At 54.6% G+C, this 40,517-nt stretch carries 34 protein-coding genes and 1 pseudogene; 18 read left to right on the plus strand and 17 right to left on the minus strand.

The window, feature by feature from the left end:
- From ABYV26_RS00580 to ABYV26_RS00595, 4 genes are all read left to right on the plus strand, one after another.
- On the plus strand, window positions 1–518 hold a 518-nt coding region (locus ABYV26_RS00580), incomplete at its 5' end, for a PilZ domain-containing protein (protein WP_372677147.1).
- 51 nt (window positions 519–569) lie between these two features.
- A complete protein-coding gene (locus ABYV26_RS00585; protein WP_372677149.1) occupies window positions 570–1,436 on the plus strand; it encodes a DUF3108 domain-containing protein in 867 nt (288 codons plus the stop codon).
- A gap of 186 nt (window positions 1,437–1,622) precedes the next feature.
- Window positions 1,623–2,609 (plus strand): peptidylprolyl isomerase, encoded by a 987-nt coding sequence (locus ABYV26_RS00590; RefSeq protein WP_372677151.1) that lies wholly within the window; start codon window positions 1,623–1,625, stop codon window positions 2,607–2,609.
- Between the two features lie 177 nt (window positions 2,610–2,786).
- A complete protein-coding gene (locus ABYV26_RS00595) occupies window positions 2,787–2,990 on the plus strand; it encodes a cold-shock protein (RefSeq protein WP_372677153.1) in 204 nt (67 codons plus the stop codon).
- Between the two features lie 129 nt (window positions 2,991–3,119).
- Here ABYV26_RS00595 and ABYV26_RS00600 read toward each other — a convergent pair whose 3' ends face one another.
- The gene (locus ABYV26_RS00600) at window positions 3,120–4,544 is read right to left on the minus strand and encodes a hypothetical protein (protein ID WP_372677155.1); all 1,425 of its coding nucleotides are present in this window, start codon (window positions 4,542–4,544) and stop codon (window positions 3,120–3,122) included.
- Between the two features lie 580 nt (window positions 4,545–5,124).
- Here ABYV26_RS00600 and ABYV26_RS00605 point away from each other — a divergent pair.
- Entirely contained in the window at window positions 5,125–6,927 is a 1,803-nt protein-coding gene (locus ABYV26_RS00605; protein WP_372677157.1) for an MBL fold metallo-hydrolase, read from the plus strand.
- Window positions 6,928–7,173: 246 nt separating this feature from the next.
- Here ABYV26_RS00605 and ABYV26_RS00610 read toward each other — a convergent pair whose 3' ends face one another.
- From ABYV26_RS00610 to ABYV26_RS00630, 5 genes and pseudogenes are all read right to left on the minus strand, one after another.
- Window positions 7,174–8,118 carry a homocysteine S-methyltransferase family protein gene (locus tag ABYV26_RS00610; RefSeq protein WP_372677159.1) on the minus strand — a complete coding sequence of 315 codons (945 nt, stop codon included), beginning with the start codon at window positions 8,116–8,118 and terminating at the stop codon, window positions 7,174–7,176.
- Entirely contained in the window at window positions 8,115–11,312 is a 3,198-nt protein-coding gene (locus ABYV26_RS00615) for an adenylate/guanylate cyclase domain-containing protein (RefSeq protein WP_372677213.1), read from the minus strand. The genes ABYV26_RS00610 and ABYV26_RS00615 overlap by 4 nt, the downstream gene beginning before the upstream one ends.
- Window positions 11,313–11,330: 18 nt before the next feature.
- Window positions 11,331–11,579, minus strand: a pseudogene (locus ABYV26_RS00620) (zinc ribbon domain-containing protein); the annotation flags it as partial.
- A gap of 41 nt (window positions 11,580–11,620) precedes the next feature.
- A complete protein-coding gene (locus ABYV26_RS00625; protein WP_372677161.1) occupies window positions 11,621–11,974 on the minus strand; it encodes a hypothetical protein in 354 nt (117 codons plus the stop codon).
- Between the two features lie 285 nt (window positions 11,975–12,259).
- Complete coding sequence (locus ABYV26_RS00630) at window positions 12,260–12,790, minus strand: hypothetical protein (protein ID WP_372677163.1); 531 nt, start codon at window positions 12,788–12,790, stop codon at window positions 12,260–12,262.
- Between the two features lie 1,087 nt (window positions 12,791–13,877).
- Here ABYV26_RS00630 and ABYV26_RS00635 point away from each other — a divergent pair.
- The gene (locus ABYV26_RS00635; RefSeq protein ID WP_372677165.1) at window positions 13,878–14,645 is read left to right on the plus strand and encodes a DUF4197 domain-containing protein; all 768 of its coding nucleotides are present in this window, start codon (window positions 13,878–13,880) and stop codon (window positions 14,643–14,645) included.
- Between the two features lie 521 nt (window positions 14,646–15,166).
- Here ABYV26_RS00635 and ABYV26_RS00640 read toward each other — a convergent pair.
- Window positions 15,167–15,484, minus strand: coding sequence for an NfeD family protein (locus ABYV26_RS00640; RefSeq protein WP_372677167.1), 318 nt, complete (start codon window positions 15,482–15,484; stop codon window positions 15,167–15,169).
- Window positions 15,485–15,583: 99 nt separating this feature from the next.
- Window positions 15,584–16,174, minus strand: a complete 591-nt coding sequence (locus ABYV26_RS00645; protein ID WP_372677169.1) for a hypothetical protein — start codon at window positions 16,172–16,174, stop codon at window positions 15,584–15,586.
- Window positions 16,175–16,632: 458 nt separating this feature from the next.
- Between ABYV26_RS00645 and ABYV26_RS00650 the strand changes: the two genes are divergently transcribed.
- The 7 genes from ABYV26_RS00650 to ABYV26_RS00680 all read left to right on the plus strand — a co-directional run bounded on the left by ABYV26_RS00650 (window position 16,633) and on the right by ABYV26_RS00680 (window position 22,027).
- Window positions 16,633–17,049, plus strand: a complete 417-nt coding sequence (locus tag ABYV26_RS00650) for a secondary thiamine-phosphate synthase enzyme YjbQ (protein WP_372677171.1) — start codon at window positions 16,633–16,635, stop codon at window positions 17,047–17,049.
- Window positions 17,050–17,190: 141 nt separating this feature from the next.
- Window positions 17,191–17,493: a hypothetical protein gene (locus ABYV26_RS00655; RefSeq protein ID WP_372677173.1), complete on the plus strand. Its 303-nt coding sequence runs from the start codon at window positions 17,191–17,193 to the stop codon at window positions 17,491–17,493.
- Between the two features lie 56 nt (window positions 17,494–17,549).
- A complete protein-coding gene (locus ABYV26_RS00660; RefSeq protein ID WP_372677175.1) occupies window positions 17,550–18,449 on the plus strand; it encodes a haloalkane dehalogenase in 900 nt (299 codons plus the stop codon).
- A gap of 245 nt (window positions 18,450–18,694) precedes the next feature.
- Window positions 18,695–19,294 carry a hypothetical protein gene (locus ABYV26_RS00665; RefSeq protein WP_372677177.1) on the plus strand — a complete coding sequence of 200 codons (600 nt, stop codon included), beginning with the start codon at window positions 18,695–18,697 and terminating at the stop codon, window positions 19,292–19,294.
- A gap of 251 nt (window positions 19,295–19,545) precedes the next feature.
- Window positions 19,546–21,204: a YdiU family protein gene (locus ABYV26_RS00670; RefSeq protein ID WP_372677179.1), complete on the plus strand. Its 1,659-nt coding sequence runs from the start codon at window positions 19,546–19,548 to the stop codon at window positions 21,202–21,204.
- Window positions 21,205–21,331: 127 nt separating this feature from the next.
- Complete coding sequence (locus ABYV26_RS00675; protein WP_372677181.1) at window positions 21,332–21,703, plus strand: VOC family protein; 372 nt, start codon at window positions 21,332–21,334, stop codon at window positions 21,701–21,703.
- Window positions 21,704–21,838: 135 nt separating this feature from the next.
- Window positions 21,839–22,027, plus strand: a complete 189-nt coding sequence (locus ABYV26_RS00680; protein ID WP_372677183.1) for a hypothetical protein — start codon at window positions 21,839–21,841, stop codon at window positions 22,025–22,027.
- An 8-nt stretch (window positions 22,028–22,035) separates the two neighbouring features.
- Here ABYV26_RS00680 and ABYV26_RS00685 read toward each other — a convergent pair whose 3' ends face one another.
- The 5 genes from ABYV26_RS00685 to ABYV26_RS00705 all read right to left on the minus strand — a co-directional run bounded on the left by ABYV26_RS00685 (window position 22,036) and on the right by ABYV26_RS00705 (window position 27,432).
- On the minus strand, window positions 22,036–23,175 hold the full coding sequence (locus ABYV26_RS00685) for a serine hydrolase domain-containing protein (RefSeq protein WP_372677185.1): 1,140 nt from the start codon (window positions 23,173–23,175) through the stop codon (window positions 22,036–22,038).
- A 281-nt stretch (window positions 23,176–23,456) separates the two neighbouring features.
- Window positions 23,457–24,488, minus strand: coding sequence for an extracellular solute-binding protein (locus ABYV26_RS00690; protein WP_372677187.1), 1,032 nt, complete (start codon window positions 24,486–24,488; stop codon window positions 23,457–23,459).
- Between the two features lie 61 nt (window positions 24,489–24,549).
- Window positions 24,550–25,371: an ABC transporter permease gene (locus ABYV26_RS00695; protein ID WP_372677189.1), complete on the minus strand. Its 822-nt coding sequence runs from the start codon at window positions 25,369–25,371 to the stop codon at window positions 24,550–24,552.
- Window positions 25,368–26,297, minus strand: a complete 930-nt coding sequence (locus tag ABYV26_RS00700) for an ABC transporter permease (protein WP_372677191.1) — start codon at window positions 26,295–26,297, stop codon at window positions 25,368–25,370. The genes ABYV26_RS00695 and ABYV26_RS00700 overlap by 4 nt, the downstream gene beginning before the upstream one ends.
- 1 nt (window position 26,298) lies before the next feature.
- A complete protein-coding gene (locus ABYV26_RS00705) occupies window positions 26,299–27,432 on the minus strand; it encodes an ABC transporter ATP-binding protein (RefSeq protein ID WP_372677193.1) in 1,134 nt (377 codons plus the stop codon).
- 445 nt (window positions 27,433–27,877) lie between these two features.
- On the opposite strand from ABYV26_RS00705, the gene ABYV26_RS00710 reads away from it, so the two are divergent.
- Genes ABYV26_RS00710 through ABYV26_RS00720 form a run of 3 tightly spaced genes read left to right on the plus strand, consistent with a single transcriptional unit; the run spans window position 27,878 to window position 34,103 of the window.
- Window positions 27,878–29,335: a transglycosylase SLT domain-containing protein gene (locus ABYV26_RS00710; RefSeq protein ID WP_372677195.1), complete on the plus strand. Its 1,458-nt coding sequence runs from the start codon at window positions 27,878–27,880 to the stop codon at window positions 29,333–29,335.
- On the plus strand, window positions 29,332–30,588 hold the full coding sequence (locus ABYV26_RS00715; RefSeq protein WP_372677197.1) for an exonuclease SbcCD subunit D: 1,257 nt from the start codon (window positions 29,332–29,334) through the stop codon (window positions 30,586–30,588). The genes ABYV26_RS00710 and ABYV26_RS00715 overlap by 4 nt, the downstream gene beginning before the upstream one ends.
- Window positions 30,585–34,103, plus strand: coding sequence for an AAA family ATPase (locus tag ABYV26_RS00720; protein ID WP_372677199.1), 3,519 nt, complete (start codon window positions 30,585–30,587; stop codon window positions 34,101–34,103). Before ABYV26_RS00715 ends, ABYV26_RS00720 begins: the two co-directional genes overlap by 4 nt.
- Window positions 34,104–34,188: 85 nt before the next feature.
- Here the strand turns inward: ABYV26_RS00720 and ABYV26_RS00725 are convergent, their stop codons facing one another.
- The 4 genes from ABYV26_RS00725 to ABYV26_RS00740 all read right to left on the minus strand — a co-directional run bounded on the left by ABYV26_RS00725 (window position 34,189) and on the right by ABYV26_RS00740 (window position 38,229).
- Window positions 34,189–34,899 carry an outer membrane lipoprotein carrier protein LolA gene (locus ABYV26_RS00725; protein ID WP_372677201.1) on the minus strand — a complete coding sequence of 237 codons (711 nt, stop codon included), beginning with the start codon at window positions 34,897–34,899 and terminating at the stop codon, window positions 34,189–34,191.
- 16 nt (window positions 34,900–34,915) lie between these two features.
- Window positions 34,916–35,608 (minus strand): hypothetical protein, encoded by a 693-nt coding sequence (locus ABYV26_RS00730; protein WP_372677203.1) that lies wholly within the window; start codon window positions 35,606–35,608, stop codon window positions 34,916–34,918.
- A gap of 545 nt (window positions 35,609–36,153) precedes the next feature.
- Window positions 36,154–37,035, minus strand: coding sequence for a hypothetical protein (locus tag ABYV26_RS00735; protein ID WP_372677205.1), 882 nt, complete (start codon window positions 37,033–37,035; stop codon window positions 36,154–36,156).
- Between the two features lie 18 nt (window positions 37,036–37,053).
- Entirely contained in the window at window positions 37,054–38,229 is a 1,176-nt protein-coding gene (locus tag ABYV26_RS00740) for a CARDB domain-containing protein (RefSeq protein WP_372677207.1), read from the minus strand.
- 201 nt (window positions 38,230–38,430) lie between these two features.
- Between ABYV26_RS00740 and ABYV26_RS00745 the strand changes: the two genes are divergently transcribed.
- Window positions 38,431–39,300, plus strand: coding sequence for a homocysteine S-methyltransferase family protein (locus tag ABYV26_RS00745; protein WP_372677209.1), 870 nt, complete (start codon window positions 38,431–38,433; stop codon window positions 39,298–39,300).
- Window positions 39,301–39,322: 22 nt separating this feature from the next.
- Window positions 39,323–40,267 carry a threo-3-hydroxy-L-aspartate ammonia-lyase gene (locus ABYV26_RS00750; protein ID WP_372677211.1) on the plus strand — a complete coding sequence of 315 codons (945 nt, stop codon included), beginning with the start codon at window positions 39,323–39,325 and terminating at the stop codon, window positions 40,265–40,267.
- The last annotated feature ends 250 nt before the right edge of the window (window positions 40,268–40,517 follow it).

A 40,517-nucleotide genomic window follows, 5' to 3' on the forward strand; every position in this document is an offset into this window, starting at 1 on the left:
GACGGACGCACTGGTACAGCCTCAAACAGGATGGTAATCCTATGGATCAGACTGTTTATATATCCAAGAACAATATGGCCACCTTCCGTTGTCCTCAATGCGGCCATGCCAAAACCGCGGATGTGAGCCAATATGCCGCGTCTGACAAGAAAATTTCGGTCAACTGTACCTGTGCCTGCGGCCACCAATTCCGTTGTCGACTGGAAAAACGCAAACAATACCGCCAAGGTTCCGATTTGCCAGGAAAATTCACCCTTTTAGGGACTAACGGGCCTGAAGACACCGGCCTGGCGAAGGTGGTGGATCTTTCCACCACCGGCTTGAAATTGAAATTGACCGTACCCCGAACCTTTCCCGTCGGCGCCAAATTGCTGGTGGAATTTCGTCTGGACGATCGCAAACGAACCCCCATTGAGAAACGGGTGATCGTCCGCAACGTCAGCGGGCCATATGTGGGAGCCTCCTTTCACCCCAACGATCCGGACGACCCTGCCCTGGGATTCTACCTGATGCGTTGACCGTTGCTCTGCATGGATGCCGACCGGTCAATCCCGAAAGTCATGATACAGATGAAAACAGCCGTGCCTCATCGGCCGATAGACCGGGGGTGGATCAAGGATTCCGGGTGCCCCTATGCGGCCCGCTGGGCATTCTCCGTATGGACCGCCGTCTGGCTGTGCCTTGCCTGCACGGCCTGGTCTGCCGATACGCCGCTTCCCAACCAGGCATTTCGCCCGGGTGAACGATTGACCTTTATACTCAAATGGACCATTATCCCGGCCGGGGAAGCGGTGCTGGAAGTGCTGCCGCAGGAGCACATGACGGGTATCGATGCCTATCACTTTGTGCTCACAGCCCGGTCCAATGCCTTTGTGGACGCATTTTACATGGTTCGGGACCGCATCGACGCCTGGGCGGACAGCGGCATGCGTCAATCGCTCTTGTACCGAAAAAAACAGCATGAAGGCAGCACCCGTCGTGACATCACCGTCTCCTTCGACTGGGAGGATATGACCGTCCAATATACCAACCACGGCGAGGTCAGGGAACCGATTCCCATTACTGTCGGTACCTTTGACCCCCTGTCCATTTTTTATTGGTCACGTACGGCAAACCTGGTCGTCGGTGGTCGTATGCAGCGATCGGTGACCGACGGCAAAAAGCACGTCATGGGTGTTGCCGAGGTGATTAGGCGAGAGACGGTGACGGTGCCGGCGGGCACCTTCGACACTTTTTTGATCGAGCCGGACCTGGCGCATGTGGGCGGTGTATTCGATAAGAGCCCGGACGCTAAAATTCAGCTCTGGGTGTCGGCGGACCATCGTCGCTTGCCGGTTAAGTTGAAAAGCAAAGTAATCGTGGGCAGCTTTTCCGGTGAACTGGAGAGCGTGGTGGGAAGCGATAGGCCGCCTTCGGGGACTCAACTAGAAGACTGACGTGGTCGGCAATCACAGACAGTGGCGGTTTTGAACACGGCCACTGGGCGGACGGTGGCATGCCTCAGCGCACCTGTTGCATGACCGTCGTTCTAAACAGTAAACGCATACTGGCGGACATCAGTGATTTTATGGTCGGCCAATTCCAGGGGTGCGACAGCCCCACAACCCATCAAGGAGAAACCGATGATATTTATTCAACCCAAGGCACGTGTCGCCGCAGTCGCCGCCATGGTGGCGATCCTGCTGCTTACACCGGCAGCTATTATCGCCGCTGATGCACCTGCCGGACAGATTGCCCGAGTCAATGATACCGTTCTGCTGCGCGAGGATCTGGACCGTGAGATGAAGCTGGTTTCACTGAAGCTGGCCCGCCAGGGAAGGCCCGTGGATGCCGAGCAACTGAAGCGCTATGAAGGGGAGATCCGTGATACCCTGATCAACCGGACCCTGCTGCTTCAACAGGCCCAATCGGCGGGGATCGATGTCAAAGACGCAGCCGTGGCTAAAGCCCTGGATGAATTCAAGGCCGCATTCAAGGAAGAGAAGGCTTATCAGAATGCGCTGGCGGAAATGGGATTTTCCGAGGAGATGCTGATGCGCCAGATAAATCAGGGGCTGACCATTAAAACGCTCATCGACAAAGAGGTGCTACAGAAGATATCCGTGTCCGACCAGCAGATCCGCGCATTCTATGACGACAACCCAAACCTGTTCCGCAAGCCGGAGCAGGTCAAAGCCTCTCATATTTTGATACAGGTGCCGGCAGACGCCGATGAAGCCAAGCAGGCAGAGGCCCAGGCCGCCATCCAAGCCCTGAAATTGCGTCTCGACAATGGTGAGAACTTTGCCGCCCTGGCTCAGGAGAACTCGGACTGCCCCAGCAAGACCAAGGGGGGCGACCTTGGTTTTTTTAGCCGGGAGCAGATGGTTCCGCCCTTTTCCGAAGCCGCCTTCGCCCTTCAGCCCGGCCAGACGAGCGATGTGGTGCAGACCCAATTCGGATACCACCTGATCCGGGTGACCGAGCGCCAGGGCGAGCAAACTATGGCGTTCAACGAGGTAAAGGATGCCATCTCCGCCCGCCTGCGCCAGGAGCAGGAGGGGAAAAAGATCGACACCTATCTTGAAAAAATGAAGGAACATGCGGATATTAAACGGTTTCCACTTTAGCTTTTTTCTTGACAATGAGTATTCCATTGGCTAAAAATTTTTTCTGGATGATAGTTTGGCCGATACCACCCCTGATCTGAAATCTTCTGAGCGGCAATCTTCCATGTGCCGGAGTATCGTCTGCAACGGCAAAGGGACATTTTGGAGGGGAACTATTGAGAAGAGGAGGTCAGTACTTTGGCAAACGGTATCGTAAAATGGTTCAATGACAAAAAGGGGTATGGCTTCATCAATGAAAACGAAGGTCGGGACGTCTTTGTGCACTTTTCCGCTATCGACATGACGGGATTCAAGACGCTTTCCGAAGGGGACATGGTAATTTTCGAGGTAGAGGAGAGTGACCGCGGACCCGAAGCCAAGAATGTAAGACGAACAACCTGATAAAATCGAATCGATCTTCAACCGGGGCATTCCGCCGTAAATGGCGGGGTGCCCCGGTTGTTTCGGCTGGAACCCTCACTTGAATGAAAACCGAAATGTCGCGCATCGGGTCAATGGGTTTTCCGAAAATTAGTTGGCCTGCACCCCCGACAATTTTTTTCCCTTTTTTTTAGCTTCTACCGCCCTTCCCAGCAGGCCGGCTACCTCCTCTGGACGGCTTGCATCATTCACCCGCATGAAATCGGTCATCAGAAACCCATAGGAGTGGGATGCCAGCAGCGATCCGTGAGTACCCGCGCGCGAACCGATTATCGGCTGATCGAAAATGGGCGGACCGAATGCATAGCCGTCCTTCAGGCTGACCAAAACGGTTGCGGGGTGTTGCACCAGATCATTCATCCCTTCCCACAGTCGCCTCAGCGGATCCGGGTATATGTGTTCTTTGGTAGCCATCCACCACGCTTTCTCATGAATAAACCCCTGGGCGTCAATTTTGCCGAGATGCTTGAGGCGCAGGATGGTGTCTTTAAGATCAAGGGGATCTCCATCGATCCGGCTGTATTGAAAGCGGTTCTGTCGTTTAGAAATTCGGGCGGTACCTGTTGCTCCTTGAACCAGCAGGGAAAACCCCGAGCGGAATACCGAAAAATCAACCCCTTCAACCGTTGATAACACCTCGGCAATGGTTGACGCATCTTCATTGGCCGAATAGATGGCGGCGAAACTGACAAGGCCGTTCTCCGGCAGCACAAAATCTTTTTTCTCCTCGAGTTGGTCTACATCCCTGAATCCGGCTTCAATCAGCGGGGTTGACAGGTCCAGTCGCCGGTTTTTGGTAAAGTTGTTGGCATGGTCGGAAAACAGCACGACATCGAGCAACCCGCCGATGTCATTTCTCACCGTGTCCAGCAGGTCGCTGACTTTTTTTAGAAATTCCATCAGTGCCGCTTCGCCTTCCACATGCGCAATGGCATCGGAGATGCCCATATAGGCAATGAATTCCTCTCCCTTGAAATGTTTAAGGCGGGTTTTAAAGGCCTCCAGAGCGGTCTGGGTAAAGGTGTCCGGAAACACATAGGCAATGTATCCGGGAAAGCCGAAAAAGTGAATCGTGGGGTGATAGTCTGCATGTTCTTTTTGAGTCGACAACGCTTTTTGAATCAGTGTCGAACCTTCCAGTTGATTGGTCTCGAAATTGTAATAAAGACGTTCGTACCCAAATGGTTTTCCTCCGATGAGCATCTTTGAAAAGGCCGGTCGGGTTAGTGAGGGGAAGGTGCTCGCCAGTCTGCCGGGTGGGTAAAACCCTTTGAAATAACCCTCTTTCTGCAGATCCCTGACCATCGTGTATGGAACCCCGTCGAGGGCAAAGACAAGGCAAAGCCGATTCCTGCGGCCGTTTTGGGTGTCGGGGAGGGTGTTTTCGTTTACCTTCCAGTTTTTTTTCAAGTGATGGCTAAACCAGATTTCAGGAATCGTGCCCAACAGGACGGCAAACAGGCAAAGGACGACACCGGCGAACAATACTTTTTTTATAAGGGCTTTGTCAGGCATTTGGCACCGTGGGTCATGGTCATTGGGCAACCCATCCATTTTACTGATTTAGATTAGAAACGGAAGGTTGAATTGTCATCAGGGTCCAAAATAAGATTGACCGGCTTTCTAGCAGAATTGTCCAAGGCGAATCATTCCAGACAATTGGGATGGTGCCATAGCATGGGATGATGATGAATCAGCGAGACCGATGTTTTCACCGACCGGCATGGATCTGTGATTATTTGATCCCCCGACCGGGAAGGGATCGACTGAAAGTCCTGGTGAATCTGCCTCCAGCAGGCTGTCCGCCTGACCTGGGTGGTGGAATCGGGCCTGTATCACGACATGTTGCCGCTGCGGGGTGGAAAGGTGATCGAGAGCGAGGTCAATCGATCGCCGCTCATCCAGGCCAGACCGAAATTAAGGTCACCTGCCGCTGCAGTTGCATTCCAGAAAAAATCCATTAAATTATGCGATGACGTTTAAAATTCATTTAAACTCAGGAAAAAGCGAAATGCCGTCGAATCGTGTCAGCAGGTCGCAGGTTGGCTTGCAATCGGCATAGTGCTCGGGATTCCGCCAGGAAGGACCCTTTACCATGAAAGTTAGATTCTGGGGTACACGAGGATCCATCCCGAAGCCGGGATCATCGACCGTCCGATTCGGCGGCAACACGTCTTGTGTCGAGGTGCGTTCTGCCTCAGGCACCATGATCGTCCTCGATTGCGGCACCGGGGCGCACGCACTCGGCCAATTCCTCATGGAAAGCGAAGCCCATCCCCTGCGTGGCCATATCCTCATTACCCATACCCATTGGGACCACATCCAAGGAATCCCCTTCTTCGATCCCCTTTTCGTGCCCGGCAACGAATGGGACATTTACGCCCCCCGTGGCCTCGGTTCGTCCCTTCGCGAGTCCCTTGCGGGCCAGATGCAGTACACTTACTTCCCAATAACGCTGGAAGAACTCGGAGCCGCCATCCGCTATCACGATCTCGTCGAAGGCGTCTTCGAAATCGGCGATATCAAGGTTCGAACGCTGTACATGAACCATCCTGCCCTCACACTGGGATATCGACTGGAAGCCGACGGGGTTTCGGTCGTTTATGCCTGTGACCATGAGCCGCACTCCCGTCAGTACGCCCAGGGTACCGGCACCATGAGCGAACAGGACCGCCGCCACATCAAATTCATGAGAGGGGCCGATCTGGTGATCCATGATGCCCAATACACGACGGCGGAGTACACGGACAAGTTCGGTTGGGGGCACACCCCGGTTGATTGTGCGGTTGACATGTCCCGTGCTGCGGGCGTCAGGCGTTTGGCCTTGACGCACCACGATCCATTGCGAAGCGACGACCGTGTCGATGCACTATGTGAGGAGGTACGCGCCAGTCTGCCCCGGGCGGGACGGCCGATGGATGTCTTCGCCGCCGCCGAAGGAATGGTGGTCGAAATGGCAGCCTCGCTGGATACCAGAGAAGAAGAGGGGCCGGAGCGCTTCTCGGCAGTCGATCCGATCGAACCCGCGCTTCAGGACCCCCAGGTCTTGATCGGCATCGCGGACGAAATATTGGCTGAGAAGATTCAGGAGGCCGCTCAGGCCGACAACCTGCAAATATTGAGGGCCGGGACTTCTCAGGACGTCCTTGGGATGGTTCGTTCGACGCGGCTATCTCTGGTCATCCTCGATGACGGAGAGGTGGGTGGCCAGGCCCTTGAAACCTGCCGAGCCATACGGGATATGGATACCGACCATACCAGCGACCTACCGGTAGTCATCGTTGCTGATGCCGATTCCGACGCAGGTGCCGATGCCGGCGTTACCGATTGGCTGATCCAGCCCTTTACCGCAGAATATGCACGCACACGGGTACGTGCTTGGGTTATGCGAAGCATTTGCCGCTGGGGGCGGGCGCCCATTCCGGAAAATGAGCCGCAGCGCATAGAGACGCTTAAACAGCTTCATCTCCTTGATACGGATATTGAAGAACGGTTTGAACAAATCACCCGAATCGCTGCCGCGGCTTTCGATGTACCCATGGCCTTGGTGACGCTCGTCGACCAGGACCGCCAGTGGTTCAAGTCCCACTTCGGCTTGAATGCAACCGAAACGCCGCGGGACCAGGCATTCTGCGCCCATGCCATCCTTGACACGAAAGTCATGATCGTTCGCGATACCCTCCTCGACTCCCGTTTTGCAGACAACCCGCTGGTGGTCAGAGAACCCCGCATCCGCTTTTACGCCGGATACCCACTGACACTGCCCAACGGGACTTCCCCCGGCACCCTGTGCCTGATTGACACCCGGCCCCGCGACCTGGACGAGGTGAGGATTGACTTGCTGCGCGAACTGGGAAAAATGGTTGAGCGGGAGATGGCCGCCAACCTTCGCCCATGAAACCTGGCCTTTGACAGGGTGTCGAAAGACGATGTCGCTTTACAGTGAAGCGTTAAAATGTGGCTCAACGTGTTCATCTCACCATACATGAACGCCGTCTTGTCGCCATATGGCGCCATGTCTTGCCTGCGCTCAGGACATTTTACAACGCCCGGTTATGTAAAGGGTAATTCCCGAGGCAATCAGTTTGGAAAGGTCATTTTTTTGTCTTTTGCGCCCGCCACATATTCATTCTATCCAACAGCTTCATTTGACAAGCCGTTTTGCCAGTTGTCGAATGTGACGATCGTCGGTGCCGCAGCAACCCCCTAATATCTTCATGCCCAGATCGTTTTTAAGATCACCTACGGCCTGACCGAAAGTTACAGGTGCTTCCGTGACCAGGTTTTCACGCTCATCCAGTTCTTCGGGCTTGAGTGCGGCGGTATTGGCCAACAATCCACCGATCCGCTTCCTTACCAGAGGAGATGAATTGACTTCATGGAGAAGCGCCGCCCTAAAAATGGAGGCATGGGTGCAATTGACGATGTAGGCCAGCGGCTTTGGGCTGACTGCGGCATCGATTTGCTGGATGGCCGCTTTCAGTGGGGTGCCGTCAATCAATGTGCCTTCCGGACGCACAACGAAACTGATTATATAGGGAACCCCCGTGTCGGAAAGGGCCGCTGACAGACCGACGGCCTCGCTTAGTGCGGGCAGGGTTGCCGCCAACAAAAAATCGACCCCGGCCTGGGCCAGCCGTTCAGCCTGCCAGGCGTGAAAAGATCGGGCCCTCTGGGCTGAAAGGGCTTCACCCGGGTTGAAGGCATCCCCCCGGCAGCTCAACAATCCGCCGACGGCCACTTTTTTCGCATATGTCCCGCATTGATTGCGTAACTGATCAAGAAAACGAAAATTGTCCCCATTCACGTTTTTATCATCGCAACCGGCATTCGAGATTCGTTCCCGGCTGGCACGCCAGGTCGGGGTGGAAAGGATAAGTGGCAGGTCGAACTGGCGGCCGATGTCCAGATACTGCCGGTATATGGCCGCCAGGGACTTGCGTTTGGACTCATCATAGATGAAAGCGGAATTGACGATGTGGGGGTCTAGTTCGACGTCCCCGTTTCTGCGCAGACGTTCAATAATAGCTCCTTCGCCCAGAATGGAGGCTGAACGTTCATAAAATATCTGGAACGAGGTCGGGGTCACCTTCTGCTCCTTTTGACGTGCATGCCCAAGTCTCGGAACATCTTCCGTGCCTGGCCTGAATGTTCAGCGGATAATTCTCTCTTACCGGACCGGGTATAAAGCTCTTCCAAGAAAAAATGGCCCAGGGCAAGTTCGGGTTTGATGTCGAGACTGCGTAAAATTTCGATTCCCTGGCCTATGAGGGTAGATGCGGTTGCAACGGCCTGCGGGTCAAGTCTGAAATGAATGCGCCCCAGCCAGGTCAGCGCTTTACCGGTGACATACCGCTGACCGGAATCGACGGACAGAACATGGGCGTCGTTCATCGCCTGCATGGCCGGTTGATAATTCGCCAGGCTGAACCGGCAGACGCCCAGATTGAAAAGCAGCTCCGACCGGCGCCACTCGACTCCGATTTTCTGGTTTTCTGCCAATGCCTTTTCGATATGCCCCAGTCCTGATTGGGGGTCGCCGAGAAAAGTTTGCGCAAGGCCAAGCATACTCCGGCCCCAGGGCAGATGCCAGTAAAAGTTCGCCTCCTCTAAATGGCGTACACCGTCGCCGATAAAATTGAATGCCAGCTCATGGCTGCCCTTGAGCAGATGCAGGCAACCCAGCTGAACTTCGCAGACGCCTGTGGTTTCCGGTCCTCCAAAGCGGACAGCAGAGGTAAGGGCGTTCTCGCAGGTGGCCAGCCCATCGGTGAAGTCTCCCAGCACTCCCCTGCTGTAACCGACAAAGGCGCTTATAACAGAATAAATATTGGTCATCCCGCCGAAATAATCAGACTCGCGACCTGCATTTTCGACGGCCTCGACAATCCGTGTGGCCACCTGTATCGTTTCCTTGAATTTCCCGGCGTTCATAAAGTCTTGGCACAGGTCGGGCCCGGTTTGCGCCATGGCATCCACATCGCCGATGCGCTCGGCGGTTTCAAAGGCTCTTTGGGAGTATGCGGTGCCCTGATCATAATCGCCGCGGCTCATGTAAAAGACTCCGATATTACCGTAAAATCGAGTCATGCTGCTATGATCATCCAATGCCTTTGAAACCCGGACACCCTTTTCGAGGTAGACCAGGCTATCCTCGGGCAGCCCCAGGGCGATAATCGGGATAACCATCAAATGGAGTATTTCGAGTTCCTGTTGGCGGGGTTTATCCCCATGGGGAAGACGATCCAGCGCCGCCAATGCTTTCTTGAAGTAGTCGTATGCCTCCCACAAAAAGTGCGTACGAATTGCTTTTTCGCCTGATAACCGTAAGTATTCGTATGCTTTTTGTGCATCTTCGCTTCGGTCATAGTGATAGGCCAGAACTTCGTATGATTCATCGATCCGCTGGGCATTGAGCCGTTCTATTGCACCGGCGACATGTGAGTGGTCGCGCGCGCGTTGGTGGCGTAACAGGCTTTTGTAAGCCACTTCTTGGGTCAGCGCATGTTTGAATGTGAATGCCAGCTCGGGATAGTGGCTTTTCCGATAGATGAATCCCATCTCCTGAAGGATTTCAAGGCCGGCATCCAAATTTTCGCGCCGCTCAATGATGGTTTGCAGCACCTGGTGTGCGAAGTCGCGCCCAATTACCGCCGCCAACTGAATAAGTCGTTTGACCTCATCATCGAGACTGTCCATGCGGGCGGCAATGATGCCGTGGATGGTTTCGGGGATTTTTGCGCTGTCGGCAGACCGGTCCAGCCGATAGCTTCCCGATTCCATGCGTATCGAGCCGTTTTCCAGCAATGTCCGGGTGAGCTCTTCCATGAAGAGCGGATTGCCGTCCGTGCGCTGCAGCACAAAGTGCATCAGCGCTGGGTCGGTACTGGCATTGCCGAGAATCGAGCCGATCACTTCAGTTCCGGTTTCCCGGGGAAGCTGTGCCAGCGTTATCTCGCGAAAGCATGGACGATTCACCCAGTCATGACGGTATTCCGGGCGATATATCAACAGCAGCAGGATAGCGGTGCCGTTTAGAGCCTCGATGAGAAAATCCAGGAACGCTTCGGAGGCCTTGTCAATCCAGTGGAGATCCTCCACAACGATCACAAGGGGATCCTTCCGGCTTGCATAAAGCAGGAAATCCCGAAGCGCTTCGAAGGTTTTTTCCTTGCGTTCATTGGGAGGGAGGGCTGGCCAGGTCTGGGATTCCACCGGCAGGGCAAGAAGATCCTGAAAAGCAGCCAGGGCGTGGTCGGACTCCAGGCCCAGTGTTTCAAAACGATGCTTTATCTTTTGCGTGACGGATTGAGGTGTATCATCGTCGCCGCAATCCAAATAAGTGCGTAAAATCTCCCTGAGCGGCAAAAAGGCCATGGACTTGCCGAACTGCACGCACCGTCCTTCGAAATAAGCGAGTCTTCCACCGAGGGAACGTTTCCATTCAAAGATCAGTCTCGATTTGCCCACACCTGGATCACCCTTGACCCCCACCACCTGTTCGTGCCCGGCTAGGACGCTTTCGTGCGATTCCGTCAAGACTGCCATTTCTTCCCGCCGTCCAGCATAGGTTGTCAATCCAAGTGCTGCTGAGGCATCCAGCCGGCTGGTCACACGACTTGTCCCGCTTAATTCGAAGGTCTCCTGAGGCTCCAATTTGCCTTTTATGTGGGTTGCTCCCAGTGCCCTGAACCTAAAATACTCCCTGACGAGTTTGACCGTATTGCCGGACACACGGATCGTGCCCGGTTCGGCCAGGCTTTCCATCCGGGCGCTCAGATTGGTGGTATCCCCGACAGCCGTGTAATCCATGCGCAGGTCGTCGCCGATGGCGCCAACCACCACCGGGCCGGAGTTGAGTCCGATACGCATGCGGAACTCCATGCCGAATCGTTTTTGGATCTCACCGCTGTAGTCCTTGAGCTTTTTTTGAATGGCCAGGGCGGCATAACAGGCGTGTTGAGCATGGTCCTCATGGGCAAGCGGCGCGCCAAAGAGAGCCATGACCCCATCACCGGTGAACTGATTGATCGTTCCTTCGAAATTGTGGATTTCGTCCATGAGGATGGTAAAACATCCATCCATGATTGCATGCATGTCTTCAGGATCGAGCTTTTCGGCCATGGCCGTAAAACCGGCTACATCGGCGAAGAGCACAGTGACCAGTTTCCGTTCTCCCTCGATGGAAGCCCGGCGGGTGAGGATTTTGTCGGCCAGGTACCTGGGCGTGTAAGCAAGGGGTTGACCCGATCGTCGGTCATGGGTTGCCTCGGAACCGTTCAATCGTTTTCCGCATTGGTTGCAAAATTTGCTGCCAGGCGGGTTAGACTGGGCGCAGACCGAGCACAGTGCCGCCATCGGACTGCCGCACTGGTTGCAAAAACTGGCAGGTTCCAGATTGTCTGTGTCACATGCAGGACATTTCATAAGCTGGGTTTCCCATGCATGAGGGGTAATCTTCGTAAGGGAAAAGATGCTTTGTGTCGTTAACGAATCGGGGTCGAATCGATCGCTTTGGCCTTCATCCATGACGGTTGCCTGCAACGACATACCACGGGTGTGATCCACTCAACCCAATAATTAAATCCAATCTAGTGAATATCGCTGAGGCGGCCTATATCTTCGATGTAGTTGCTGCTCCGGTTGTCAACGGTAACCGGTTTATAACGGCTTTTGGCTTCGACCGGAAAACGAATCGCCTGGCCCGGGTTGACTTCCTTGAGGACGCTGGACCCCTTTACTACCATCGTTCCATTTGCAATCACATAATAGATGTCGGTCGTGGGAATGCCGTTTTTACCGCGTTCATCGCTCGAGTTTTCGGCCACCACTTCGCAACTGAAGATGGTAATGTCAGCAACCATTCCTTCCAGCATGCGTCCCCTGACCGTCATCGACTCGAAACCCGTGTCTCCAAGGTGCTTGGCCGAAGTATACGTCAGCATGCTGAGTGTCTGCACCAGCGGAATTCCGAACGCCCTGCTGAGCGCAGTGCTTTGCCCTGTGTGCCACATGTTCGGGGGTGATACGTACCTTTGTCATAGGGATCATCCCAAGTGAGTATCTTCCCCTCCGCGTCCATTGGCAGCCATCCGTCTCCGGTGATAGCCACTCCTGGCAGCTTCAACCATTCGTCCAACCATTCTTTCTTGCGCATTAAACCAACTACTAATTTTTCTGGATCCTCCTCGACCAACTATAGGTACTCATCGCGGGTCAAATATTTACCTTCAATTGGATCCAATGCGGTTTCCTCGTATTTTAGACCCAGATTCTCCTCCCCGTTTTCCATTCGTAGCATAGCTGACGCAATTTTGGTTGATCCAGCCAGATAGGGGTAGATCTCTCCCCACGCGTTGAGCCCCCGCTACACCGACGAGCAACAATTGCCATACAAATTCATGGCTGATGGTTGTTGCAAAGTTTATCTGCCTTCCGGCTTTTTGTTTTTCACCATACCCCATGTCGATCTCGAGGGCGCCGAGTTCTAAATCCATCCCGGTTGTCACACCGGTGCGCAATGCCAGCTTTACACCATGGGGGGGAGGCGGTGGAAATGAGTATCGATAAAACCAGATGCGACCACAAGCCCCTCGGCGTTGATAGATTTTACCGCCGATGCCTGCGGAGGTAATCGGGACAATTTTTCCGTCCTTGACGCCCACGTTGCGGACGCCATCCAAGCTGGTCTCCGGTTCGATCACCCGTCCATAAAGGATTACGAGATCATGCATGGCAGCCTGAGCCTGCGGCAGTGCCACTGCAACCGCCAGCACTGAAATAATCAAAAATACAGAAAAAGCCTATTGGATGCTTTTCAAATTGCATCTCCACACAGACCACTCGCAAAGGTGCCGGTCGCTGGCAGCCGGCATCCTTAACTGACTGGCTTACCGATTCGATCTCTATTATCGATCCAATCCAAAAAATAGAACCGGAGGGAGGCTGAGACCCGGATCATCAGTTACCTGCACAGCGAACGCTTTCTGGCAAGCCTAAACGAAACGCGATACTCAATTTTAAGAACGGAAAACCGAAAAGCCAGACAGCTTTTAATATTTGCGGTTCTGAAAGCATCTATTCGTTGTTTATTTTGCATATCACCATGAAATGATCGAATCACACGGTGAAAAAAGGCCTTTTCGATTCCCAATACCCTTATTTTAACTACGGGTTTAATCAGTGGATTGACCGTGTTTACAAATAGACCATATTATTTTATGCAATCAGGGTAGGTTTTATTCCTTGGTTTATGGGCCAATGCCAATAAACGACATATTTTACCTCCAGCGACTTCTTCCTGGTTCTTTGCCAATCGTATTATTGATTTGGCGTGCAAGGACGGTTCCCTTCACCAAACTAAACGGCATTTAGTAGTGAATTGGCATATCCGATCAACCGTCCCTGCACGCCAATTTTCCATTGAACCCCGATAGCGATCACATGTCCCCCGATGGTCCGCGCCATGATCGTCTGCATGGCCAGCGTCCGTGAACAAAAAACAGGCGGTGATCAAGCCAATCACGTTTGTATAGTTTAACCATTATTTCCTTTACCAGGGCAGGCTTCTTCAAGGAATTTTATCTGGGGAACAGGTCAAATTTTGGCTAAATCGGCATCGATTTACGAAAAACGACCACCATGACCCTTTCCCGAATGGAGTCTGCCTGATACAATCACTGGCAGGCGAAGGCATATGTATTCTCCAGACGCCAGCTTGCCTACCTGAGGCGATTTTTCAGATCGATAGTCTTTATCTAAGTCGTGATTTATATTTAGTTGATCAAGAAGACCAATTGCATTCCATACCTTGTGTATTGCAGGGTAATCACAAGAAGGAGGAAAACCATGTCTGTGATCGCAAAAATAAATTGCCGGGGTCAGCTTATGCACGTAATCATCGTCTGGCTGACCCTGTGCTTCGGAATCGTGACCGCAGCTTGTGGCGGGTGGCTGGACAAAGGGTCCGACGTGTTGAAATCGCTCGGTGGAACAACGGGACAAACGGGGCTTTCCAATGCGGATATCGCCTCCGCGTTCAAGGAGGCCCTCCACATCGGTACCGAAAATGTGGTGACTAGGCTGGGTCGGACAGATGGGTTCAACGCCGATCAGGCGATTCATATCCCGCTACCCGGACAGATGGAAACCGTAAGGTCGGCGTTGGCCAAAGTCGGAATGTCTCAACCTCTTGACGATTTGGAGCTCAAGCTCAACCGGGCTGCAGAAAACGCCACCCCTAAGGCCAAGTCCCTCTTCGTTGACGCCATCAGCGCCATGACCTTCGACGATGTCAAGCGCATCTATAACGGCCCCGAGGATTCGGCTACCCGATATTTCCGGGGTAAGATGACACCCGGCCTGACCCGGGAAATCGAGCCGGTCGTGACGGAAAGCCTCTCCCAGGTGGGCGCGATCCAGACCTATGAGCATATCATGGGCCAGTATCGGGCCCTGCCGTTTGTGCCTGATATCAAAGCTGACCTGAACGGCCACGTCATCCAAAAGAGTCTGGACGGTATATTCTATTATGTGGCCAAGGAGGAGGCGGCCATCCGCCAGGACCCGATCAGGCAGACCACCGATCTCTTGAAGCGGGTTTTTGGAGGGCAATAATAGAGACGACCCGGGAATGTCATTAGACGCCCGATATTATGCATCATGCCGGTTGCAGGCGCTTTGTGAAGAAGGGGCTTGTGGTGTTCGGTCAATTTTTTCTGGATTTATCGGCGCAATTGAGCCGGTAGGCGGTTATGCTAACATCATTATTTCACCCTCTCAATGAAAAGCCACCGCAAAGAACTCTGGTTCGAGGTGCCCACCCGACGGGCATTTGTCAATATTACTTCCGACGTGGAACAGTGCATCGATGAGAGCAGGGTGAAGGAAGGCCTCGTGCTCGTCAATACCACGCATATTTCGTTTACCACCAAAATAATCAAAATTCCTTAGCATTTAATTAAGTTGGGAGATATCAAAAAAGCAATTTCAAGATAAAAGAAAAAACGGCGGTCCCAACTGATGTCCCGATTGGTTGTATGGTGGGTTTCTGTCGTTTGGAGCAAAGCTCATAGGCACCAATTTATAAGTGATGTCTTCCCGGGATTAAGGAGTGATCAGCAGTTGAATTTGATGAGCTACTGTTTGGCGGATTTCATCGATGTTTCGGTCGACTGATCGGGGGGCGAAATCAGAAGGGTTAAATTGTCTATGTCCCGGATAATTGTCACGCTTCCTGGAACCAGTGGTGATGGGCTGCTTGCATTCCACAACTCCCCGCCAACACAGACCTTGCCGCGGGTACCGCGCCACTGCTTGACCACACATTTTTTTCCAATCATGCCAGATGGACCGTAGGCAGATTTGCGCTTTCGATATCGAATCGTCCAGAACAGGGGCAGAATGATGTGCTCGAAGATTTCATAGATGACGACACAAACCAGCAGCGTGATCATCACTTCTTTCATAATGATGTTCGTCCTGGCCTTAAGACAACATGGATTTGTTTTTCAATCACAGGTCAATTGATGGGATTTTACCTTTTTCCGCCGGACTTAATCGACAATCAGGTGGCCGATAGTCAGTACCATCACCATGGCAAGGAATAACAGCGGTTGGGTGTGAAGCCGGTAAACACGTTTTCGAAGCGGTTTTGGACTCAGCTTGAATTTTACGATCAGCCCCAAAGCAATCAGGGCAACCATCACGATAAATCCCCATTCCGGCAGAGCCGTGGACCTGCATCGGGACGATAGCCAATGCCACAGGGCCACTCCCAGGACTATCGGGTTGATAAAATAATGCAATCGCATGAGATGCTTTTTCTGGAGCCGGTTGAATCGGGTCAGTGCATCCTTTAATCCATTCACCATTGGGACAAACTTATTGGTCCATCTGATCAGCATACTCAAGACAACGGGCAAGTTGGCTGCCGCCAGAAGCCATGCCGCCATCTGGCCTGCGGTTTCGTTACCTTCGTCATCACGGCCAAAAAGTGACGGGCGGTGCTGTCCCTCCCGTTCGAACCAGCCCCTTTCCTTGCCGTGGTTATCTGCCTGGCTTGTGCCGGTGAATAAGAAACAGGCGAAAATCAAGCCAATCACGATGAAACCGATGGGTGTTATCTTTAATCTATTTATTCGCATACCCTTTTTCCATGTGTGAATGTGCCGTATTTCGCCTTTTTAATTGATGAACCCGTAAAAAGTCGAGATGTCCTCTTTTTTATCATCCCCGCGAAGGCGGAGATCTATAAGTTTCAGACAGTTATGGACAGCGCTGAAAAAGCTTCACTACGTGCCCCGCCTTCGTGGGAGTGACACCACTTGTGACTTTTTACGGAACCATCTTAATTGAACGATAAATACCATTCGGTTCGATATCGGCAAATACGTCTATTTTAGTCCAGTATCTAACTGAGCAAGGCAGGTTCCTTCAAGAAAAATTAACCGATAAACACGTCGAATCGAATAATTTTGCATCAATTTGCGAAAAAATCTACCGCCATGACCCTTTCCTGATTGGAGACTGCCTGATACAATCAACGATCATCGGTGGATTGTTTGTTTTTCATGATTCGCATTTCAAATGGCGGGAGTCAAAGATGAAAAGTTATAGAAAAGAACTCTGGTTCAACGTGCCCACCCGGCGTGCCTTCATCAACATCACATCCGATGTTCAGCAGTGCATCGACGAAAGCGGCATCAAGGAAGGCCTCGTGCTTATTAATGCGATGCACATAACGGCGTCGGTTTTCATCAACGACGATGAATCCGGCCTGCATCATGACTACGATGTCTGGCTGGAAAAGCTGGCCCCCCACGCGCCGGTGTCACAGTATCGGCACAATGTGGGCGAGGACAATGCCGACGCTCACATGAAGCGCCAGATCATGGGCCGGGAAGTCGTGGTGGCCATCACCGACGGCCGGCTGGATTTCGGAACCTGGGAACGCATTTTCTACGGTGAGTTTGACGGCCGTCGAAAAAAACGGGTGCTGGTTAAAATTATTGGGGATTAGGTTGGGGGCTGTGTGTTTAGGCCGATGCGGATTCATCGTTTCATCTGACCTCCATCATTTCGACGCGCCAGTTGGTAAAGCAGCTGTTTTCTTAATTCCCGGCATTATTGTATAGTTGATGATGGTTGCCGGAGGTGCCCGATGAACGAGGAAACTGTTTTTCAATGGCCCATGCTGCTGTTTATTCTGGCAGCCCTGCTTTACTTCGAGTTGATGCGCCGGTTGGACAAATACTGGGCCAACCGGTCGCCTTTGTCGGATGAGGAGCGCCTGTGGAACCACGCCCGCAATCAGGCGATCAGCGAGTATGAGGTTTTCAAGCGGGCGGCGGCTACGTGGACGCTCAATCCGGAAATCGCCCATGCGGATTTCAATGCCTATTTAAAGGAGGGCATTTTGCCACACTATGTCCGCGACTACCTGCGCAAGTTGAAGACCTTATGAAGGAACGATTCACCCACGCGCAGTCTTTTTCAATCCTCTGTTAGCGGGGACCCACGATGCTCGATGCATTGAGAACACCGGATGAACGTTTCGACGGCCTGCCCGATTTCCCGTTTGCCGCCAACTACCTGGACAACCTGAAAGGCTTCGAAGGGCTTCGCCTGCACTACCTGGATGAGCGGCCTGAAGCGGCCGGAGCGACTTTTTTGTGCCTGCACGGCGAGCCAACCTGGAGCTATCTATACCGCCGTATGATAACGGTTTTCGTTGGGGCCCGGGGACGTGTTGTCGCACCCGATTTTTTCGGATTCGGACGATCGGACAAACCGGTTGACCCATCTGCATACCATTTCGATTTCCACCGCAATACGCTGCTTTCCTTCATCGAACAGTTGAATTTGACCGATATCACCCTGGTCTGCCAGGACTGGGGCGGGATTATCGGCCTGACGCTGCCGATGGCGATGCCCGAGCGATTCTCCCGTCTGCTGGTCATGAACACGACCCTCGGATCCGGCGATCATCAGCTCTCCAAGGGATTTATCGATTGGCGGGCCTGGGTCAAAAAAAACCCCGACCTATCTCCGGGAGGACTCCTCAAACGGAGCTGCCCCCAGCTTTCCCCGGCCGAATGCAGCGCTTACGATGCGCCGTTTCCCGATGGCCGCTATAAGACAGGCGTACGGCGATTTCCGGAAATGGTGCCGGATCACGCCGATGCACCCGGCGCCCGGTTGTCCCGCGATGCCAGGCGCTGGCTGGGCCAATCGTGGCGCGGCCGGACGTTCATGGCCATCGGCATGCAGGACCCGGTGCTGGGCCCGCCGGTGATGCGGGCGCTGAAAAACGACATCCGCAATTGCCCAGACCCCATTGAAATCGACGAGGCGGGGCACTTTGTACCCGAATGGGGTGAAATCGTCGCCAAAAAAGCGCTGGCGGCATTCAATCGTTGACGGTTCCGTCAACAGTCCGATATTGGCGTTACACCTCATCCCTATTGGATGGCGCAAGCCTTGATCCCGCGCCTTTCATGAAACGGTGTTCGATGTGCGCCATATGCGTCCATCTATTGTTGTGAAACAGATGAAAATAGAATAAAATATCACTGTCCACGTTCAGAAATGACGCGATTTTTGAAATCGGTGTTGAACCGCTTTAACGGCCCCGGCCGGCAACCCGCACTAGTTGGGATGCTATCATGAAACTCATTTTCTGCCTGATTGTCAGCTTTTTCTGGTTCGTCGGCAGCGCTGCGATTGATCCGTCCATGGCGCAGGATTCAACCGCAGAACCACTGATCAGCCTGACGGCCCAAAACGAACCGCTGGGTAATGTGCTTGAAACCATCACCCGGGACACCGGCTACCGGTTCAATCTCAACGGCAAGTGGAATCAGCATCCGGTGAGTGCCACCATTAACGGTCTGGCGCTGGAAAAGGGGCTCAAGCGTTTGCTGCGCAGCCTGAACCACTCGATCGTCTGGGAGTCGGACAAGATCGTCACTATCACGGTGTTCGGCAAGGCTGACCCCGGCAATACCGGCAGCGCTATTTCGTTTCCATCGCCGCCCCAGACCTACCAGGAAGAAACCGAACCGGCCATCGAGCCAGAGCCAGCATCGGCAGACGACCCAGAACCGGCCGATGCCGGAGCGGAAGCAGCGGAGACCGAAGCCGCTGCCGCAGAGGAAGCCAATCGTGAACTGGGCGAAGATGCCTCAACTGCGGAGGTCGTCACCCCGGACGACACATCCGCTGCAGAAAGCGCCGGGGCGGTCGATAAACCTATCGTGGAATGACCCTTGTACCATCGATGCCGGCCACCCGATTTTTTCTGCGCCCCCCTGAGTCTTTCCAACCCGCTTCCCGCAGCCCCAGTCCCCTCGTTTTTAGTCTGCGGGATGGCACCATCTGCGTTCAGTGCTTATCTTAAAAAAATCTTTCTGATTAGAAACTAAAACACCGGCCATCAGCGCAAGCCATTCTGGCAAGATTATCGGAAAATCTGATGACGGTCTGTGATATGCCGACGGGCGAAGGGACGGTCCGGATGAACTTACTTGAAGCACAAGATTTCATTGCACCCAGTCAGACTCCCACGAAAGCACAGGAAACCCTGGACGCGCTGCGTTTTGACAACCGCTTCACCCGTGACCTGCCGGCCGATCCTGATCGTCAAAACCGGCGCCGTCAGGTAACGGGCGCGTGCTATTCCCGGGTCGACCCCACACCCGTGGCAGCGCCCCGACTGGTCGCTTACTCGCCGGAGGTGGCGAACCTGCTGGGTCTTTCAATCCACACCTGCGAATCCGATGCGTTCACCCAGGTGTTCACCGGCAACCGCCTGCTGCCGGGTATGCAACCCTTCGCCATGTGCTACGGCGGCCATCAGTTCGGCAACTGGGCCGGGCAACTGGGCGACGGCCGGGCCATCAACCTGGGCGAAATCGTCAATAGTGATTCGCAGCGTTGGATGCTGCAGCTGAAAGGGGCTGGCCCCACGCCCTATTCACGAACGGCTGACGGCCTGGCGGTGCTCCGCTCGTCAGTGCGCGAGTTCCTGTGCAGCGAAGCCATGTTCCACCTGGGCGTGCCCACCACTCGCGCACTGAGTCTGACCTTGACCGGCGAGGAAGTGGAGCGGGACATGTTCTACGATGGCCATCCCAAACTGGAACCGGGGGCCGTGGTCTGCCGGGTTTCACCGTCGTTTACGCGTTTCGGCAGCTTTCAGATCTTTGCCGCCCGGGGTGAAATGGATGTGTTGAAGCAGCTGGCGGACCATACGATTCGCACCGATTTCCCCCACCTGGGTGAACCGTCACCGGCGGTTTATCTGCGGTGGTTCGAGGAGGTGTGCCGCCGCACCGCCGAAATGATCGTCCACTGGATGCGGGTGGGATTCGTGCACGGCGTGATGAACACGGACAACATGTCGATCCTTGGCCTGACCATCGACTACGGCCCTTACGGCTGGCTGGAAAATTACGATCCCGACTGGACACCCAACACAACCGACGCAGCTGGGCGCCGCTATCGTTTTGGTCACCAACCGGCCATTGCCCAGTGGAACCTCGCCCAGCTGGCCAACGCCATCCACCCGCTGATCGGGCAGGTCGAACCCCTGCAGGGGGTGCTGGACGATTACGTGAACCTATACCAGGAGGGATGGCGGCAGATGATGTCCCGCAAGCTGGGATTCAACGCATTCGATCCGGCAACGGACGACGCCCTGATTTCCGAGCTGCTGGCCATTTTACCGCTGGTCGAAACGGACATGACGATCTTTTTTCGCCGGCTCGCCCGGCTGGATGGGCATGATCCCTCCCTGGCTGCGGTCGGCGATGAAGCGCTCATGGCCCCTCTCATGGACGCCTACTATGTCCCCGACCAGTTGACGGGAGACATGCGCAGCCGGACTGCCAACTGGCTTCGACGCTACCTTGAACGAGCCGGCCGGGACAATATCCCCCACCCGGTTCGGCGACGTCGCATGAATGCGGTCAACCCCAAATACGTGCTGCGCAACTACATGGCGCAAATGGCCATCGACAAGGCCGAACAGGATGATTTTTCGCTGATTCACGAACTGCTCGACTTAGTGCGCCGCCCTTACGACGAACAGCCGGAAAAGGAAGCCTTTGCCGCCAGACGTCCGGACTGGGCCCGCCATCGCCCCGGCTGTTCAATGCTGTCGTGCAGTTCATGATGTGCAGACGGGCCGCACTCATTTTTGACTTACATAAAACCGTGCGGCATGATTCATCATCGAAGTAGGCGGGGATGCGTTCAAGGCGTGCATCCCTTGCTGACAAAAATACCCAAGGAGAAATGCAATGATCAACAATCCAGTCGGTTGGTTTGAAATATATGTACAAGACATCGCCCGCGCCAAAGCCTTCTACGAATCGGTGTTTCAGGTCAAACTGGAGCGCCTGGACAGTCCGGCCGCTACCATGTGGAGTTTTCCGATGGCCATGGACCGAATGGGTGCCCCCGGTGCGTTGGTTCAGATGGACGGCGTCTCTTCGGGCGGCAACAGCACGATGGTCTATTTCAGTTGCCAGGACTGTGCCGTCGAGGCTGCGCGCGCCAAAGCGCATGGAGGTCAGGTGCATCGCGAAAAAATGTCCATTGGTGAATACGGATTTATTGCCATGGTGACCGATACCGAGGGCAATATGGTGGGTCTGCATTCCCAAAAATAATTGAACTACTGGGGTGTGCCCTGGCCCAATCCATGATTGAGCCGGACCGCCCAGAATATGCACGATTGGCTATGCGTAGAGATACTACTTCATCGTTCATCAATTGCTATGATCCCAATCAACGGAGGACACCGGATGCGCGACAAAACCGAACCCAACGATCAGACCCAGGACCTGAAATGCCCGGAGTGCCGTGCCGAGCTGAAGCGCCGCCGGTCACGCAAGGCCGACCAGTGCGAGATGGTTTGCGGGGGATGCGGGCAGATCTTCGATGTGTGCGACGTGGATACCGTCGCCCGGTTGAAAACACCGGAAAAGGATTGATCATCTATTTATTGAACGGCTTCGGCGATAGCCTCGAACGCACGAATCAGCGTAAAGTCGGTATCCTCATCCACCGGATCTTTTTGGGCGGACACCTTGGCGATGACAACCTCTCTTTGGGGGTCGACCCACAGCCACTGCCCATGAATGCCGATCGCACAGAAGGCGCCCGATGGGCTGCCCGATTGATACCATTGGCTACGGTAGCGGCCGGTCGGAAGCATATGGTAAAACTCGCCTACCTTCCACGGCTCACTGTCGCCGCCGCTGCGAATGTCCTGAACCCACCAATCGGGCAGTATATGATTGCCCCCCAGGCGCATGATTTCACCGAATCGGGCCAAATCACGGGGAAGCGCACAGATTCCGCCTGCCGTGCGCGGCGATCCGATCGCATCGACGGTTATATAAGCCCCGGCTTCAGCCCCCATGGGTTTCCAGATCAGGTCGGAAAACAGGCTGGCAAAATCCCGGCCCGAGGCACGTTCGACCAACCAGCCCAGAAGGTCCGAATTCGGTGACAGATAACGAAAGACCGCTCCATGGGGTTCAGGTGCCGGGCGGACGGATGCCAGAAATTCGTGTAGGGTGCCGGTATCTTCTCCCGGCTCGGCCGGGTTCCATAGCATGGCGCGCCGGTAGCGGGCGAAGTCGCCCGATTTGTCCAGGTATGCTTCGGAGAAAGACGAACTGACCGTCATGTCGAGCACATGGCGCACCGTGCAGTCACCATAGGCTGAACCGGACACCTCCGGGATGTACCGGGTCACCGGGCTGTCCGGGTCGATCCGTCCCCGGCCAACCAGGATCCCGGTCAATGCCCCGGTGAGGGACTTGCTGACCGAGAACAAAATATGTGGGCATGTCCCGTCATAACCGTTGAGATAGCGTTCAGCGACCAGTCGTCCCCCCCGCAGCACCACCAGTCCCCGGGTGGCGGTTGCGTCGAGCACCTCGGTCAATCGTCGCTGCTGCCCGTGCTGATCTTCGAACACGACGGCGTCTAGGGATGTCGGATCAGCTGAAAGGCCGCTGGGGCGCCCCGACGCGTCGATGAAGGCCACCGGGATGATCTGGTCCACACGATGAAAGGACTGCGTGCTATACGGTGCAGTCCGCCAGTTGGCCAGCGTGACCGTCGATTCCATGCCTTCCTCACGCCACGGTTCATTGATAGGGGGTTGGCACACCATATCATTAATTTAAGCCGTCAGTAGCCTGAAACGGTCCTGATGGGATCCACATCGGGGTCGCTGTCGGGATCGGAATCAATGCAAAGGCAGTGTCTGTCGATTTCGATAGCGATTCCGATGGATTCTCCCCATAGGAATACTTCTTAAGTCAACGACATCGGCTGAATGAAAACAAGAGGATCCGGCAACCGGATCCTCTTGTTTGTTTAGATGCCAGGTCATAACCGGCCGAACGGCTACTTGGTCAACTCCGTCCAAATAGCGGTGTAGTACTCGGTGGCCTCTTTGGAACAGGCGGGGAAAAACATGCCGGCATCCTTGAACTCGTCGGGGATATTGATCGCCGACGCGGTTTTCATCTCATCCGGCATGAACGCTTCCGATCCGCTGATGCCATTGGCGTAACGGGCAAAGATGGAATTCAGGGCGGCATTTTCCGGTGCCATGATAAAGTTCAGGAATTTTTTAGCATTATCGACGTTTTTGGCGTCTTTGAGCACAATCGCATTGTCCATCCAGATTTCGTAGCCTTCACGCGGGTAACCGAATTTGATCGACGGTTTTGCCAGTCCCGCACGATAGACTGCGCCATTCCAGTAGAGCGCCGCAGAAAAGTCGCCGCGCGGCATTTTTTCCGTCAGGCCATAGTCCATGGACACCCACTTCGGTTTGGCGGCCATCAAAAGGTCACGCGCTTTTTTCAAGGCGACCTTGTCGGTGGTGCAGGGCTCGCTGCCGATATACTTCAAGGCCATACCCATAACATCGCCCATTTCAGGCGCCATGTTGATCTTGCCCGCCAGCTCTTCGGGCGGGTCGAAAACGATGGAAGAGGTATTGATGTCGCCTTTATAAACATCGGTGTCCACCGCGATGCCAACCGTTCCCCACAACCACGGGACGCTGTAGCGGCGGCCCGGGTCGAACGATGGGTTGCGCCATTGGGGGGCGACATGCTTGAAGTTCTCCATCTGATCCGGACGAACCTCGAGCGCCAGACCCTCTTCGAGAAATACCTTCACGTAGTTGGCAGACGGGACCACGATATCGAAGCCGTGTCCGCCGGCTTTTACTTTTGCCAGAGCAGTCGTGTTCGAGTCATAGTCGGTGATGGTGACCTTGACGTTGTACGTTGTCTCGAATTTCTTGATCAGGTCGGGACTGGTATAATTCCCCCAGTTGTACAGGTTCAATTCACTTGAATGCACAACACCCGCAAAGAAGAGTCCGACTGCGGCAACGGCGGCAATAACCAACTTGATCTTCATTGTAAAACCTCCCTTGTTGTGGTTGGAATGCTACTGCTGATCTCCTTGATGTGAAAAGCCACTATTTTCCAAACTTCCTTTCGACGAAAAACAAAAGACACACCACCAATATGGACAGCCCGAGCAACAGGGTAGAGATGGCGTTGATTTCCGGCGTCACCACCCGGCGGAGCTGACCCAGCATGTAGGTTGGCAGGGTTTCTTGTCCGGATGATTTGACAAATTCGGTGATCACCACGTCATCCAAAGAGATGACGAAAGCCAACATCGACCCGGCAATGATTCCCGGCCAGAGCAGGGGCAGCGTGATGCGCCAGAAGGTTTTCCAGGGCGTGGCATAAAGGTCGGCCGCCGCCGTTTCCAGGATCAGATCCATGCCTTCCAGGCGCGCCCGGATGGGCAGGTAGGCGAACGGAATGCAAAAGGCGGTGTGGGCGATGACGAGGTAAACCATGCCCTGAATGCCAGTCAGCGATTTGATCATCGCAAAGAGGATCAACAGTGCCACCGCGGTCACAATTTCCGGTACCATCAGCGGCTGGTTGATCATGGCGTAGATGGCCGTCAATCCCCGAAAGGGAGGTGTGCGGGTTGTGCCCAGTGCGGCCATGGTCGCCAGTATGGTCGAATAGACCGACGCCTGGGCGGCCAGATAAAGCGAGCGAACCGTCGCATCCTGCACGGCTTCGTTCCCCCAGGCCGCAACATACCATTGCAGGGAAAACCCCTCCCACAGTGAAATGTATTTGCCCGCATTGAACGAATAAACAACCAGGGTAATAATCGGGGCGTAGAGCATCACGAAACACAGGCCGGCGATCGTGCCGAACCCGGGCTGGGCTTTCAGGGAAAAGGGCGGGCGTTTCCTGTTAAAATAGGTCATCGCACGTTCCCCGAATAGCGCTGTGTCGATCGGACATAGAATAACAGGGCGGCCATGACGAGGGCCAGCAGGGTGACGGAGAGCGCGGCACCCAGCGGCCAGTTGCGGCCTGCGCCAAACTGCAGCTCGATCAGGTTGCCCAGCATCATCTTCTTGCCCCCGCCCAGCACCCGCGGGGTGACAAATGCACCCAGTGACGGGATGAACACCAGTATGGACCCGGCAATGATCCCCGGTTTGACCAGGGGAATGATAATCCGGTGCAGCACTTTACGGCGTGTGGCATAAAGGTCGTAAGCCGCCTCGACCAGGCTGAAGTCCAGGCGCTCCATGGATGCGTACAACGGCAATACCATCAGGGGCAGGTAAACATACGTCATGCCGACCATGATGGCGAAATCGGTATATAGCATCTGGATCGGCGTGTCGATAATCCCGAGCATTTGCAGGCCGATGTTGATCAGGCCCTCGTTGCGAATGACTTCGAGTATGGCAAATGTTCGGATCAGCAGGTTGGTCCAGAACGGGACAGTAATCAGGAACAACCAGAAGCTGCGGGTTTGCCGCGGTCGGGTGGCGATGACATAGGCGGTCGGGAAGCCGACGGCCAGCGTGATCAAGGTGGTCATAAAGGACAGCCGGACCGATCGCCAGAGGATCTTCATATGCGCATCGGCCAACGTGGTTGTTCCATCGAAAATGTCACGAAAAAAAACCACATTGAACCAGGCATCGGTTGAAAACTTCCAGACCACACCGCCATAGTCACCGGCACTTAGAAACGAATAGACGAGTACAATCAACAGCGGCCCCGAAGCGGCTGTGCCCAGAACCACCAACGCAGGCGCACTTAATAGCCAGTTCCTCCTGGTTCTGTCTCTTTGGATGTCTCTGACCGGACCGGATGCGGTCTTCGTGTTAGTCACATCAGGACCTCAACATTTGAACGGACTCAGGCTTGAAAACGATGCTGACCGATTGTCCGGCCTTAAACGCTTCTGTCACTTTACATTGGTTTTGGCTTCGCGTCACGAACATCGACTCGTCCGGCAAGCGGATATGATAATGGGTATCCGTGCCCAAATAAACGATGTTTTCGAGTACTCCCTGCAGATCGGCCACGTCCTTCGATCCTGAAAAGAGTTGCGTGTATTCCGGCCTTACCACGACAGTCACGCTGCCGTCAGGATCCATGCCCTCAGGAATGGATACACTGACTTTTCTCCCCGAAGAAAGCTTTAACTGGGCGCGCCGCCCCTCCACAGCAAGAACCTCAGCTGAAAGGAAGTTGGATTTGCCGATAAAATCAGCCACAAAGCGTTCGCACGGTTGATTGTATATCTGTCGAGGGGTGCCGATCTGCAGGATCCGGCCAAGGTGCATCACCGCAATCCGGTCGGACATGGTCAACGCTTCTTCCTGGTCATGGGTCACGAAAATAAAGGTGATTCCGGTGTCGTGCTGCAGCTGCTTGAGCTCGATCTGCATCTCCTTTCGAAGCTTGTAATCGAGTGCTGAAAGCGGTTCATCGAGCAGCAATACCTGGGGGCGCGGGGCCAGGGCCCTGGCCAGGGCGACGCGCTGCTGCTGTCCGCCGGAGAGTTGGTCGGTGCGACGGTCCCGAAGCGCCTCCATCTTGACCAGTGTCAACATGTCGCCAACCGTTTTTTCAATGACATCATGTGGCTGGCCCAGCATCTCGAGCCCGAAGGAGATGTTTTTGGCGACCGTCATGTGCGGGAACAACGCATAATTTTGAAACACGGTGTTGACCGAACGCTGATTGGGCGGCAGATGTGAGATCTCCTCACCCCTGAGCATGATTGCCCCCGAGGTCGGCTGGTCAAACCCGGCAATCAGACGCAGTAGGGTCGTCTTGCCGCAACCTGAAGGCCCCAGCAAGGTAAAAAACTCATTTTCTTCGATGGTCAGTGAAATATCGTCAAGCGCCAGAACCTTGTTTTTGCCTTCACCAAACACCTTGGTGACGCGCTGGGCACTGATTGCCGCCGTCAAGGAATGGTCAGCATATTCTTGTCCTGTTCCTTGCTGTTCAACCATGCGGCGCCCTCTTTTTGTTACCGGCCGGTTTTCGTTTGTTTGCCGTCTTATTAGTATGTGTAAATCAAAGCTCTGCGAAATGATGATCGTAGCGCGTAGGTTGAAGGATAAGGGGGAAAAAGTGAGATCTTTCGTTCCACGCGAATGAGCATATCGGACCGGTATTTATGTGTCAATCCTCTTTTTGACTCAGTACAAAGGCCGCCCGGGAGAGCCGCTCATCAATGGGAGCGCCCGAATCGACCGAATATAGACCGATCAGCAGGGCTGACTGATCCCGGGTTCGATGGCAGCATCGCCTTATTCTGATCGGCAGGCGGCTGGATGCATGTTTGATTGTCGATCAAGAAACAACGGACGCCTTGACAAATGCGTTGCGGACGGTTGACAATGAATGCGATTCAATTTGATTATCGTTTTCTTCCTAGACCAAGCGTAGCGAACCATGATCCGGACGATTACCGCACTGTTTACGATTTTTTTCTGCCTGACCGCCTTCACACCGGTAGGGGCTCAGGATGTCGATGCGAGCCATCCCCTCGATGCACACCTGACCGACAGGTACACCGAAGATCTGGACGCGTTGCTGAAGAGAAAATATATCCGTGTCCTGACCACCTATAACCGGACCAATTTCTTCCTGTCCCACGGCAAGCTCCGCGGTTTCGAATATGCCCTGCTCAGGCAATACCAGAAGGCCTTGAACAAGGGTGTCACCCGCAGGGAGCTCCAGGTTGTGTTCGAGTTCATACCGGTCGCTCGGGATCGCCTGATTCCCGACCTGGTCGAGGGATACGGAGACATCGCTGCTGCAGGCCTTACGGTAACGTCGGAGCGGTTGAAACAAATCGATTTCACCAAACCCTATTTGACCGGCATCGATGAGGTGCTGGTCACGCACAAGTCGGTCGCCCCCATTCAAGACGTCACGGCGCTTTCCGGAAATAGCCTATTCGTTCGCCGGAGCAGCAGCTATTACGAGAGCCTCCTGGACCTTAACCGGCAGTTGGTTGCACAGGGGCTGCGGCCGGCCAAAATCGTTCCGGCAGATGAAAACCTGGAAACCGAAGACATCCTGGAGCTGGTCAACTCCGGAGCGATCGCGCGTACGGTTTGCGACAGCCACATTGCCGCCGCCTGGGCCGAGATTCTCACCGACATCCGGATCGTAGGCGATTTGACCTTTCGAAAGGGCGCAGATATCGCCTGGGCCGTGCGCAAAACCAGCCCGGCGCTCAAGATTAGCCTGGATCGTTTTGCCAAGAACCATAAGAAAGGGACTCGTCTGGGGAACATTCTGTTTAGGCGCTATTACGAACAAACGACTTGGATCAAAAATCCGCTGGCGGGCAACCCGGGGAAAAAATTGGTGGCTTATGCCCCGCTTTTCAAGGAATATGCCGCCGAATATGGCTTCGACTGGCGGTTGATCAGCGCCATGGCCTTTCAGGAATCCGGTTTCGACCACAAAAAAGTCAGCCCGCAGGGAGCGGTTGGTATTATGCAGGTCCGCCCCGAAACCGCTGCTGATCCGAAGGTCGGGATTCCGGATATCAGCAGCGTGGCAAACAACATCCAGGCGGGGGTCAAGTATTTGAAGTTTCTGCAAGACCAATATTTTAATGACGCGGCGATTCTTCCCCAGGATCAGGTGCGTTTCAGCCTGGCCGCATACAACGCTGGTCCGGGCAGAATGCGTCGGGCGAGGAAAAAGGCCCTACGCATGCAACTGGACCCCAACCGGTGGTTCCGAAACGTGGAAATGGCCATGCTGAAAATCGTCGGCCAGGAGACCGTTCGCTATGTCAGCAATATCAATAAATACTACGTCATCTACAGCAATGCCTACCAGCAGGTCGAGAAGCGGGAAGCGGCCATCCAGCGGGTTAAGAAATACCCATGATCAAATTCATCCACAGCGCCGATATCCACCTGGACAGCCCGCTGCAGCGCCTCGAAGCCTACGAGGGGGCACCCGTCGAGGAAATACGCCAGGCGTCGAGACGCGCGTTTGAGAACCTGGTTGACCTGGCCATCGATGAAGCCGTGGATTTCGTGCTGATTGTCGGCGACCTGTTCGATGGCGATTGGAAAGACTACAACACCGGCCTCTATTTTATCAAGCAGATCAAGCGGCTCAGCGAGACCCGGATTCAGGTGTTCATTGTTTCGGGCAACCACGATGCGGCCGGCAAGATGACGCGAACCCTGCCGTATCCTGACAACGTCCACGTGTTATCATCCAGAAAACCCGAAACCCAAATCATCGAAGACTTGAAAGTGGCGGTTCACGGGCAAAGCTTTGCACAGGTTGCCATTACGGACAACCTCGCACTCGACTATCCGGACCCGGTTCCCGGGCATTTCAACATCGGCCTGCTGCACACCAGCCTCACCGGTAGGGAGGGGCACGAAAACTACGCCCCGTGCTCGCTCGATGACTTAACCAACAAAGGCTACGACTACTGGGCCCTGGGGCACGTGCACCAGTTTGAGCGGGTTGCGGAGGATCCGCCGGTCGTGTTTCCCGGATGTGCCCAGGGACGCCACATTCGGGAGTCCGGCGCCAAGGGGTGTGTGCTGGTGACCGCGGAAGAGGGGACACCCCCTGAGATAATCCGCCACGACATCGATGTGATCCGCTGGGAACGGGTGCCTGTCGATCTGGACGGGGTGACCCGCGTCGATGAGATCATTGAACGGTTTCTGACGATCTTCGAAAACGTCATCGATCGGCATGATCCCAAACCGGTGATTGCCCGAGTGGAATTTAGCGGTGAAACAGACGTTCACGACCCAATCGCTGCCGACCCCGAACACCTCAAGAACGCGATCCGGTCCATGGCGATTGCCCATTTTGGTGACCGGGCCTGGATCGAAAAAGTAATCGTTAGAACCCGGCCCAAGGCCAGGTCGGTTGCCGATCCGGGGCCATTGCGCGAGTTGAGCGCGCTGGTGGACGACCTGATGTCCAATGACCCGGAATTACTGAATATAGGCAAGGCGTTGTCGACCCTTTTTCAAAAACTGCCGCCGGAATACCGCCAGGGAGACGCAAGGCTCCAGCCGGACGATCCGGAGCAGCTGCGCGAACTGGTGGCGCAGGCCCATGCACTGCTGGTGAACAGCATGAAAAAGGAGACCGCTGCGTCATGAAAATCAGGAGCATCCGGCTGGCCGCCTATGGACCTTTTACCGACGTGACCATTGATCTGCCCAATAGCGGAGCCGATTTTCACATGCTGTTTGGACCCAACGAAGCGGGTAAAAGCTCGGCCTTGAAAGCGATCCGGCACATGCTGTTCGGCATACCGGCACGGGAGCCGGTAAATTTTCTTCACGGCTACCCCAAACTTCGCGTCGGGGCCAGGCTGGTCAACGGCAGCGGCGACGAAATCGAGTTTCTTCGCCGCAAAGGGCGAGTCAAGACACTGCGCGGCCTTGACGATGAAACCGTGCTGGATGAGGCGGCGCTGGCTCCCTTTTTGGGCGGTGTCAGCCCTGAGGTGTTCGAGCAGATGTTTGCCATCGGACACGACGACCTGATCCAGGGCGGAAAAGAGATCATATCCGGCAAAGGCAACATCGGGGAGGCCCTCTTCGCTGCCGGTGCGGGCCTGGTCAGGCTTCAGAACGTTCAAAAGGATCTTGAAAGCGCATGCGGCGCGCTCTTCAAGCCCAGCGGGTCGACGCCATCGATCAACCTGGCGATCAAGGCGATCAAGACTGCACGCCAGGAGCAAAAGGATGCCTTCTTGCTGCCAAAGACATGGAAGGCGCACCATCTCGAGCTGAGCGATGCCCAAAATCGGATGGATAAAATAAAAGCAACGCTCGGGGACCACAAACAAAGGCAGGCCAGGCTCGCGCGCATCCAAGAGGCGCTGCCGTCGATTGCCCGCAAAAAAGAGATCGACAGTGCCCTTGTGGCTTATCGAGGGGTGCCGGATCTTGCGGAGGATTTCGGAGACCAGCGACGTGACGCGGAAAAAGAACTAAAAATGGCTACCCGGGATGTGGCACGTTCCCGGGAGGCCATCGAGAAAATCAACCGGGAGATAGAGGCCCTGCCGGTTCACCAGGCCCTGCTTGACCATGCCGCCGCCATCGAGTCGCTCCAGCAGGAGCTGGGCGGCTTTCGCAAGGCCCAGAAAGATCGGCCTGGACTCCACGGCCGCATGCGCACGCTGCAAAAACAGGCCGCCGACACGCTTGAGGAGATCCGCGCAGACATCTCGGGTGAAGCGTCCGGGGATTTCAGGCTGCCGCCATCGACCGTGGGTGAGATCCAGGAACTTGGAAAGGCCTACGAACGGTTGAGCGTCAGGCTGGAATCAGCCGCCGAGCAGCAGCGCAAACGCAAAATTCGGTTCAGCCAGCTGTTCGATCAACGCCGTGCGATGGTGGCGCCTGTGGATGTGTCCGATCTCGAACAGGCCCTGCAGGCAGCAATGGCCGCCGGTCCCATCGAAACACAGATAGAAGAGATGCGTACCATCAGCGATGCGCTCGAGGGGGACCTGAGCCGCACCTTGATACGACAGACGCTCTGGGCTGGTGCATTGGCGGACGTCGACCAACTGCCGCTGCCAACCCAAGCGACCATCGATCGGTTCGACGTCGGCTTTGACGCGTTACAGCGCACGCTTGAAAAACAGCGTGAGGCAAAGGCCTCGACGGAAGGCGAGATCGCCGGGACCCAGGCCGATATTCAAACCATTGATCGAATCCGGGAAGTTCCCACCGAAACGGATCTGAAAACCATCAGGGCCCTGCGGGACAAAGGGTGGGGGGTGATTCGACAGACCCTGGATGGCCAGGCGCCCCCACCGGAAGCATCCCGGGACTATTTAAGCCATTTTGAGGATGCCTCGGGCCTGTCGGATGCATTCGAAAAGAGCATGGTTCGGGCGGATCACGTCTCGGATCGTCTCCGGCGCGAAGCCGACCAGGTCAGCAAGAAAGGGTTGCTCGAGGCACAAAAAGAGAAGCTGGAAAAAGCGCTTGTCGATGTGAACGCTGCGCTTGAAACCTCTCTGGCGCAGCACCGTGAACTGGAAACCGGTTGGCAGCAGGTGTGGCAGCCGGCGGGCATAACCCCGCAAACACCGAAGGAGATGCGGGGCTGGCTGGCCGAGATTGGATTGCTGCGGGACAAACTGGTCGACTGGCAATCCGGAAAGCGCCAGTCGGAGACGCTTGCCGCCCGCTTGGCGGACCTCAAATCGGACCTGATGACCGCGCTCGAGGCCGCCGGGGTTCCCCGGGACCCAACGTATCCGCTGTCCGGGCTGATACGGACGGCCCAGGCGCACATCAAGGCCCAACAGGACCTCGAATCCGGGATCGACGCAGTCGACAAGGAATTGATCCGCCTCAAGGCGGAACTGGAAGAAGGGAAATCCACTGGTGCGGAGCTGGCGGATACCCTTTCCCGGTGGACGTCCAGCTGGGAAAAAAGTGTCAAAAAAATTGGCATCCGTGCCGATGCCAATCCGACTGCGGCGCTGGCCGTCATCGAGAGCATCCGTGAATTCAGGAACACAATTAGTGAAGCCGACGTGTTGCGCAAACGTATCGACGGTATCGATCGGGATTCGGCAGTATTCACGTCCCGGGTGGATGAACTGGTCGAGGCCCTCGCACCGGATCTCAAAGCCGAATCCAGGGATCGGGCAGCCGAACTGCTTAATGGCCGGTTGACCCATGCCCGCAAAGATGAGTCCCGGCACGCAGGCCTCGTCGAACGGTTGGAATCTTCAAAGAAAGAGCTGGAGGGTGCGCAGCGGCGACTTTATGAATGCGAGGCGCTGATCGAGTCCCTGTGCAAATCGGCTCATTGCGCCAGTGCCGACCTGCTGGCCGAAACGGAAAAACGGGCCCGGGAACGCAGGACCTTGGTTACCGATCTAAGCGGCATCGAGCAGCAGCTGCGCAGGTTGAGTGCCGGGGCAACGGTGGACGCCTTTATTGATGAGGCGTCGTCCATGGATGCCGACAGCATCGCGCCTGAACTTCAGGTGCTGGAAGAGGCAACCCAAGCCTTGGAAAAAGAACGTTCGGCGCTCGACCAGCAAATCGGCGCCCTGAACGCCAGGCTCCAACAGATGGACGGCAGATCCGCGGCTGCCAGGCACGCTGAGAATGCCGAGCGCCTGCTGGCCAACCTCGAGTCGGACGTCGAAAAATATGCCCGCTTGAAAATTGCCTCGATTATTCTTTCCCGCACTGTCGAGCAGTACCGTGAAAAGCACCAGGGGCCGCTGATCTCCCGGGCCAGCCAGCTGTTCTCACAGATGACCCTCGGCGCCTTCAGCCGGCTGCGGGCGGATTACGATGAACGGGGCAACCCGGTCCTGGTCGGCATCCGCCCGCAAAGCGAAGCCCAAGTAACCGTCGACGGCATGAGTGACGGCACCGCCGACCAGCTTTACCTGGCGCTGCGCCTGGCCAGCCTGGAGCAGTACCTGGAACGCAACGAACCGCTGCCTTTCGTGGTGGACGACATCCTCCTGCGCTTCGATGACGAGCGGTCCCTGGCCACTTTGACCGTATTGAGCGAACTGTCCCGAAAAACCCAGGTGATTTTTTTTACCCATCACCACCACCTGGTCGAATTGGTCGAAACGCGGTCACCGGACCTGGCCATCGCGCAGTATAGGCTGGGTTGAGGGTTCTGAGTTCTGAGTTCGGGGTTCGGGGTTCAGGGTTTGAGCTTTTCAGCTCACCCGCTCAATAGCTTATCGGCTATCTCCGTCAGTTGTTGTCCTGCTTCTGTTTCAGCATCTTCATCACTTGCTCCATCTGCTCCGGTGTCAACGTTTTACCGGAGGTGCCCATAGCGCCCATGTCGGCGTTCATCTGGCGATAGTCGGCGGGTACGACAAACAACTGTGGATCCTGACGGGCGACGACAATATTGGCGTATTCAATCTCGATATCCTGGCGAAGGCCGTTTTCACTGGCCGTTCCTTCAAAACGCAAGGGAATATTCTGCTTGTTGAACCAGGCATATCCAGAAAAATCCTCATCAGCCTTGTCGGTGGACGCGATCTTATACTTGGTGGCCTTCTGGCCGCCGACCGTCTCCGTGCCCATTTGGGTCATTTTAAGCTCCCCGTCGCGGATCATGCTCGCCGGGTCCTTCCGGGCCCCTGGATGCGCATTGGCCATAACCATCTTTTGATCGGGCATGAGCGTCCACATCTGGTCGTTGTCCCGGTCATTGATGATGGCCGTCTGGCGGCCGAAGCTGTAGATCTCCCGTCGCTCTTTCCCCTTGATGGAATAGATCTTCCCTTGGATGACATGGGGCTGGGGCGTGCCCGCCTGTTTGATGGTCATGGTCATGTCGGCCGAGAATTCCACTTTTGGGAAGGGGAACGTATCTACCGCTCCGGAAGGTGCCGCCAGGAAAAGGACCAGGGTTGCGAAAAAGGCTGTTTTTATCTGTTTTTGTATCATCATCGGATGTCCTCCATCTTTAAACGAATGCGGGTTTCTCGACGTGTAAAACAAAAAATAGACATTCAGGCGGTAAAATCAATCTTGATCCCGCGGTGGTGTGGCACGGTGAATCCGCGAACAGACGATAGGAGTTGATTTTCGGTAAACGGTGCACCAGAAAATGCCAAGCGGGCACCATAAGCCGATCGGCAAGGGTCGCATATGATTCCGGATTCGGAATTCGCTGATTGGCGGCAATGCATCCAATGGACAGAAATGCGGTATTGGAGATGTCTCTGGCAGCCGAATCACCGCGGTCTTCAAAGCGGCGCCACAGGTCGTTCAGTGCTGCTTGCGATGGCTCTTGAACACCTCCCAGGGCAACGGTGGCCCGGATGCGGTTAAGATGGTCAGCCGTTGAGTCTTTCACTAAAGTAACCAGCGCCCTTTGCGCTGCCTCATGCCCGGCCAATTCTAACAGGTGAATCAGATCCGCTGCGGTACGATCGGTCCGATGATGTTGAGCGATCAATTCAGGGATGCGATCGGAAAGCTCAGGGTATTGTTCGATCAGCGCACGCAATTGGTGCCTGGCAGACAAGGGCTCTTGTGCGCCAAGAATAAATGCGTCGATTACATCATTCAGTGCCTCACCGGCTTGTCTGATTTCATCAATACTTAACCTTTCCTTTATGGGGTGATCCAAATTGCCTGGGAAGGTATGACTCAATGGCAATCCCTGTATGGAAAAAATTAACGTAAAACAGGCTGGACAACGCCTGATCCAGGGACGAGTCAGAGGATCCGGAAACATCAAGATTTGCCGGTGACAATTGAAATCCCACTTTGACCTGTGCGCCGGTTACCTCAAAAACGCGCATGTGCAGCGTTCCCGACAACTTATGACTGATTGAATTAGAAGGTGGAGGGGCATTTCCCAGGGTGATGTCTGACCGCATTTCAAGCTGGTATGCTTGACGGTTACCGGTTGTCCAGTTTATGTTGGCCTTTGGGGAAGATTTAAATGTGCTGTTCGATTCAACCGGTGAAACCGAAGCGGATGTTGGCGGCCTAAATCTAAATACGCCCATACATATGATGATGATTGACGCGGTAGCAAGACCATACCGGAACGCTTTCATCCCGCCCCCCCATGATAATATGCTGTACGCCGACTATCGTGCCTTGCCCCAAAAATATCCCCGCCAGGGCCCAGGGGCCGGGGCTTTCAGTCCGGGCCCGGATTTTCGTGATTTCTAATTTCTCGTTGTAGACTTAATTAACCGCAAAAGGAGTCCCTTGGCTCTTTGAAAGGATCGTGTCTGTACGTGAGAAAGATTGCCAATTGACCAAGGTCTGGCTAACGGTTTGTTGATTCACCCCGCAAGGGTACCAGTATGACCACCAACTGCGGCCGCCCTTGCACCACTTTACACCATCTGGGTAGGAGGCATACAGGGCGACCTTGCCTGTCGGTCCGTCAAGTTCGTTATAGATGTCCTCGTTTAACGTGCCGGACAGCAGGAAGGCGCCGCCACCAGCGTCTGTCAGGGTCATGTCGGCCGATGCCTCACCTGTAAACGCATCCGAAATAAGTGTTATATCCGCCGTGATACCGCCACTTGCGACAAGAAGCTTTACTTCAGCCGTAACGCTGCCGTCCACAGCTACATAGGGAGCGGCACTTGTCAAAAAGTTATCTTCCATTTTACCGTCGACAACGAAACCAAGCGTACCGGTCGCCTCCGCACTAACCGATAAGGGTACAATCCCCAGCCAGAACAAGGTCGTGTATGATTTGGATTTTGAAACACTCCAATCCTTTTCCCACGCAAAACCGGCATCACCGGATTGACTGTACAAGGTTTGGCCGGCAAATTGAAAATCCAGATTGAACCCGGAGTCCTGAGCAGACGGTGGGGTCGCCTGCCCAAACGCCTCAAACTTAGCGAAGTCAAACGTATTGCCAAAAAGGGTCAACGGAACACGTCCCAAAACATGTCCGACGGCTCCATTCGTATCCAGTGACGCCAGCGCGCTGAATTTTACGCCTGTTCCAAAATACCTGCTTGCAAACATTTTATTGTATTCTTTGGAAAAATAGAGGCCGGCGCTGTTGCTGGCCAAGGGTGTTACGATCGATCGAACATCGACCAAATCACTTCCCAAGGGGCTCTAGGGTTCTATCTCTGCGGGGGTAAAAATATTCAGGCTGGCCACCATGGTGTTGTCGTCAACCAAGGGATCTTCGTGTTCGGTGATGTTATTCTGCGCATCAACCGACACTTTTACATTAAACGTATTGTCAGCTCCACCGACAACTTGATTTTCAATCAGTGCACGCACGCCATCAGGAATATGTGCACCGAGGTGCACGGATGTTGGTTCACCCGGGCTGATGGTTGCCACGACAAGTTGATGCTCATACTGTGATGTCTCGGAATTCCAAATCTCCACAGGCTCACATCCCGACCCGGGGACTTCAATACACATCGTAAGAAGGACATCCGCAACGTCAGCGATCCCGCTAATTGAAAGTTTTGCGGTAGCACCGAAATCTTCCACATCGGGGTCAGTGGGTTCAGGCGGGTACGGATCTCCCGGGAGGTAATCAATGACTTCCTCTTCGGACCCGAGTAAAACAGCGTCTCGATCCAGGATTACACTTTCCAAAACAATATTGGGTGTCTTCGTTGCTATTGTGTCGTTGGCAATCTGGATCTCGCCACTAATATAAACCGAATTATTTTTACCCTCATCGATTTCAGCAATTGCATTGGCAGGGTCGACATGTACAATGATGTAGTATTCGCCTGCGGGAACGTCTTCCGGCACATCCATCGTTGCATGGTAAGGGTGATTTCCAGCCTTTAAGGATGCGAACGTTATACTTCCCCAATGGTATTGTTCGACTTCCGCTTGGCCTGTTTCGACTTGGACCGTTTGGATCGAATGGTAGGATGCCTGGACGTCAGCGTCATTGCCTTCAGCCGCGTCGGCTTGGCCTTTATTGAGCAGGTAAAATGAAACCGGGACATCGGTAACGTCTTCAACTGAGCTAATCCCAACGGTCATATTAACGGGATACCCGGCCTGCGTATCGGAAGTTAAAACTTGAGTTTCGTGGGATTCGAGGCTGGGTAGCACGACGCCATCACCGCTGACGCCATCCGAACCGGAATCCAAACACCCGACGGCGAAAAACAGGATCATCAATAGGGTCAAAAGCAATCGACCCAACGCACCGATGCCAATCGATACTTTAGTCATGGTTGCTTCCAAAGTGATCTCCCTGTAAATTGGTTTTTCTTGTCCCGGCCCGAAATAGGCTGATAAAAGGTCCTTCGACATCGGCCGGATGATTATCACCTGACCCAATCAGGACTGAGTTCAGGGAAATGCCCCCTGCCGGGGTCGTATCGTTCCGGTCGGATTGGATTGGCATCGGAAAGAAACCAGGGTGCCGGAAGGCGATAGGCCTTGATTAACAAAAAAAGACCGCTATACTCGGGAAGACAAACGGACAAATTTAATATTAAAGGTCATCCTCACATGAAAATTACGGAAAAAGTAAAACACGAAGGGGTGGTTCTGGATGGAGGCATGGGATCCATGCTTATCTCCCGGGGGCTCCAGGGGGGCGATTGCGCAGAAAAATGGAATATTGACCACCCTGAGGTTATACGGGAAATACACCAGGCATATTTTGATGCGGGGGCAGATGTGGCAACCGCCAATACCTTCGGCGCCTCATCCTTTAAGCTGGAAAAAATGGGCGTCAAGGAGGGTGTTGAGATCATCAACACAGAAGCGGTTAATAACGCAAGGGCGGCGGCGAAACCGGGACAATACGTAGCAGGGGATTTAGGTCCCGTGGGGGAGATGCTTGCCCCCATGGGCAGCATGACGGTCGAGAGGGCCAAAGCCATCTATGTCCACCAGGCCGGAATGATCGAGGCAGCCGGCGTGGATCTGTTTCTTATCGAAACCATCTTTGACCTTAACGAAGCCATCGCTGCATTGGAGGCGGTGCAGACGGTCTCTTCCAAACCGGTGTTTTGTTCCCTCACATTCAATCAAACGAAAAAGGGCTTTTTTACCTTAATGGGCAATCCGGTTGACGTGAGCATGCAGCGGCTTCGCGATGCAGGTGCGGCAGCAGTGGGTGCCAATTGCTCGCTGGGCAGTGACCGTATGATCGGTCTGGCGAAACAGATCAGAGAGAGTGTTGAAATCCCCGTCATCGTCCAGCCCAACGCAGGCATGCCCCAGACCAGGCCCGATGGAATTGCATTCTATCCCGAGGATGAGAACCTTTTTGCCAAAAACATAAAGAAAATAAAGGCGCTCGGCGTCGACATCGTGGGCGGCTGCTGCGGTACGACACCGGCGTTCATCAACAAGATCAGGGCGTCCATTTGAGTTTGATGAAATCGGAGAAGGCATGTTCGAAAACATCCTGGCCGCAAAAAAACGACTAAACGGGTACGCCCATGTAACGCCAATCATGGTTTCCCGGACCCTGAACCGGATGGTTGGTGCGGACGTTTTTTTTAAATGTGAAAATTTCCAGAGGATCGGCGCTTTCAAGTTTCGCGGTGCATTCAACAGCATCTCGCAACTTTCAGAACCGGAGAAAGCACGTGGCGTGATCACTTACTCCTCGGGCAATCACGCCCAGGCGGTCGCTTTAGTCGGACGGATGCTGAATGCCAAAACGACCATCGTGATGCCTAACAATGCCCCGGCAACCAAACGGGCCGCCACCGAAGCATACGGCGCAACCATTCTTGACTACGACCCTGCCAAAGCCAATCGTGAAGACATCGCCGGGGAACTCGAAAGCGAGCATGGTTATGTGATGATTCCACCGTTTGACCACCTGGACGTGGTCGCAGGCCAAGGTACGGCCGCTTTGGAGATGTTCGAAGCGGTTGGCCATCTCGACATGCTTTTGGTGCCCTGTGGCGGCGGCGGGCTGTTGAGCGGTTGTGCAGTTGCGGCAAAAGGGGCCTCGGGGAATTGCAAAACAATCGGCATCGAACCTGCGCTTGCCGATGATGCGACCAGGTCTTTTCATTCCAAAATACTTCACCGGATCGACAACCCGCCTACGATTGCCGATGGAACCCGCACCCCGTCATTGGGAAAAATTACTTTCCCTTTGGTCCTTGAATATGTAGACGATATGAAAACGGTTTCGGAGCAGGCGATTATCGAAGCGGTGAAATTTCTGTTTTACCGGATGAAACTGGTTGTTGAACCGTCAGGCGCACTCGGATTGGCGGCCCTGCTCAGCCGGGCGGTGGCGCCGAAAGGCAGGATTGGAGTCATTTTGAGTGGCGGCAATATTGATTCGGCGACAATGATTAAAGTATTGTCGTCTTGATGGGGATGCATCGAAGCGGGCGGAAGCGGGATGTATGTCTTCAATATATGTTTACAGGCCCTGCCAACCATGACTGATCATAACATAAAGCAGTGCCCGACATGTGGCCAGCAGTTGCGGTTTCCTGAGAATATCGGCGGGATGCTCATGGCCTGTCCTTCATGTGGCACGAAATTCCAGTCCGATTTCAAGCTGGGTCGTACCGGGAAAAGTGACCATCGTAACCTGTTGATCAAGGTCTTCGAGATGC

It is taken from the genome of Desulfosarcina sp. (genome assembly GCF_041551955.1).
Lineage (GTDB): Bacteria > Desulfobacterota > Desulfobacteria > Desulfobacterales > Desulfosarcinaceae > Desulfosarcina.

Excerpts from the sequence above, each read along its gene's own strand:
- ABYV26_RS00585 (WP_372677149.1), top strand. The coding sequence starts at position 570 with ATGAAAACAGCCGTGCCTCATCGGCCGATAGACCGGGGGTGGATCAAG.
- ABYV26_RS00590 (WP_372677151.1), top strand. The coding sequence starts at position 1,623 with ATGATATTTATTCAACCCAAGGCACGTGTCGCCGCAGTCGCCGCCATG.
- ABYV26_RS00600 (WP_372677155.1), bottom strand. The coding sequence starts at position 4,544 with ATGCCTGACAAAGCCCTTATAAAAAAAGTATTGTTCGCCGGTGTCGTC.
- ABYV26_RS00605 (WP_372677157.1), top strand. The coding sequence starts at position 5,125 with ATGAAAGTTAGATTCTGGGGTACACGAGGATCCATCCCGAAGCCGGGA.
- ABYV26_RS00625 (WP_372677161.1), bottom strand. The coding sequence starts at position 11,974 with ATGCTGACGTATACTTCGGCCAAGCACCTTGGAGACACGGGTTTCGAG.
- ABYV26_RS00635 (WP_372677165.1), top strand. The coding sequence starts at position 13,878 with ATGTCTGTGATCGCAAAAATAAATTGCCGGGGTCAGCTTATGCACGTA.
- ABYV26_RS00640 (WP_372677167.1), bottom strand. The coding sequence starts at position 15,484 with ATGATCACGCTGCTGGTTTGTGTCGTCATCTATGAAATCTTCGAGCAC.
- ABYV26_RS00645 (WP_372677169.1), bottom strand. The coding sequence starts at position 16,174 with ATGCGAATAAATAGATTAAAGATAACACCCATCGGTTTCATCGTGATT.
- ABYV26_RS00650 (WP_372677171.1), top strand. The coding sequence starts at position 16,633 with ATGAAAAGTTATAGAAAAGAACTCTGGTTCAACGTGCCCACCCGGCGT.
- ABYV26_RS00655 (WP_372677173.1), top strand. The coding sequence starts at position 17,191 with ATGAACGAGGAAACTGTTTTTCAATGGCCCATGCTGCTGTTTATTCTG.
- ABYV26_RS00660 (WP_372677175.1), top strand. The coding sequence starts at position 17,550 with ATGCTCGATGCATTGAGAACACCGGATGAACGTTTCGACGGCCTGCCC.
- ABYV26_RS00665 (WP_372677177.1), top strand. The coding sequence starts at position 18,695 with ATGAAACTCATTTTCTGCCTGATTGTCAGCTTTTTCTGGTTCGTCGGC.
- ABYV26_RS00670 (WP_372677179.1), top strand. The coding sequence starts at position 19,546 with ATGAACTTACTTGAAGCACAAGATTTCATTGCACCCAGTCAGACTCCC.
- ABYV26_RS00675 (WP_372677181.1), top strand. The coding sequence starts at position 21,332 with ATGATCAACAATCCAGTCGGTTGGTTTGAAATATATGTACAAGACATC.
- ABYV26_RS00680 (WP_372677183.1), top strand. The coding sequence starts at position 21,839 with ATGCGCGACAAAACCGAACCCAACGATCAGACCCAGGACCTGAAATGC.
- ABYV26_RS00685 (WP_372677185.1), bottom strand. The coding sequence starts at position 23,175 with ATGGAATCGACGGTCACGCTGGCCAACTGGCGGACTGCACCGTATAGC.
- ABYV26_RS00690 (WP_372677187.1), bottom strand. The coding sequence starts at position 24,488 with ATGAAGATCAAGTTGGTTATTGCCGCCGTTGCCGCAGTCGGACTCTTC.
- ABYV26_RS00695 (WP_372677189.1), bottom strand. The coding sequence starts at position 25,371 with ATGACCTATTTTAACAGGAAACGCCCGCCCTTTTCCCTGAAAGCCCAG.
- ABYV26_RS00705 (WP_372677193.1), bottom strand. The coding sequence starts at position 27,432 with ATGGTTGAACAGCAAGGAACAGGACAAGAATATGCTGACCATTCCTTG.
- ABYV26_RS00710 (WP_372677195.1), top strand. The coding sequence starts at position 27,878 with ATGATCCGGACGATTACCGCACTGTTTACGATTTTTTTCTGCCTGACC.
- ABYV26_RS00715 (WP_372677197.1), top strand. The coding sequence starts at position 29,332 with ATGATCAAATTCATCCACAGCGCCGATATCCACCTGGACAGCCCGCTG.
- ABYV26_RS00720 (WP_372677199.1), top strand. The coding sequence starts at position 30,585 with ATGAAAATCAGGAGCATCCGGCTGGCCGCCTATGGACCTTTTACCGAC.
- ABYV26_RS00725 (WP_372677201.1), bottom strand. The coding sequence starts at position 34,899 with ATGATGATACAAAAACAGATAAAAACAGCCTTTTTCGCAACCCTGGTC.
- ABYV26_RS00740 (WP_372677207.1), bottom strand. The coding sequence starts at position 38,229 with ATGTCGAAGGACCTTTTATCAGCCTATTTCGGGCCGGGACAAGAAAAA.
- ABYV26_RS00745 (WP_372677209.1), top strand. The coding sequence starts at position 38,431 with ATGAAAATTACGGAAAAAGTAAAACACGAAGGGGTGGTTCTGGATGGA.
- ABYV26_RS00750 (WP_372677211.1), top strand. The coding sequence starts at position 39,323 with ATGTTCGAAAACATCCTGGCCGCAAAAAAACGACTAAACGGGTACGCC.